Source organism: Shewanella sp. FJAT-52076 (assembly GCF_019457455.1).
Taxonomy (GTDB): domain Bacteria; phylum Pseudomonadota; class Gammaproteobacteria; order Enterobacterales; family Shewanellaceae; genus Shewanella; species Shewanella zhangzhouensis.
This window is the reverse complement of the sequence record NZ_CP080415.1, coordinates 412,501-470,171: the sequence shown is the minus strand read 5'-3', so window position 1 is coordinate 470,171 and position 57,671 is coordinate 412,501. Positions and strand designations below refer to the sequence as shown.

General features: G+C 53.0%; 37 protein-coding genes, 2 tRNA genes, 3 rRNA genes and 2 pseudogenes (2 of these 44 only partly in view). 23 read left to right on the top strand and 21 right to left on the bottom strand.

Features of this window, described 5'->3' with window-relative positions; all coding sequences use genetic code 11:
• The 4 genes and pseudogenes from purH to K0H79_RS19365 form a co-directional block, all read left to right on the top strand.
• Window positions 1-392, top strand: the 3' end of a protein-coding gene (gene purH / locus K0H79_RS02070; protein ID WP_220077142.1) for a bifunctional phosphoribosylaminoimidazolecarboxamide formyltransferase/IMP cyclohydrolase. It extends 1,198 nt beyond the left edge of the window; the window shows 392 of its 1,590 coding nt (coding positions 1,199-1,590); its start codon lies off the left edge, out of view; the stop codon is at window positions 390-392.
• A 57-nt stretch (window positions 393-449) separates the two neighbouring features.
• Complete coding sequence (purD, locus tag K0H79_RS02065; RefSeq protein WP_220077141.1) at window positions 450-1,745, top strand: phosphoribosylamine--glycine ligase; 1,296 nt, start codon at window positions 450-452, stop codon at window positions 1,743-1,745.
• A gap of 194 nt (window positions 1,746-1,939) precedes the next feature.
• The gene (locus tag K0H79_RS02060) at window positions 1,940-5,137 is read left to right on the top strand and encodes an ImpA family metalloprotease (RefSeq protein WP_220078063.1); all 3,198 of its coding nucleotides are present in this window, start codon (window positions 1,940-1,942) and stop codon (window positions 5,135-5,137) included.
• Between the two features lie 333 nt (window positions 5,138-5,470).
• A pseudogene (locus tag K0H79_RS19365) lies at window positions 5,471-5,616 on the top strand (phosphoribosylglycinamide synthetase C domain-containing protein); the annotation flags it as partial.
• Between the two features lie 184 nt (window positions 5,617-5,800).
• On the opposite strand, the gene K0H79_RS02055 reads toward K0H79_RS19365, so the two are convergent.
• Window positions 5,801-6,790 (bottom strand): hypothetical protein, encoded by a 990-nt coding sequence (locus K0H79_RS02055; RefSeq protein ID WP_011758512.1) that lies wholly within the window; start codon window positions 6,788-6,790, stop codon window positions 5,801-5,803.
• Window positions 6,791-7,480: 690 nt separating this feature from the next.
• Here K0H79_RS02055 and K0H79_RS02050 point away from each other — a divergent pair.
• Window positions 7,481-7,687: pseudogene (locus K0H79_RS02050) on the top strand (hypothetical protein); the annotation flags it as partial.
• 68 nt (window positions 7,688-7,755) lie between these two features.
• Here the strand turns inward: K0H79_RS02050 and K0H79_RS02045 are convergent.
• Window positions 7,756-8,568 (bottom strand): SDR family oxidoreductase, encoded by an 813-nt coding sequence (locus tag K0H79_RS02045; protein ID WP_220077139.1) that lies wholly within the window; start codon window positions 8,566-8,568, stop codon window positions 7,756-7,758.
• Between the two features lie 71 nt (window positions 8,569-8,639).
• Window positions 8,640-11,156 carry a bifunctional diguanylate cyclase/phosphodiesterase gene (locus tag K0H79_RS02040; protein WP_258405456.1) on the bottom strand — a complete coding sequence of 839 codons (2,517 nt, stop codon included), beginning with the start codon at window positions 11,154-11,156 and terminating at the stop codon, window positions 8,640-8,642.
• A 278-nt stretch (window positions 11,157-11,434) separates the two neighbouring features.
• Here K0H79_RS02040 and K0H79_RS02035 point away from each other — a divergent pair, with 278 nt between their 5' ends.
• The 4 genes from K0H79_RS02035 (at window position 11,435) to K0H79_RS02020 (ending at window position 15,116) form a co-directional block, all read left to right on the top strand.
• A complete protein-coding gene (locus tag K0H79_RS02035; RefSeq protein WP_220077138.1) occupies window positions 11,435-12,136 on the top strand; it encodes a spondin domain-containing protein in 702 nt (233 codons plus the stop codon).
• An 11-nt stretch (window positions 12,137-12,147) separates the two neighbouring features.
• Window positions 12,148-12,867 carry a spondin domain-containing protein gene (locus K0H79_RS02030; protein WP_220077137.1) on the top strand — a complete coding sequence of 240 codons (720 nt, stop codon included), beginning with the start codon at window positions 12,148-12,150 and terminating at the stop codon, window positions 12,865-12,867.
• Between the two features lie 63 nt (window positions 12,868-12,930).
• Window positions 12,931-13,689, top strand: a complete 759-nt coding sequence (locus tag K0H79_RS02025; RefSeq protein WP_408733365.1) for a response regulator transcription factor — start codon at window positions 12,931-12,933, stop codon at window positions 13,687-13,689.
• The gene (locus tag K0H79_RS02020) at window positions 13,689-15,116 is read left to right on the top strand and encodes a sensor histidine kinase KdpD (RefSeq protein ID WP_220077136.1); all 1,428 of its coding nucleotides are present in this window, start codon (window positions 13,689-13,691) and stop codon (window positions 15,114-15,116) included. Before K0H79_RS02025 ends, K0H79_RS02020 begins: the two co-directional genes overlap by 1 nt.
• A 166-nt stretch (window positions 15,117-15,282) precedes the next feature.
• On the opposite strand, the gene hemE is transcribed toward K0H79_RS02020, so the two are convergent.
• The gene (gene hemE, locus K0H79_RS02015; protein WP_011758508.1) at window positions 15,283-16,347 is read right to left on the bottom strand and encodes a uroporphyrinogen decarboxylase; all 1,065 of its coding nucleotides are present in this window, start codon (window positions 16,345-16,347) and stop codon (window positions 15,283-15,285) included.
• A gap of 456 nt (window positions 16,348-16,803) precedes the next feature.
• On the opposite strand from hemE, the gene K0H79_RS02010 reads away from it, so the two are divergent.
• The 4 genes from K0H79_RS02010 (at window position 16,804) to K0H79_RS01995 (ending at window position 20,555) form a co-directional block, all read left to right on the top strand.
• Complete coding sequence (locus K0H79_RS02010) at window positions 16,804-17,268, top strand: Rsd/AlgQ family anti-sigma factor (RefSeq protein WP_011758507.1); 465 nt, start codon at window positions 16,804-16,806, stop codon at window positions 17,266-17,268.
• A 185-nt stretch (window positions 17,269-17,453) separates the two neighbouring features.
• Window positions 17,454-18,074, top strand: coding sequence for a glutathione S-transferase family protein (locus K0H79_RS02005; RefSeq protein WP_220077135.1), 621 nt, complete (start codon window positions 17,454-17,456; stop codon window positions 18,072-18,074).
• Window positions 18,075-18,261: 187 nt separating this feature from the next.
• Window positions 18,262-18,939, top strand: coding sequence for an alpha/beta hydrolase (locus K0H79_RS02000; RefSeq protein WP_220077134.1), 678 nt, complete (start codon window positions 18,262-18,264; stop codon window positions 18,937-18,939).
• A gap of 221 nt (window positions 18,940-19,160) precedes the next feature.
• Entirely contained in the window at window positions 19,161-20,555 is a 1,395-nt protein-coding gene (locus K0H79_RS01995) for a DEAD/DEAH box helicase (RefSeq protein WP_220077133.1), read from the top strand.
• A 92-nt stretch (window positions 20,556-20,647) separates the two neighbouring features.
• Here K0H79_RS01995 and K0H79_RS01990 read toward each other — a convergent pair whose 3' ends face one another.
• From K0H79_RS01990 to acnB, 3 genes are all read right to left on the bottom strand, one after another.
• Window positions 20,648-22,411, bottom strand: coding sequence for a hypothetical protein (locus K0H79_RS01990; protein WP_220077132.1), 1,764 nt, complete (start codon window positions 22,409-22,411; stop codon window positions 20,648-20,650).
• 879 nt (window positions 22,412-23,290) lie between these two features.
• Window positions 23,291-23,506 carry a hypothetical protein gene (locus K0H79_RS01985; protein WP_220077131.1) on the bottom strand — a complete coding sequence of 72 codons (216 nt, stop codon included), beginning with the start codon at window positions 23,504-23,506 and terminating at the stop codon, window positions 23,291-23,293.
• 159 nt (window positions 23,507-23,665) lie between these two features.
• A complete protein-coding gene (gene acnB / locus K0H79_RS01980; RefSeq protein WP_220066496.1) occupies window positions 23,666-26,263 on the bottom strand; it encodes a bifunctional aconitate hydratase 2/2-methylisocitrate dehydratase in 2,598 nt (865 codons plus the stop codon).
• Window positions 26,264-26,634: 371 nt separating this feature from the next.
• Between acnB and hxpB the strand changes: the two genes are divergently transcribed.
• Complete coding sequence (hxpB, locus tag K0H79_RS01975; protein WP_220077130.1) at window positions 26,635-27,300, top strand: hexitol phosphatase HxpB; 666 nt, start codon at window positions 26,635-26,637, stop codon at window positions 27,298-27,300.
• 75 nt (window positions 27,301-27,375) lie between these two features.
• Here hxpB and K0H79_RS01970 read toward each other — a convergent pair whose 3' ends face one another.
• The 9 genes from K0H79_RS01970 to ampD all read right to left on the bottom strand — a co-directional run bounded on the left by K0H79_RS01970 (window position 27,376) and on the right by ampD (window position 45,241).
• Window positions 27,376-29,436: a M13 family metallopeptidase gene (locus K0H79_RS01970; protein ID WP_220077129.1), complete on the bottom strand. Its 2,061-nt coding sequence runs from the start codon at window positions 29,434-29,436 to the stop codon at window positions 27,376-27,378.
• Window positions 29,437-29,552: 116 nt separating this feature from the next.
• On the bottom strand, window positions 29,553-31,757 hold the full coding sequence (locus K0H79_RS01965; protein ID WP_220077128.1) for a patatin-like phospholipase family protein: 2,205 nt from the start codon (window positions 31,755-31,757) through the stop codon (window positions 29,553-29,555).
• 103 nt (window positions 31,758-31,860) lie between these two features.
• Entirely contained in the window at window positions 31,861-36,336 is a 4,476-nt protein-coding gene (locus tag K0H79_RS01960) for an EAL domain-containing protein (protein WP_220077127.1), read from the bottom strand.
• A 151-nt stretch (window positions 36,337-36,487) separates the two neighbouring features.
• On the bottom strand, window positions 36,488-37,918 hold the full coding sequence (lpdA, locus tag K0H79_RS01955) for a dihydrolipoyl dehydrogenase (RefSeq protein WP_126169213.1): 1,431 nt from the start codon (window positions 37,916-37,918) through the stop codon (window positions 36,488-36,490).
• 170 nt (window positions 37,919-38,088) lie between these two features.
• Window positions 38,089-40,011, bottom strand: a complete 1,923-nt coding sequence (aceF, locus tag K0H79_RS01950; RefSeq protein ID WP_220077126.1) for a pyruvate dehydrogenase complex dihydrolipoyllysine-residue acetyltransferase — start codon at window positions 40,009-40,011, stop codon at window positions 38,089-38,091.
• Window positions 40,012-40,022: 11 nt separating this feature from the next.
• Window positions 40,023-42,692 carry a pyruvate dehydrogenase (acetyl-transferring), homodimeric type gene (aceE, locus tag K0H79_RS01945; protein ID WP_220077125.1) on the bottom strand — a complete coding sequence of 890 codons (2,670 nt, stop codon included), beginning with the start codon at window positions 42,690-42,692 and terminating at the stop codon, window positions 40,023-40,025.
• 74 nt (window positions 42,693-42,766) lie between these two features.
• Window positions 42,767-43,519: a pyruvate dehydrogenase complex transcriptional repressor PdhR gene (gene pdhR, locus K0H79_RS01940; RefSeq protein WP_220066489.1), complete on the bottom strand. Its 753-nt coding sequence runs from the start codon at window positions 43,517-43,519 to the stop codon at window positions 42,767-42,769.
• Between the two features lie 205 nt (window positions 43,520-43,724).
• The gene (gene ampE / locus K0H79_RS01935; RefSeq protein WP_220066488.1) at window positions 43,725-44,585 is read right to left on the bottom strand and encodes a beta-lactamase regulator AmpE; all 861 of its coding nucleotides are present in this window, start codon (window positions 44,583-44,585) and stop codon (window positions 43,725-43,727) included.
• 83 nt (window positions 44,586-44,668) lie between these two features.
• A complete protein-coding gene (gene ampD / locus K0H79_RS01930; RefSeq protein ID WP_220077124.1) occupies window positions 44,669-45,241 on the bottom strand; it encodes a 1,6-anhydro-N-acetylmuramyl-L-alanine amidase AmpD in 573 nt (190 codons plus the stop codon).
• Window positions 45,242-45,565: 324 nt separating this feature from the next.
• On the opposite strand from ampD, the gene nadC reads away from it, so the two are divergent.
• The 9 genes from nadC (at window position 45,566) to mutT (ending at window position 54,715) form a co-directional block, all read left to right on the top strand.
• Entirely contained in the window at window positions 45,566-46,423 is an 858-nt protein-coding gene (gene nadC, locus K0H79_RS01925) for a carboxylating nicotinate-nucleotide diphosphorylase (RefSeq protein WP_220077123.1), read from the top strand.
• 1,592 nt (window positions 46,424-48,015) lie between these two features.
• Window positions 48,016-48,516: a prepilin-type N-terminal cleavage/methylation domain-containing protein gene (locus K0H79_RS01920; RefSeq protein ID WP_220077122.1), complete on the top strand. Its 501-nt coding sequence runs from the start codon at window positions 48,016-48,018 to the stop codon at window positions 48,514-48,516.
• A gap of 54 nt (window positions 48,517-48,570) precedes the next feature.
• Window positions 48,571-50,277 carry a type IV-A pilus assembly ATPase PilB gene (pilB, locus tag K0H79_RS01915; RefSeq protein WP_220077121.1) on the top strand — a complete coding sequence of 569 codons (1,707 nt, stop codon included), beginning with the start codon at window positions 48,571-48,573 and terminating at the stop codon, window positions 50,275-50,277.
• Window positions 50,278-50,435: 158 nt separating this feature from the next.
• Window positions 50,436-51,695, top strand: coding sequence for a type II secretion system F family protein (locus tag K0H79_RS01910; protein ID WP_220077120.1), 1,260 nt, complete (start codon window positions 50,436-50,438; stop codon window positions 51,693-51,695).
• Window positions 51,696-51,741: 46 nt separating this feature from the next.
• Window positions 51,742-52,656: an A24 family peptidase gene (locus K0H79_RS01905; protein WP_220077119.1), complete on the top strand. Its 915-nt coding sequence runs from the start codon at window positions 51,742-51,744 to the stop codon at window positions 52,654-52,656.
• The gene (gene coaE / locus K0H79_RS01900) at window positions 52,656-53,273 is read left to right on the top strand and encodes a dephospho-CoA kinase (protein ID WP_220077118.1); all 618 of its coding nucleotides are present in this window, start codon (window positions 52,656-52,658) and stop codon (window positions 53,271-53,273) included. Before K0H79_RS01905 ends, coaE begins: the two co-directional genes overlap by 1 nt.
• Window positions 53,266-54,000: a cell division protein ZapD gene (gene zapD, locus K0H79_RS01895; RefSeq protein ID WP_220077117.1), complete on the top strand. Its 735-nt coding sequence runs from the start codon at window positions 53,266-53,268 to the stop codon at window positions 53,998-54,000. The genes coaE and zapD overlap by 8 nt, the downstream gene beginning before the upstream one ends.
• 62 nt (window positions 54,001-54,062) lie before the next feature.
• Entirely contained in the window at window positions 54,063-54,278 is a 216-nt protein-coding gene (gene yacG / locus K0H79_RS01890) for a DNA gyrase inhibitor YacG (protein WP_220077116.1), read from the top strand.
• Between the two features lie 41 nt (window positions 54,279-54,319).
• Complete coding sequence (gene mutT, locus K0H79_RS01885; RefSeq protein ID WP_220077115.1) at window positions 54,320-54,715, top strand: 8-oxo-dGTP diphosphatase MutT; 396 nt, start codon at window positions 54,320-54,322, stop codon at window positions 54,713-54,715.
• Window positions 54,716-54,858: 143 nt separating this feature from the next.
• Here mutT and rrf (K0H79_RS01880) read toward each other — a convergent pair.
• The 5 genes from rrf (K0H79_RS01880) to K0H79_RS01860 all read right to left on the bottom strand — a co-directional run.
• Window positions 54,859-54,974 (bottom strand): 5S ribosomal RNA (gene rrf / locus K0H79_RS01880).
• 40 nt (window positions 54,975-55,014) lie between these two features.
• Window positions 55,015-55,090, bottom strand: a tRNA-Thr gene (locus tag K0H79_RS01875).
• A gap of 43 nt (window positions 55,091-55,133) precedes the next feature.
• Window positions 55,134-55,249: ribosomal RNA gene (rrf, locus tag K0H79_RS01870) — 5S ribosomal RNA — on the bottom strand.
• A gap of 41 nt (window positions 55,250-55,290) precedes the next feature.
• Window positions 55,291-55,366: transfer RNA gene (locus K0H79_RS01865), tRNA-Val, on the bottom strand.
• Between the two features lie 85 nt (window positions 55,367-55,451).
• A 23S ribosomal RNA gene (locus K0H79_RS01860) occupies window positions 55,452-57,671 on the bottom strand (it continues 674 nt past the right edge of the window).

The following is a 57,671-nucleotide window of genomic DNA, read 5'->3' as shown; positions in this document are numbered from 1 at the left end:
AGCTTAAAGTCGTGACCAAGCGCGTACCGACCGAAGCTGAACTCAAAGATCTGATGTTCTGCTGGAAAGTGGCCAAGTTCGTTAAATCCAACGCCATCGTGTATGCCAAAGAAGGCATGACCATAGGCGTGGGCGCAGGCCAGATGAGCCGCGTTTACAGTGCCAAGATTGCCGGCATCAAGGCTGCCGACGAAGGTCTGGTGGTTGAGGGCTCTGTGATGGCATCCGACGCCTTCTTCCCGTTCCGCGACGGTATCGACGCCGCTGCGGCTGCCGGGATCAGCTGCATCATCCAGCCCGGCGGTTCTATCCGCGACGAGGAAGTGATTGCCGCCGCCGACGAGCACGGCATGGCCATGGTATTCACCAACATGCGCCACTTCCGCCACTGATAAGATTGAGGCAGCCTTAGGGCTGCCTTTCGCATTCAAGATTTAAGGAATAAGCAGATGAATATTCTCGTAATTGGCAGTGGTGGCCGCGAACACGCCCTGGCCTGGAAAGCCGCTCAGAATGCCGACGTAAAGACCGTATTTGTGGCCCCCGGCAACGCCGGCAGCAGCCTCGAGCCCAAGGTGGAAAACGTGGCGATTGATGCCACCGACATCCCTGCGCTGCTCGCCTTTGCCAAAGAAAGCAATATCGCCCTGACCATAGTTGGCCCCGAAGCGCCGCTGGTGATTGGTGTGGTGGATGCGTTTCGCGCCGAAGGCCTGACCATCTTTGGTCCAACCCAGGGTGCCGCTCAGCTGGAAGGCTCCAAGGCCTTCACCAAGGACTTCCTGGCCCGCCATCAGATCCCGACGGCGGATTATCAGAACTTCACCGAAATCCCGCCCGCCAAGGCCTTTGTGGCCGAGCTTACCGCCAAGACAGGTTTCCCTGTGGTTATCAAGGCCGATGGTCTGGCCGCAGGTAAGGGCGTGATCATCGCTCAGGATCAGGCCGAGGCCGATGCCGCCATCGACGATATGCTGGCAGGCAACAAGTTCGGTGAAGCCGGTTCCCGCGTGGTGGTGGAAGAGTTCCTCAGGGGCGAAGAAGCCAGCTTTATCGTGATGGTCGATGGCAAAAACATCCTGCCGATGGCCACCAGCCAGGATCACAAGGCCCGCGATAACGCCGACCACGGCCCCAACACCGGTGGCATGGGCGCTTACTCACCAGCCCCTGTGGTGACTCAGGATGTACACGACTGGGTGATGGCCAACGTTATTCGCCCAACCGTGGATGGCATGGCTGCCGAGGGTAACGTCTACACCGGCTTCCTGTATGCCGGTCTGATGGTCGACCCACAGGGTCAGGCCAAGGTGCTGGAATACAACTGCCGCTTCGGCGACCCGGAGACTCAGCCCATCATGATGCGTCTGAAGTCTGATCTGGTTGAGCTGTGTCTGGCAGCCTGCCGCGGTGAGCTCGACAAGGTTACCGCCGAGTACGACAGCCGCGCCGCCGTAGGTGTGGTACTGGCCGCCGGTGGTTATCCCGATGACTACCGCAAGGGCGATGTGATTGAGGGTCTGTCCCTCGGTAACAACGACGCCAAGGTGTTCCATGCCGGTACCAAGATGGTCGATGGCCGCGTCGTCACCAACGGTGGCCGCGTCCTGTGCGCCACAGCCCTTGGCAACAGCGTGACCGAAGCGCAAAAAGCCGCTTATGCGCTGGTGGATGAAATCCACTGGGATGACGTGTACTTCCGCACCGACATTGGCTATCGCGCCATTGCCCGCGAACAGCAGTAAATACCCGTCCTTGAAAAAGCCGGCATACGCCGGCTTTTTTGTGCCTGCACTTTGACGATCGTCAAAGACACCATTATGTAACGTAATGAATTTATTAAACTAAATTCTTTAAAGCCAAGAGGAAAAGGTTATAATGCCCGCACAATAACAGTACAAAAAGCCCACAAGGAATACCCATGAGAAACACAGTGGCCATGCGAAATACCCTGATATTCACCGCCCTGAGCCTGGCCCTCTATGGCTGCGGAGGAGGTGGTTCTTCCGACGGTGATGGTGGCACCACGCCACCCGCTGCAACCCTGTACACCGCCAAAGCCCAAAGCAGCAGCGGCGGCCAGCTGTCTCCCGCCAGTCTAAGCATCGAAGCGGGTAAACAGGGTAGCTTTACCGTAACTCCAAGCAGCGGCTTTATCCTGGATACCATTGAGGGTTGTGGCGGCACCTTGTCGGGCAGCAACTACACCACGGCCGCCATGGGCGCGGATTGCACCGTGAGCGCCAGCTTTATCACCAATGCCACCAATGCCATTCGCCACCGCGACCACAGCCTGGCCACTGATGCTGAGCTTATCAGCCACGCAAGAGATGCCGTCGCTGCGGCCGAGGGCTCCCGTAAGGCGCTGGTCGACTCCCTGTATCAGGGCATTTCCCAAATCAGCTGGCACCCGAGCCACGACTCCATCACCTTCACCAGTTTCCTGCCTGAGCGCACCCATACCTTACTGCCCGCCAATAAAGATGGCAGTGGCAACAGCGCCAATCGAGGTCTGGTGATGGTGTCAGAAGAGGGTGAGTACCGCAGCGCCGCCATGGCGGCAAACCTGTTTTCGGTCAGCACCTCATCTGAAACCGATATGCTGCTCAAACACCTCATCGGCTGGCTCACCAGGGGCGCCGACCAAACCGATGGCCTCAGCATAGTCACGGCGCAAATGCCGAGCCGTGCCGACAGCTGGTACTTCCCCCATAACGAAGGGATTCGCACCTGGCTGACCAACAACTATGCCAATGCCCACAGCATCAACGACGCCAACAGCTGTGATTACGATGCGTTATCGACTTGCATAGACAACCTCAAGCCCGACCTGATTATCCTGTCGGACATCGATCGCCAATCCCTTGGCCATGAGGGCATAGCCGCAGCCGTCGCCAAGGCCAAAGCAGCGGGGATCCCGCTGCTGCTGTCCAACTACTGGCGTGAAGCCAGCCCCATGCTCAGCCCGCTGTATCAGCAAATGGGGCTGGTGACCTATGGCAACTATTGGTCAAAGCTCAACGCCGACAATCTGACCGTGAGCGACATCCGCGCCAGCGATGCGAATCTGGCAGCGGTCGACCGCCTGCTGGCAAACCTGGATGCCGGTCATTTCGATACGGCGCTGCTGGACAACTGCGGCGGCAACTTCCTCTCCTGTGATGAGGCAGGCTTTGTTGACGCCTTCAAAGCCGGTGCCGACTGGCTGAGAGGCGCTGCCGTTACCCTCGATAATATGGGCCAGGATGCCTTGTCACTGAATGGCGCCGACACCCTGCATGCCGCCGTGCTGCTTGCCGACAAATACCGCGCTGCCATCGACTACCCCATCGCCTGGGAAGAGCAGCAAAGCTGGCAGCAAGCCATGTTCGCCGACTGGCTGGTAAACTATGCCCGCAAGGACAACCCGGCTCAGCCCGACCTCGGAGAATACGTAACCGACAGGAACAATCTCGCCAAGGGCAGCAACGCCAGTTACGCCCATCCGGCCACAGTTACCGAGCGCAAGACCATAGGCGTGCCCTACCCCAACCAGTGGACCACCACCGGCTGGTATGTGCTGCCGGGGCAAACTGTGACCCTGAATCGACTGGATAACAGCGATGCACGGGTGGAAATCAAACTCAACTACCACAGACGCAACACCAACCGCGCCTTCGAGCAAAAGGTGTACCGGGCACCACTGGAGCTGGCTACCCAGCGCCTGCGATTGGAAAAGGGCGAAAGCATCAGTTTTTCAAGCCCCTACGGCGGACCTCTGTACCTGTATCTCGGTGGCAGCGGTGAAGCCCTGAGCGCAGACATCAGCGCCAGCGGCGTAACCCGCCATCCGGTCATCATGAATTTCAGTGATGACAGCCAAATCGCCGCCTTTAATGAGCGCCTGAGCCAGACCGAACTGCCCCATGTGGATCTGCGTACCGATGGCGCCGAGCAGCATATGCGCCGTGACCGCTTTACCAATGCCATTGGCGGCGCCGTGGCCGATGTGAATGCACTGCTGAAAAGCATCTCGGAAGATCATATCAATGCGGTCTACACCCTGGCCGGCTTTAAAATTCAGGGCAAAAACCTGGCAGAATCTCTGCCTGCCGATGTGAAAGCCGCCTGTGTGAATCTGCTTGGCAGCGAGTGCCTGGATGAAGCCCTGCACACCCGCAAAATCATCCAGCACGCCAACTACGACCAGAACGCCCACTGCGGCGCCGGTTGCAGCGGCAACCCCTGGGATGCGGCCTGGAACATCAGCCCCACCGGCTGGGGCGATAACCACGAGCTGGGCCACAACCTGCAAACCAACCGCCTCAATGTGCAATATGCCGCCGCAGGTGATACCGACAACTGGGCAGGTTACGCCAGCCGCGCCGGGGAGAACTCCAACAACATCTTCCCCTACGTGGTGAAATGGCAAGCCCATTATCTGCGTGACGGCAACACCACCCCCATCACCGATGGCCATATGAACCATAAAGATTTGTTTTATGTGTTTATGTCGGATGCCGCTGGCGTGAAAGACAGCAGCGGCAACCGGGTGGTGCTTGGCGCCAACTGCAAGGTACTGGATACGGGCAGCGACCGCTACGATGCCCCCTGGAAGAGCAACAACTATGCGGTGCACAACGGCTATCGGATGGCGTTTTACATCCAGATGGCGCTGCGCAGCCACGGCATGCAGCTCGCCGATGGCACCCGTCTGGCCAATGGTTTCAATATCTTCACCCTGCTGTACCAGCACCAGCGCATCTTTGGTGCCTTAAGCGGCAATCAGGCCGATTGGGACGCCAATAAAGACCGTCTCGGTTTTGGCCTGTTCCCCTTTGAAGGCCATAGCGTTTACGCGGGCAAGAAGGTGCGGGATATTCCTGGCAACGACTTTATGCTGGTGTCGTTAAGCAAGCTCACCGGCATCAACTGGCAGAGCCATTTCGATATGCTGGGGCTGCGCTACTCAAGCCTCGCTGCTACCCAGGCACAGGCCAATGCCACCAAGGGCAGCCTGCCGATGGGCATGTATGTGCTGGAGACAGACCTGCCGCCAGCCAATATGAGCGAAGGCCTGAGCTTCCTGCCACTGTCACTCTCAGATGCCAGCACCCAGTGGCGCGATGGCAGCTCACCGGCAAGTTGCAGTTTGTAAAACAAAAAAACGCCCTTCGGGGCGTTTTTTAATGGGTAACTCAACCGTGTTTACAGGCCTGAGTAACCTCAATGCCCGCCGGCTATCGCCTTTCTGGCCAGCTTATCAATCAGCGAAGGCCACAGCAGACGCACCCAACGACCGAGGCGGCCACGGCGGGACATGATAAGCAAGCGCTCGCGACAGGCGATAGCAGGCGATAGCAGGCGATAGCAGGCGATAGCAGGCGATAGCAGGCGATAGCAGGCGATAGCAGGCGATAGCAGGCGATAGCAGGCGATAGCAGGCGATAGCAGGCGATAGCAGGCGATAGCAGGCGCCGCTTACATATACCGTGTGTCATGTGCTACTGCGCTGGGTACTACAGCGTGACCGAATCGCAAAAACCTGCCTACCCTCTGGTGGATGAAATCCATTGGGATGAAATGTACTTCCGCACCGACATTGGCTATCGCGCCATTGCCCGCGAAAAACAGTAAACACCCGTCCTTGAGAAAGCCGGCATCCGCCGGCTTTTTTTGGGCATTATTTAATATCAAATAATCAGACACATACTGAAATAACAATTGATGTATGATTAATTCTGCAACTATATGAAAAACATTATAGCCCATTAAAATAAACAAGCGCTCTTTCAGGCGCTTGTTTATTGCTTAATTCTCACTATTGTCTTTCAAAAATCTGTTCACAACTTGAATCAACAGTGTAATCAGAGGAACCCGGTGCTACTGATACAGTATAAGTGCCTAGAGACTTATAGGGTTTTGTGCCTAAATTATAAATCCATTTCTGACCATCCACATCCCAACGAAAAATATTATCATCATTGGCATTACCTAATGGCAACAAATCGTCGGTAACATCTATAGTAGGTCCGGCAACCAATGGTGAATAAGAGATATTCACGACAGGTGGTGCTATATCGTCAAAAGTATATTCAACACCGTCAGCATCGATTAGCTTAAATTTAACCGGAATCGCCATATTCTTTTTGCCGAATATTACTATGGGGTCAGAGAATGGAGGTTCAAACCCACCACCCACACACGACAGAGTTAGTTGGGTAATTTCAAGGCTGACATCATCCAATGTTGCATTAAAATATAACTGATCATCCTGCTCTTCAAAACTGATAACCACCTGCTGTCCTTGATAGGTTTGCAGTAGGGCAGTTAAATCAAAGCTTCGGTTATTTGGCCCTATTTGTTGGGTTGGGTCACCGGGATTGGTAGAAAAAACTTCTTGCAGCAGATTGCCGTTGGTATCCTCAACCAATACACGCCATTCCTGATTTGGATCGCTGAACTCAGCATAACTGCGAATTCGGTCGGCCCAGCTGAGGGTTGCAGATTTGATCGCAGTCGGCAGGGATATGGGTTGAGTTGCTATGTGCAAGCCAGGTCCCCCTTGATGACTCACAATATCATAGGTGCCTGAAATGGGTGGTAGCGGTTCCCCAGGTCCTGTTGGGTCAAATGTGCCATCATTGATAACCCAAGCCCCGGAGCCAGAGTCCGTAATATTCCAACCAGAGAAATCTCCGGTTTCAAAGTCGCCATTAGCAATGTACTCTACAGGAGCAGAAAAAACATTACTTGACACCCCATAAAATAGCATAATAAGTGATAAACGTCCGATATTAAACTTAGCCATTTCCATACTCTCCACATTAAAAGCAGAAAAAAACACACTAAAATAATGCCATGACAACATTGGCCGAATAATATTAGTCACTAATTTAATATTTACATTCAACTTGAACAAATCAGTATATCAATACGTGCACATATAACTTACATCTATATCATAATCAAAAATTACACAAGATAATCAAAATGTTATAAATAAACACCATACATCTATAAAATAAATTCACCCAAAAGTGCTACACAGTAATAGGCAAATCATTCATATCTTCTGCACAAAAATACGACAAGATATACGCACAGACATATTAATCCACATTGAAAATATTATATTTACCTTTATTGCCAATATTATGACCAATAATTATATTTTTAACATTTACTCACATAGAAAAGTAGAGCCATGCTCTGATGAGATTTAAAACCTTATTGGATTTAATAGAGGAAAATGAAACATATAATATTGAACAACAAATCATTGAGGTTTTAAGCAATTTAATGCTGGGAGCATGGATGATATTTGTCATTAGATAAGCCATTATCCTGAAATTTGCTGGTTAGTGCGCCTCTCACTGAGTCGTTGCATGCCCGCAAAACTGCCCGCCCTCAACTATGACTCATACTTCATCGAGTAAGCCCAAGCATCAGGAAATAAGTATGAGTTTTGAACCGCATCCCTTCGAAGGCCACAGCGTTTATATTGGGGCTGCGCTACTCAAGCCTCGCTGCTACCCAGGCACAGGCCAATGCCACCAAGGGCAGCCTGCCGATGGGCATGTATGTGCTGGAGACAGACCTGCCGCCAGCCAACATGAGTGAAGGCCTGAACTTCCTGCCACTGTCACTCTCAGATGCCAGCACCCAGTGGCGCGATGGCAGCTCACCGGCAAGTTGCAGTTTGTAAAACAAAAAAACGCCCTTCGGGGCGTTTTTCAATGGGTAACTCAACCGGGTTTACAGGCCTGAGTAACCTCAATGCCCGCCGGCTATCGCCTTTCTGGCCAGCTTATCAATCAGCGAAGGCCACAGCAGACGCACCCAACGACCGAGGCGGCCACGGCGGGACATGATAAGCAAGCGCTCGCGACAGGCGATGGCAGGCGCCATGGCCGCCGCACAGGCTTCGGCCGACATTATCTTGTCTTCCTTCATTGGGGTGGTGCCGAGGGGATTACCTTTGCCATCCAGCGCGCGCTTATGGATTTGCGACACGACAAAGTCGGGGCAAATCACGGTGACGGCCACATCATCGTCGGCAAGCTCAATTCTGAGGGAGTCGAAAAAGCCCATCACGGCATGCTTGGAGGCCGCATAGCCACTGCGGGTAGGCACGCCAGTGAGGCCTGCCACCGAGGCAATGGCCACGACCTGCCCCCGGCTTTGTTTCAAATGCGGCAGGGCCATATGGGTGAGGCGCGCCGGAGCGAGGTAATTCACAGCCATGATCTGTTCAAGAATGGCGAGATCTTCCAGCTCATCGAAACGTGACCACATGGTCATACCGGCGTTGTTGATAAGAATATCCAGACGGCCAAAGCGGGCTATACAGGCGTCGATGAGCTCACGACATTCATGCGGATGGGTAAGGTCAGCGCTGTGAACAAGGACATCAGCCTGTGCTCCCTGTTCCTGTGCCAACTCCAGCGCCAGCGACTGCAGCCGGGTTTCGCTGCGGGCGGTGAGTACCAGATGGCAGCCAAGCCTGGCCAGCTCCCTTGCCAAAGCCCGGCCAATGCCTTCCGAAGCCCCGGTTAAAATCACCACCTTGTCCATCAGGCCATCCATAGTTCCCCCGAATTAAGATTTTCCAATTTTACAGAGAGTTACACTGTCACAATCCCTGCTGACTTGCAATCTTAAGCCGGTTGCCGCAACGGAAATGGGGCGTAGTCTACCAGGGGTTTCGGGCGCCCCACGGCATACCCCTGCGCATAATTAATGCCGATTTCTTCAAGGCGCGCCATGATGTCCTGGCTTTCCACAAACTCCGCCACAGTTTCTATCCCCATCACGCTGCACACATCATGGATGGACTTCACGATGGCATAGTCCTTGGCATTGCTGGCCAGCTGGCGAACAAAGCAGCCGTCGATTTTCACATAGTCCACCGGCAATTCCCGCAGATAACCATAGGATGCGAAGCCGCTGCCGAAGTCGTCAATAGCAAAGGCAAACCCCTGTTTTCGAAGACTCCTGAGCATATCCAGTGCCCTTTGGCGATTTTGAATTGCCGTGGTTTCAGTGATTTCAAAACAGATACAGGCAGGCGGGATGCCATTTCGCTTAAGCTGTCCCACGATATAGGACTCCATGCCCTCCACGCCCAGACTATTGCCCGACAAATTGATGGAAAGACAATGGTCGTGCCAAAGTTCGGGGTGTGCAGCCAGCCACTCCATGGCCATGGCTACCACAGCCTTGTCCACTTCAGGCATCAGCTTAAAGCGCTCCGCCGAGGCAATAAATTGTGCCGGCGGCAAGATGCGGCCATTGCTCTCACGGATCCTTAGGAGGATTTCCATCCGCTTGCGCAGGCTGCGGCCATGGAGCGAATGTATGGGCTGAAAGTAAAGCTCCAGCTCCCTGTTGTGGATAGCTTTGGCAATGCGCAGTGCCCATTTGGGAGCATTACGCTGATAATTCAGCTCTTTGTCTTTATCGTCGTAAAAATGAATTTGGTTGCTGCCTTTTTGCTTGGCCGCCACGCAGGCAATATCGGCATCTTTGAACAGCTCGGCCACGGGCGGCAACGGCGCCCGTGCAAACGCCACCCCAATACTGACACCAACCCGATAACACTGTCCCTGACTCTCGAGCACCTGCATAGCCAATTTTTGCTGCAGCGTTTTGAGCAACACGGCGACTTCATGGGCGCTGCGCTCCAACAGTAAAATGCCAAACTCATCCCCACCGACACGCCCCAATAATTCACCGGGTGCCAAACAGGATTGGAAGGCTTTTGCCACCATACACAACATGCGGTCGCCCTCGAGATGACCACAGCTATCGTTGATGATTTTAAATTGTTCGAGGTCGAGATAGCACAGGGCCACGGTGTCGTGCCCCGACGCAAGTCGCTTCATTCGGGCCTCGAAGGTGGTTCTGTTGGGCAATCCGGTTACCGCATCTTCTTCTGCCTGACGCCTGAGCTCAGCCTTGAGGCGCTCCTCAGCGGTGACATCCCGCAGCGCCAACAAGGCACCGGTACGCTTGTGCTGATGGTCATCAATCGGGCTCAGAGTGCATTGCAATAACCTGCCAGAAAAACGCAGGGAGACTTGTTTGCATGCCTGACTCGGCCCTTTCAAAAAGGTGTGCAGCAGCGCCGGTTTAATACCCAGAATGTCGCTGATGGGTTTGGTGGTAAAATCGGGGGCTTGTCCACCAAGCAAACGGCAGGCTGGCGGGTTGAGGTAAAGCACATCACCCTTGGTATCGGTGAGAATAACCGCATCGGCAATGCCTTCCAGAATCACCCTGGCCTGTTCTTTTTGGGCAAAGATTTCGGCCAGTAACTTATTGCTGACCCGGGAGAAATGCCGCACTTCGGCACAGCCATCGGCACTGAGGGGAAGATAACGACTGGCACTGGGGTCCATGTTGCCAAGCTGAGACATAAGTCCATTGAGCGGCACCACCAGGCTGCGGCGGATCCACAGATAACCAAGGGCAAGCAACAATATGCCCGTCAGTAAGATACCCACTACCACCCGGTCGGGCTGAATGGCCAATTTATGAAAATCACGCACTCCGAAACTCACGTCGAGTACCAATCGACCAGCGCCAATACCGGCAACCGGGATTTGATATTTACCGGCAGCACCCGACTCCAGCAGCCGAATTCGTTCGACAAAACCTGACTGTCCGAGGCGGGTAAGCTCTTCCTCTGGCAGGCTGCGGGACACCAAAACACGGGAGTCTCCCGGTGTGATGGCGGTTAACAGGTGAGGACCCGAGTCCAGTAGAAGGGCCACTGCGACATCGTCGCTGCCTTGCACCAGCGCGGAGATAATATCGGGGGATAACAGAGAATCGCCGCTTTGGCCGAGGGAAATTAGCCCGGCATCAGAATAGCGGTAAAAATGCAGACCCAGGGCATGGGTGCGTTCATGCCAGGCAGAATCCATACTCGCCTGAGCTTCCGGAGAGAGACTGCTCAGCGGCCCTGCATATATGTGGCTCAGCTGCAATTGGCGCCAAACACTGCGCTGATATTGCTCTTCAATGCTGACAAGCTCCTGAGCAATGGATTGCTCCAGCAGCGAGGTGGCTTTGCGTTCAAACCAAAGACCCATACCCCAATACACCAGCAATATTGCCGGTATACAGAAAGCAGCGATAAAAACCAAAAACTTCTTGCCAATGTGCATCATAAACCACGGCTGTGTATATCCCATGAATCGAGGGTGACCACGGGTACTGCATAAGCGCGCCGAAACATACCCTATTTGCAGACGCACCGAAACCAGTCCTGAGCCTTCCAAGGCAAAAACTTTCGCAGGTTGCCCAAAAGCACATCAGCATGCCTTGATATAGCGCAGCATTTAACACGAAGAAGTGCCCGCAGTGATTTTTTTGTGATATTTCGGCGATATTTGGGTGAAATTCTCGCGGGATGCTTTCTCCATCAATCACCAGAAGGAGAGACACCATGGCCCACAAAATTTTGCCCGCAGGCGCCCTGCTTGCCGCTGCCCTGCCCTTTGTCGGCAACGCCGCCGAATTGGACATCAGCATTACCAATCTCACCCACGGCAACCACTTTACTCCAGTGCTGATCGCCGCCCATGGCGCTGATATGCACCTGTTCCAAAGTGGCGAAATGGCCACTGCCGCGCTGCAAAAAATGGCCGAAGGCGGCGCTATCGATGAGCTGGTTACTCAGGTCGAAGGCGCCGGTGGCGTAACAGTACAAAACCCCGCCGCTGGCCTGATGGCCGCAGGTAGCAGCGTGTCCGGCGTCATGATGGACAGCGGCAGCCAAACCCACCTGAGTGTGGTCGCCATGGTACTGCCCACCAATGATGCCTTTATCGGCCTGGATAGCTGGCCTATTCCCACCGAGCCTGGCACCTACACCCTGTACCTGAACGCCTACGATGCCGGTACCGAAGCCAACGATGAAATCATCAACGGCGCAGGCGCTCCGGGCCAACCGGGTATTCCGGCAGCACCCGGCGGTGATGGCGGCAGCAACGGCACCGGCGTGGCCGACGGCTCAACCAATGACAAGGTGCATATCCACCCCGGCGTGCTGGGTGACACCGACCCCAATGGCGGCGCCTCTGATCTCGACAGCCGTATCCACCGCTGGCTCAACCCCGTGGCCCGCGTGGTTGTCACTGTGAAATAAGGAGGCTCAAGATGAATAAGCTTCCCATGAAAACCAGCCTACTGGCGCTTGCCCTGTTGGGGCTTGGAGCCTGCTCCGACAGTGACAATCTGCCACCACCGCCGCCGGAGTCACCTGCGCCGCCTCCAGTGGTGATGAAGAGCTTTGAAGTTACAGTCACCAACCTCACCGCCAATCAGCCGATGTCGCCGCTGGCGCTTGTCAGTCATGATGATGACACTGCACTGTGGCAAATAGGTGAAAGTGCCAGCGTGGCGCTGGAGCAACTGGCCGAAGGTGGCGACAGTAGCGGATTCGATGCCATCAGCGGTGTTGATACCCTGGTGCGCGGTACAGGCATTTTGCCACCGGGTATGAGTGAAACCCTCACGCTCACACTCGCAGAAGATAAGGTGGATGCCCTGTCGCTGCTGACCATGCTGGTTAATACCAATGATGCCTTCAGTGGTTTCAACGCCATGGATATCGAGTCCATGGAAAATGGCGCCAGCAAGAGCCGGAGACTGATGGCATACGATGCAGGTACCGAGGCCAACTCCGAAGCCAAAGGCACCATTCCCGGCCCTGCCGATGGCGGCGAAGGTTTTAACGCCGCGCGGGACGATGTGGACAGGGTGCACGTGCATCCGGGTGTTATCAGCCAGGACGATGGTTTGGCCGACTCTGTGCTGCACGCGTCACACAAGTTCGACAACCCTGTGCTCAAGGTAACCATCACACGTACCGAATAAGGGTGAAAGAAAAGGCGCCGGCGTCAGGTCATCTTGTTACCTGTCACCGCCGGAGCCTGTGTGATGCCTTATCAGATTAATGGAAGCAACACCAAAGATAGCCATGCTATGGAAGGAGGGGTGCAGATCCTGCTTGTGGAAGACGAGCAGGATTTGGCCCAAATGATTATGGTTAACCTGACGGCCCTTAATTTCCGGGTCTTTCACGCCGCCTCTTTGCATCAGGCCAAGGCGCTGCTGCAGGCCAAGCGTATCGATCTGGTGCTGCTCGACCGCATGTTGCCCGATGGCGATGGCCTGTTGCTGTGTCAGCAACTGAGAAACGCAGGCCAGGAGATGCCGGTGATGCTGCTCACCGCCCGCGATGGCGAGGCCGACACAGTTCTCGGGCTCGAAAGCGGTGCCGACGACTATATGACCAAGCCCTTCAGCGTGCTTGAGCTGCGTGCCCGTGCCAAAGCGCTGCTCAGACGCCGTCTGACCGCCGCTCCTTCACGGCAGCTGATCGAATTTGAAGGACTGCGCATCGATGTGGACTCCCGCGAAGTGGTCGCCTTCGACAATCCCCTGCCCCTCACCGCCAAAGAATTTGACTTGCTTGCCTTTTTGGCCCGCCACCCGCAACAGGTTTTCAGCCGCACCCAACTGCTGGATGCCGTATGGGGCTATCGTTTTGAAGGCTTCGAGCACACGGTCAACAGCCACATCAATCGCCTGCGGGGCAAACTCGCCCATATCCCCGGCTCCCGTGAGCTGGTGCAAACCGTGTGGGGCGTGGGCTATAAATTTGCTCCTCCCGCAGCCCAGGCGGCATTGCACTGATGAAAACCCTGTTTTCCCGGCTGCTGCTGGCCTCGACCGTATTGATGCTGGGGCTGATGCTGGCTCTCGGCGCCTTTTTGGAGCAAAGCCACCGGCTGGGGCGTGACAAGGTGCAGCAGTCGCTGCATCTGGAGCTGGCGGCCCATATGGCCCATATCAACCCCATGCTGTCGCGGGGTGTCACCTCCGACAGCGCCCTCAAAGAAGCCTTTCACGACTTTATGCTGCTGGGGCCAAGCTTTGAGATTTATACCCTAAGCCCCACAGGACAGGTGCTGGCATTCGATGCCGCGCCAAACAAGGTCGTCACCGGCAAGGTGGATTTGGCGCCGATTGCGCGCTTTTTGCGGGGCGAGCCCCTGCCGATTACCGGCACGGATCCGCGCTCCGGCGAGCAGCAAAAGATATTTTCGGTCAGTGAGCTTAAAGACCCCAGCGGCAAACTCACGGGTTACCTTTATGTCATCATCGGCGGCGAGATTTACGACAGCTGGCATCAGCTACTTGCCAGTGACATTCAAAGCCGCGGCCTTGGCGCCGGTATGCTGCTGGCCATCGGCTTTGTGATAGCGCTGTTTTTGCTGCTGGCCAAGGCGCTGAGCACACCGCTCAGGCGATTGAGTAAAGATTTGGAAACCCTGCGGCTGTCGGGCGCCGAGGCGGGCCACACCACATTGCCGGGGCATTATGGTGGCGGCGCCGAAATAGAAAGTCTTGCCAATAATATCAATCTGTTGCTGACAACCTTGTCGCAGCAGCATCAAAAACTGGTGAACCAGCAAGTGGCCCGGCAACAGTTTTTGTTGCACTTGTCCCACGATCTCAAGACACCACTGACCTCACTGCTGGGGTATCTGGAAACCTTCCTCATTACCCCAGAAAAACAGCGCGACACCGCCTGGCTTGAAGCCGGGATGCGCTCGGGGGAAAAGCTTAAATCGCAACTTGGCGAGCTGCTGGAGCTGGCGGCGCTGGAAAATGGGCAGATACGGGTGCGTTCGCGCCTAACGCCGCTTAAGCCCGTGCTGGACGAGCTGGGCCAGTGCTTTGCGCCCAAGGCTCAGCAGAAACAGATTGAGCTTTGTATCGACGATCCAGGCGCCTTGTCGCTGCATACCGATCCGCAGCTCTTTGGCCGGGTGCTGGCCAATCTGGTGGACAACGCGCTGCGCTACACCCCGCAGGGCGGCAAAATCTCTGTCAGCCTGCTTGAGGGCGAGCAGCAGACCATCAGCATTCGCGACACAGGCCCCGGCATGGACGCCGAATTGCAGGCGGCCTGGCAGCAAACCGGCAGTACGGATTTGCCACAGCTGGGGGTCGGCCTGTCGATTGTGCGCCAGTTGACCGGCCTGCTGGGCATGAAGCTGATGCCCGTCAGCCGCCCCGGTGAGGGCTGTGAGTTCAGAATTGAACTGCCAGCCTGAAAGGCCGTGTAAATACCACAGCATCCAGCCCATCGGCGACAAGCACTGAACAATTGGCACTCACCAACCGGCATTCACCATTCGTCTTTCAATAACCGGCTTTAAATAACAAAAAGGCCCGCATTGGCGGGCCTTTTGACAGTATTCAGTTAAGCGTTACGACCGCTTACTTGTGATACTTGCGCGACTTCTCGTGTACTGCCTTGATAAAGGCGCCTGCATGCTCAGGATCCACATGCTGATGGATACCGTGGCCGAGGTTGAACACGTGACCGGTACCTTCGCCGAAGCCAGCCAGAATCTGCTCAACTTCTTCTTCGATGCGTGGGATTGGCGCGTACAACATGGATGGGTCCATGTTGCCCTGCAGCGCAACCTTGTGGCCTACGCGGCGGCGGGCATCGGCGATGTCCACGGTCCAGTCCAGACCCAGGGCATCACAGCCGGTTTCGGCCATAGATTCGAGCCACAGACCGCCGCCCTTGGTGAACAGGGTCACTGGCACTTTACGGCCATCGGCTTCACGGGTCAGGCCATCAACAATCTTCTGCATGTAACGCAGTGAGAACTCACGGTAGGCGCTGTGAGACAGGGCGCCGCCCCAGGAGTCGAAAATCATCACTGACTGAGCACCGTTGGCGATTTGCGCGTTCAGGTACAGGATGACCGAGTCGGCCAGCTTGTCCAGCAGCAGGTGCAATGCCATTGGCTCGGAGTACATCATGCGTTTGATTTTTTCGAACGCCTTGCTGGAACCACCTTCCACCATGTAAGTGGCCAGGGTCCATGGCGAGCCGGAGAAACCAATCAGAGGTACTTCACCCTTGAGTTCGCGGCGGATGGTGCTTACGGCACGCATCACATAGCCCAGCTCATCTTCCGGATCCGGGATTGGCAGCGCCTTGATGGCTTCCAGGGTGTCGGCCTTGCGCTCGAAACGTGGGCCTTCGCCGGCTTCAAAGTACAGACCCAGGCCCATGGCATCGGGAATGGTCAGAATATCAGAGAACAGGATGGCCGCGTCCAGCTCGTAACGGCGCAGTGGCTGCAGCGTTACTTCGCAGGCCAGTTCGGCGTTTTTGCACAGTGACATAAAGTCACCGGCCTGGGCACGGGTTGCACGGTATTCAGGAAGATAACGGCCCGCCTGACGCATCATCCACACGGGAGTGACATCCACGGGTTGTTTAAGCAGGGCGCGCAGGTAACGATCGTTTTTCAATTCTGCCATTTGGCGTGATTCCTGTTCTTATGAAAGCTGCGCGGTAGTTTAGCATTTACGGGAATAAAGTAACCTTTCAAAATTCATTTCTGTGAGCTGCGCTGCGCCTCAATGCCCGGACAAAAGTTATCAGCCTATCTTCTGATCAGGATCAAAAGGATGACGGGAAAATGACGCTTATGTGAATCGGAAGACAGAAAAAAGTTGCGTGGGCAGATCCCCTTTGGTATAAAAAGTCTGCGCTAGCAAGAACAATCAAGAAGCTCGTCACATCGAGCCCGCATATATTCCGACTCGCCCGGCCACAGATTTCTGTAGCCGGGCTTTTTATTTCTGCTTTTTTGTATACAAAACAACTGGTTTGTCCATTCAATACCTGAGACTGAATGCGTCAAAAATCAGTTGATCAGGACCCGATTTCTCTCCTACAGTAAGAGAACGACATCTAAGGAAGAGAGGCCCGAAATGCTGAGTCAGCTGGAAAAAGCCGAACAAAGATGGGGCGGCGCCAATAAGCTCATTGACCAGTGGCTGGAAAACCGCAGAAACCTGTTGGTGCATTACTGCCAAATCGCGGGTTTACCTCCCTACGAAGACCGCGCACGTCTTCCCTCCTTCGATCATGTCAAAGCCTTTTGCGATCTGTTGGTTGATTATGTTTCCGAAGGCCACTTCGAGATTTATAACAAGGTGGTCAGCGCCTGTGAAACCAACGGCAAGTCAAGCCAGGACATTGCCAAGAACCTGCTTCCCAAAATTCACAACACCACAGATATGGCATTGGACTTCAACGATAAGTACACGGGCGTGGATGACGACAATGTGCTGATGCAGCTCGATGAAGATCTCTCCCACCTCGGCGACGCCATGGAGACCCGCTTCCAGCTGGAAGATCAGCTGCTCGAAGTGCTGCACAGCAAACACTCTTGAATACCTTGCAGATGTCTTACAAAGCCGGCCAGCGCCGGCTTTGTTGTTTCCTGACAGGTTTCAGGCACAAGCTGTACAGGCATACCACGCCTCAAGACGATACCAGCCCCTCTTTGTCGTAACCCTCAGGGTATAAAAACGACCAGAACTCATATCCAGCAAAATACACATCTCAGGAGAGCACAATGACCCAGATTAAAGTCAGTTATTTCGATGTTGATGGCGGCCGTGGTGAGCCAATCCGTATCGTACTTCACGCCGCCGGTATCCCGTTTGAGGATTTCCGTTTCGGCTATGGTGAATTTGCCGAAGTGCGCAAAACCACACCGCTGGGCCAGGTGCCCACTGTCAATATAGAGGGAGTACAGTACACCCAGTCGAGTGCCTTGCTGCGCTATTTTGGCAAGGCGGCCGACCTTTATCCCCAGGACCCGTTTCAGGCGCTGCTGTGCGATGAAATCATAGATGGCTCTGAAGACCTCACCAATAAACTGGTCGCCAGCTTCGGCCTGCAGGGTGATGCCTTAAAGAGTGCCCGCGAGGCCTTTGTGGCAGGCCCTCTGCCCCTGTACCTGGGGTGGATGTCTCAAAAGCTCGCCGCACAGGGTAACTACTTCGCCAACGGCAAACTGACCATAGCGGATCTTAAAGTGTTTATGTTGCTGCGCTGGCTGGGTTCGGGCCAGTTGGATCATATTCCGGCAGACAGCGTCGCGCGTATCGCGCCCTCACTGCAAGCCTATGCAGAGCGCATTGGTGCCGAGCCGGTCATTAGCGCTTACTATCAGGCCCGCGCGGCCAAATAGACAATCTGTAGCCGTGAGTACTTAGTGCCTGTGAGCGCTTATATCAAGGTAGTAGCTTACGGCTGAAATCAGGGTACAAAAAGGCGGGCTTACGGGGATAACATTCCCAGATGGCATCTTATCTGCGCTAAAGCCTGCCAATGTATGTGACCTTGAGTGACCGGAAGAACAAACTGATGAGGTTGTGATGAAAGCAGGATTGGCGACATTGGTGCTGGCATGCAGTTTAACCATACAGGCAACCGCAGGACAGGCAATCGCAGGCACTGTGGTGACTACGCCGCCCGACAAGCCAAGCCCTTCGGCAACCTATCTCTTTTATTTACACGGCCGCATTATTGAAAACAGTGGCCCCAGGCCAACCGACCCACGCTTTGGCTTATATGATTACCCGGCGGTGCTGGATGCGCTGGCTTCCCGTGGCGCAGTGGTGATTTCAGCCCAGCGACCGGCGAATACCAACAGTTACGCTTATGCCGGCACCCTGGTGGCACAAATTGAGCAGTTGATTGAAGCAGGCGTGCCTGAGCGCAACATAGTGGTGGTCGGCTTTTCAAAGGGCGGCGGCATTACCACCCGGGTGTCCAGCTACCTGCATCGCCCTGAGCTGCGCTACGTGCTGCTGGCATCGTGCCCCGAAGGTTCAGTCCCACCCAGCCTGAGATTATCCGGCAGGGTGCTGTCGATTTATGAAGCGAGCGATGCGCTGGGCGCAAGCTGCCGCCACTTTATGGACTACTCCGAAAAACCGGCGAGCTTCAAGGAGCTTAAAATCGACACGGGGAAACTGCACGGCGCCTTTTATCAACCCCTACCCGAGTGGCTGAACCCAGTGCTCGATTGGGTCCACGGTACGGCACTGTGATCTGACGAGATAGGATCCGATGGGATCTGACGGGATAGGATGAATTGGCCTGACTCTTTTCTGTCCTGGCTTTCTGTGCTTGACTTGGTTCAATGTCGGCAGGTCCCATCAAGCGCCGCTGGCTTTGAATCCAGGATGAATAGCGATAGAATGCGCGCCCATCCCGAGGCTACCGCCCTTAACACTGAGGCTACCGCCCTTAACACTGAGTTGGATTTGCTATGTCATTTGCCCGTCTGGGATTAGCTCCCGCCATTAGTTCTGCACTTGAGTCGCTGAACTATCAACAGCCTACCGAGATCCAGCAAAAGGCAATCCCGGTAGCCTTAAGTGGCCGCAATCTGCTGGCCGCGGCTCAAACCGGGACGGGCAAAACGGCAGCGTTTGGACTGCCGCTGATTGAGCGCTTAAGCCAGGGTAAGACCGAACGGAAAAAACGGGTACGGGCGGTGATTCTGGCGCCAACCCGGGAGTTGGTGGTGCAGGTGGCTGACAATCTTAGCGCCTACGCGGCGAATTTGCCGCTGACCGTGCTGGCCATGTATGGCGGTGTGGATATGGAGGCCCAAAAGCAGGCGCTGATTGAGGGGGTGGATATTCTGGTGGCAACGCCGGGTCGACTCAAAGACATGTACCATCAGCGCGCTGTGCATTTTGACGAAATCCAGGTGCTGGTGCTGGATGAAGCCGACCGCATGCTGGATATGGGCTTTATTGAGGTCATTAACGACCTAATTGGCCGCATGCCCACGAACCGCCAGAATCTGCTGTTTTCGGCGACTCTGTCCCCACGGATCCGCGAACTGGCCAAAACGGCGGTGCCGGATCCGGTTGAAATTGCCATCGCCAAGCCCAGCAAAAAGGAGATTTCCCAGTGGTTGGTGACGGTCGACAAGGACGCCAAGTCGGCACTGCTGAGCCATCTTATCCAAACTGAACAATGGCAGCAGGCGCTGATTTTCATTGAAACCAAACATGGTGCCGCCAAGTTGGTCAGCCAGCTGGAAAAGCGCGGCATTCGCGCCGAAGCCTTTCACAGTGGCCGCAGTCAGGCGTCGCGCGAACAGGTGTTGAGTGAATTTAAAGACGGCAGCTTGCAGTATCTGGTCGCCACCGGCGTGGCCGCCCGGGGGATTGATGTCGATAAACTGGAGCGGGTGGTGAACTACGATCTGCCATTCCCGCCGGATGAATATATTCACCGTATCGGTCGTACCGGCCGTGCGGGCATGACAGGAGAAGCAGTATCTTTGCTGTCAAAAGATGATTTCAAGAATCTGTGTATGATTGAAAGCCGTCTGGGGCATGTGATTGACCGGCGGGTGATTGAGGGATTTGAGCCCAAAAAGCCTATCCCTGTGTCTATTCTCGACTATAAGCCCAACTCTCAGCGCAAAGCCCAGCCCAGCTCTCGGCACAAAGCCCAGCCCAGCTCTCAGCCCATCTCTCAACCAAAGTCTCGCACCGAAAAGCCAAGGGCAAGCGAAGGCGGCACTGCAGCCAAAAACCCTTGGGCAGCGGCGCAACGAAAAAAACCTGCAAACCCACAGCGTGGAGCGGGCGGCGCCAGATCAGGGACGCCAAAGGGCAAGGACTCAGCCAAGCCAAGAGGCTAATGCCAGAGGAAATAACGCCGCGCACAGGGGCGGCCAAATAAGCTCAGCTTTTTGGACGTCCCAGCGACCAGCGGGAGCAACTGCTGCGCTTGTTAGATCCCGTACTTGAATAGTGCGTCATCAAGGTTTTTCTTATACTGTTCTTCATTCAAGTGCTTAATTGCCTTTTTATTAGCTGCTGCATTTATCTCGATAAACTTAAACCCTTGGTTAACGGAATGTATACTATTACGCTGCGAGGCCAAAGTAACCAAAGTTGACATGATAATATCGAGATAGTCATGTATGTTTTCGATTAATGCACTTGTGGCTGAAGGGGTCCTGCCGGAGTGAACAATAATATTCCTTGCGCGATAAATTCGTCTTAGCTGCCAGGCAACCCTCTCCTCATGATCTGCTATCGTACCCACGATTCTCTTAGGATCAGATATCATTGAAGCAATATAAAAGAATCTATTCCTCAACAAATGAAAGTCTCTGAAGGATCTGTCCAATCTATCACGTTTTTGTTGATGTTGATCCAGTACCAAAAGTTTTGCAAGCTTCGAGCGAAAGCTGTCCCCATCAATACCACGCAATGCGCGACTAAGCTCATTCCTGTTCCAGTTGAATAAGTCGCTACTGAGCCGATCAAGCATTCTATTTATGTAGTTCAAAGTCAAAAACGGCATGGATGAATTTACTATATTTTCAATTGTAGAAATATCATCGGTTGACGGAGGAATGAGCGATTCTAATGCTATCCACAAGTTTATCATTTGATTTTCAATAGAATCACTGCTTAGAGCCAAAGAATGAAGCTCTGAGCTTCTAGCAAATTTAGAAAGGGAATCCTCATCTAAAGAAAACTCTGAAATAAAGCTATTCAATCGTTTCGATGCTTTTTTAGCGCGAAGGTCTATGCATTTAAGCATTGGGTTTATAGGCTTAGAAATTATTGCTGAAGTCATATCATCTGCGGTTATGATTAGACATTCATCCGACCATGCAGGGTGTTCTTTATGGTGAAACAGCGTGAGAAATGTTTGCATTAGCTCCATTCTTGTATCGGATTCCTCCCGAGCCGAATACAATTCATTTGCTTTCAGTTTCCTTACAGCTACATATGTTTCATCACCAGACAAAGTGAATCCATTGTCCTTTATTTGAGTTTGACAATCTTCAATTTCATCTGATACCTCAAGATTGATTTTTTCACATGAATCCTTAATGGTCTTGAAAATATTAGATGCTCTATATATAGCTATATATTCTTTCTTCTCAACTCTGAAAAATTCGATATATCTCGATATATCATTATTACTGGATATCCTTTGATCTGCTTCGTGAAAAAAATAAATTGTTTTTTCATAAAGCCATTTAGAGCTGAATCCATAGTTTTTCAAAGTTGTAATGAAACTTCTGGCCAAAGAACGGATCTCGTTAAAATCACCACCCGTACTAACCGCGATTATTAGCAATTCTTCGTTCTTTTTGCGATAAGCCGGCAAGTTTATTTGTGACCAAAGCAGCTCAAGAACTACTTTTTTCTCGGCAATAAATTTCTTTTTATTTTGAAGAATTGCCAGAATTTGTTCTAAGTCGGATTTTATTAGCGACGCAGCTACCCTGTCTCTTTTTAATCTCTCTGTAAGCTCTTCCAGAACATGATCTAGATTGGGACCTTTAATTACACCGTTTTCAATATCGTTAATAACATCTAGTGCTTCAACACAGAGAAGGCTAGTGTTTAGTGCTGAAGGCTTATAAGTATCCAAGGAAAAGTCAAAGAGCATTTCCTCAAGCAATTGAGAGAAATATACGAGCTCTTTACACTCTCTTGGATTATCCCAATTATTAAGATATCTAAACTTCATTTGACCTCTATATATTTTAAGATCTAACTATTCTATAGTAGTGCGCATACGCATAATCCCAACTCCCCCCTTGGCAAAATCTCACGCAACACGCTGTTTTTAAATTTGATTTTTAAATTATCAAAATCATCCTGGGTGGAAAGTGCGCATGCGCATGATTCTAAAAGTGAGGACACCAACAACACTCTCACTCAACACTGTTCCAAAAGGTTTCACTTCTTCCCCCATCGAAGCCGCTTTGGCTGTTGGGCTGAGTGAAACGAGCGAGCCGAGACAGGGGCGAGTGTCGCATCGCGACTAGCTCACGAGCGCGAGGCAGGACAGCCGAGCCGGGGGGAAGCATAAGGATATGCTTCGCCGAAGCAGTGACCGTTGAGCTTGGAGCGAATCGGTCACGGTGGTCGTTTTCAGCCCATAAGGCCAAAGTGCTCGGCTTCGTCTGGGGTCGCAGGGGGATTGGACAAGGGCTCATGCTCGCCAGAGCGTCCATGAGCGCGAACCATGTAGGGTGAGCTGGCTCTTTTGCATTGATGCAATTGCCAGTCGAAACGGCCTCCGCGTGGCGCGCAGAGCGCTTCGGCTCCAGCTAAGCGACAGAAGCAGTTCTGTCGCTTGCCCGCGGGGCACGCTTTCACCCTTTCCCCGGGTGTGGGGTGAAGCCCCACGACTTTCGCCAAACGCAGTTTGGCAACCCAAACAAACGCCCCGTGTTGGCGCTAAACACCCAAATTCCGGGCTGGCTACCGCACCGGCACTCGCAGCCTTATTACGTACCCAACCAACAGATTTCATTTAAAAAATAAACTTTACTACGCTAACAGCCTGGGCTTAATCAAACCTTGGACTGGTTCATGTTTTGTGTAACGAGAGCATCAATCATCAGCCAATCAGCTTGTCCCCGAGCAGCCAAATCACGCCCACGAGTCCAATAGCAGTGCCGACTCTCCAAAGCCACACGCCAACGGGCCGAAGAAACTCTGCAGCGCGCCAAACCGGGGCCATAACCCAAAATGACTGGCCTGGGTGACGATACCAAAGCCAACCCGCCAGCGAGAGTCCAACACCAAACCAAATCAGATATAAAGCTGCGTGCATTTAAACCTCCATGTTGTTTGACAGTTAACTAAAAACCTGAGTTTGCGGGCAGCGACAACACTTACGCGCCTATGCGACTAAGATACCACCAACTCGCTGAAAAAAAGCACAAAAAAGCCGGCTTGCGCCGGCTTTTCAACTCACTAAGCGAGTCAGTACTTAGACCGCAGATTGGAAGATCACTTCACCGGCTTTCTTGGTGTAGGACTCAATCTCATCGAAGTTCAGGTAGCGGTAGGTATCGGCGGCAGTGGCGTCGATTTCCTTGGCGTATACCTGATATTCCTCTGGCGATGGCAGACGACCCAGCAGGGCGGCTACGGCGGCCAGTTCCGCTGAGGCCAGGTACACGTTGGCACCGGTACCCAGACGGTTCGGGAAGTTACGGGTAGAGGTAGACACCACAGTGGCGCCATCGGCTACGCGAGCCTGGTTACCCATACACAGAGAACAACCCGGGATTTCGATACGGGCACCGACGCGGCCGAAGATACCGTAGTAACCTTCTTCGGTCAGCTGGTCCTTGTCCATCTTGGTTGGCGGAGCAATCCACAGACGGGTAGGCAGGCTCTTGGCGAACTTGTCCAGTACCTTGCCGGTAGCGCGGAAGTGACCAATGTTGGTCATACAGGAACCGACGAACACTTCGTCAATCTTCGTGTTGGCAACGCTGGACAGCAGCACGGCATCGTCCGGATCGTTAGGGGCACACAGGATTGGCTCTTTGATGTTGTTCAGGTCGATTTCGATAACCGCAGCGTACTCGGCATCCTTATCGGCTTCCATCAGCTCTGGGTTCTTCAGCCACTCTTCCATGCCCTTGATGCGGCGCTCGATGGTACGGCGGTCACCGTAGCCTTCAGCGATCATCCACTTGAGCATGACGATGTTGGAGTTCAGATACTCGATGATAGGATCTTTATCCAGCTTGATGGTACAACCGGCGGCAGAGCGCTCGGCAGAGGCATCAGACAGCTCGAACGCCTGCTCAACTTTCAGGTGTTCCAGACCTTCGATTTCAAGGATGCGACCAGAGAAGATGTTCTTCTTGCCCTTCTTCTCAACGGTCAAGAGACCCATTTCGATGGCCTTGTGCGGGATGGCATGCACCAGGTCACGCAGGGTGATACCAGGCTGCATCTGGCCCTTGAAGCGCACCAGTACCGACTCAGGCATATCCAGTGGCATAACGCCGGTGGCAGCAGCGAAGGCTACCAGACCGGAACCGGCCGGGAAGGAGATACCGATTGGGAAACGGGTGTGCGAGTCACCGCCGGTACCTACGGTATCGGGCAGCAGCATGCGGTTGAGCCATGAGTGGATAACACCGTCACCTGGACGCAGTGAAATACCACCGCGGTTCATGATGAAGTCTGGTAGGGTGTGGTGAGTGTTCACGTCCACTGGCTTTGGATAAGCGGCAGTGTGACAGAATGACTGCATGGTCAGGTCGGCGCTGAAGCCAAGACACGCGAGGTCTTTGAGCTCATCACGGGTCATAGGACCTGTGGTGTCCTGAGAACCGACAGAGGTCATCTTGGGCTCACAGTATTGACCGGGGCGAACACCTGTCACGCCACAGGCTTTACCAACCATCTTCTGGGCCAGGGTGAAACCCTTGCCAGTGTCGGCCACATCCTGAGGACGAACGAACTCGGCAGATGCGCCCAGACCCAGCACTTCACGGGCCTTGTCGGTCAGACCGCGGCCGATGATCAGCGGAATACGGCCACCGGCGCGAACTTCATCCAGCAGCACGTCGGTCTTGAGTTCAAACTCAGAAATCACTTCATCGCTGCCATGGCGACGTACCTTGCCCTCGTAAGGGTAGATATCAATCACATCGCCCATTTCCATCTTGCTGACGTCCAGCTCGATTGGCAGAGCGCCGGCATCTTCCATGGTGTTGAAGAAGATAGGAGCAATCTTGCCGCCCAGACAGAAACCACCGGCACGCTTGTTTGGCACGAATGGGATGTCATCACCCATGAACCACAGCACTGAGTTGGTGGCAGACTTACGGGAAGAACCTGTACCTACTACGTCACCCACGTAAACCAGTGGGAAACCCTGGGTTTTCAGCTCTTCGATTTTCTTGATTGGGCCAACTACGCCTGGCTCATCGGGCACGATGCCGTCACGGGCGTTTTTCAGCATCGCCAGAGCGTGCAGTGGGATGTCCGGACGCGACCAGGCATCGGGGGCCGGAGACAGGTCGTCGGTGTTGGTTTCACCGGTCACCTTGAATACGGTCAGCGAAATCTTGTCAGCCAGCTTAGGACGGCTCAGGAACCACTCGGCGTTGGCCCAGGATTCAACCACTTGCTTGGCGTGAGCATTGCCGGCATTCATCTTCTCAACCACGTCGTGGAAAGAGTCGAACATCAGCAGGGTGTGTGACAGGGCTTTCACGGCCAGGGGGGCCAGCTTGTCGTTGTCCAGTTGATGGATCAGCGGCTCGATGTTGTAACCACCCTGCATGGTGCCCAGCAGCTCAACGGCACGCTCGGCGCTCAGGATAGGAGAAGTGGCAGTGCCCTTGGCGATGGCATCCAGGAAACCGGCCTTAACATAGGCGGCTTCGTCAACGCCGGGGGGAATACGGTTTTCAAGCAGGTCCAGGATGAAGGCTTCTTCACCAGCTGGAGGATTCTTTACTAATTCAACCAGTTCGGCTACCTGGTGGGCATCGAGTGGCTTAGGGACAACGCCCTCTGCAGCACGTTCTTCGACGTGTTTACGATATGCTTCTAGCACGGCAACATTCCTCTTTGTTTGGCGCTCTCAACGAAACTGCACGTCTTCGTGGATGAAGGCTACAGTCCGACAGGACGACCCGGATTTCCGGGCTGCAGTATACTACAGCTTTGAAAAAGTATGAATCAGCTCACACTCTTGTGCGGGGGAAATCTGCGGAAATTCTGTGGGCAAGCGGCACCTTATCCCAGCGATTAAACGCACGAAATTAGACAATAGTTTGAAACAAGAGCAAATTTCATACAATACAAAAAGTTACCAATAACCCATCCATTAAAATTCAACACACCATTTTTCTGTTAACGCAAAATTGCGCTGAAAATTTTTTTTGCCCGAGCGACAATATCGGCTCATTCAGCCGAGGAGACAGCATGTTAACCAACCGCATCGATGCCGTGATTTTTGATATGGACGGCGTACTTATCGATTCTGAGCCTGTGTGGCAGCTCGCCGAGTACGAAGTGCTGGCCGCGCTTGGGCTACCAATCAAGCCCGAAGATATTCACGAAACCGTGGGGCTGCGTATCGATATGGTGGTGGACTATTGGTATCGCCGCTTCCCCTGGGACAACTACGACAACGCGGCCGTGGCCAAACAAATTGTCGATGGCGTGGTCGCTCATATCCTGGCCGAGGGTGTGCCCATGAAGGGCGTGATTGAGGCGCTGGAATTTTGCCGTGCCAAGGGCCTTAAAATTGGCCTTGCCACCTCGTCAAGCTGGGCCATTATCGATGCCGTGCTGGATACCCTGAATATCCGTGACTATTTCGAGGCCATGGAGTCTGCCGAGCATCTCGATTACGGCAAACCCCACCCCGAGGTATACCTCAAGTGTGCCGATGCCCTCGGCGTACCCGCACGTCACTGTCTGGCGGTGGAAGACTCTTTCAACGGCCTGATCGCCGCCCGCGCCGCCACCATGCAGACCCTGGCCATTCCACCAGCCCATGAACGTGAGCAAGCCCGCTGGGCCGTGGCCCATGTGAAAGCCGAGGATTTAACCGCGCTGCCGCCGCTGCTGGCAAACCAGAGCTAACTGGCTGTAAAAATAAAATAAAAAAGCCGGGCCCTGTTCAAAACAGTGGCCCGGCTTTTTAATGGGGACAATCCGTTACCAGATCTTCACCCGCTCCTGTTCTGACAGGTACATCTTGTCGTTTTCGGTCACACCGAAGGCCTCGTAGAAGCCGGGAATGTTACGTGGCGTACCCATGGCGCGGAAGTGGCTTGGTGAGTGGTTGTCGGTCAGCAGACGACGGCCCAGCTCTTCGTCACGGTAGTTACGACGCCATACCTGAGACCAGCCCATAAAGAAGCGCTGTTCGCCGGTCAGACCGTCGATAACCGGTGCAGGCTGGCCGTTCAGGCTCATCTGATAGGCGCGCAGGGCCACAGTCAGACCACCGAGGTCACCGATGTTCTCGCCCAGCGTCAGGTCACCATTCACAAACTTGCCGGGCAGGGCCTCGTACTTAGCATACTGCTCAGACAGTTGCTTGCCACGCTTCTGGAATTCTTCGCGGTCTTTGTCAGACCACCAGTTGCGCAGATTGCCATCGCCGTCGTACTTGGAACCCTGATCGTCAAAGCCGTGGCTGATTTCATGGCCGATTACGGCACCGATACCACCGTAGTTCACCGCATCATCGGCTGCCATGTTGAAGAAAGGTGGCTGCAGAATCGCTGCTGGGAACACAATCTCGTTCATCACCGGGTTGTAGTAGGCGTTGACGGTTTGTGGCGTCATATGCCATTCGCTGCGATCGATAGGCTGACCCAGCTTACCCAGCATGTCGGCATATTCGAAGTTGGCGTAGCGTACATAGTTGCCCACCAGGTCGTCTGCCTTGATGTCCAGACCGCTGTAGTCCTTCCACTTGTCGGGATAGCCAATCTTGTAGGTGAACTTGGACAGTTTTTCCTGAGCGGCAATCTTGGTGTCCGGGGTCATCCATTCCAGATCGTTAATGCTCACTTCAAAGCCTTTGATCAGATTATGGATAAGCTGCTCCATGCGGGCCTTGGCTTCTGGCTTGAAGTGGGCTTTCACGTATTCGGCGCCCACCAGCTCACCAATCACCTGATCGGCCGCATCCACGGCGCGTTTCCAGCGTGGCGCCTGCTCTTCTACACCGGCCAGCGTCTTGGCGTGGAAATCAAAGTGCAGCTGCACAAAGTTGTCGCTCAAAAGCTCTGCAGCACCATCGGTGAGATGGAAAGCCAGATAGTCCTGCCAGGCTTCTACCGGGAAGCTGCTATAACCCTTGCCCAGCGCTTCAAAATAAGAAGGCTGACGCACAATGATGTCGGCTACCTTTTCACCCAGGCCAGCGTTGGCGGCGAAGGCTTCAAAGTCGAAGTCACCAAAGAGGCCCGTCAGTTCCTGACGGCTCAGCTTGTTGTAAGCCTTGTTGGCATCACGGGATTCAACGCGGCTCCACTGATTTTGCGCAATAAAGAGTTCGATGTCGGCGACGCTCTTGGCGGCACGCTCTGCATTGGCGTAACCGGCAGCGGTCAGCACCTCGGTCACGTATTTGGCCAGGGCTTCACGGTTGGCCACATACTTGGCATCGTCTTTCAGGTAGTAGTCACGGTCAGGCAGGGTCAGGCCGCCCTGACTCATATACACGGCATATTGGGTAGAATTTTTGGCATCGTTGTTAACCCAAAACCCGAAAGGAATGGAGCTGCCGTTGGTAAGCAGTTTACCCATAAGCCCCGCCAGCGCCTTGTGATCGCCGGCAGCCACTATGGCTTCCAGGCTTGCCTTGATTGGGGTCACACCCAATTGCTCCAGCTTGTCGGTGTTCATATAGCTGGCATAGAAGTCACCAATTTTCTGCTCGTTTGAGCCTGCAGCCTTATTCGGCTTGGCAGCGGCGTCTTCCACAATTTGCTTGAGCGCTTTTTGGCTATCATCGTACAGCACAGAGAAGGCGCCGTAGTTGGATTTGTCGGCCGGGATAGGGGTGTCTTTCAGCCAGGTGCCGTTAACGCTGTAATAAAAATCGTCCTGATGGCGCACGCCCGTGTCGAAGTTTTGCTTATCGATTCCTGAGACGGCCACGGCCTTGGTGACGGCAGCTTCAGGCGCTTTATTGTTGTCGGCACAGCCAGCCAAACCCAGCCCCAGGGCAACGCCCAGCGCCAGAGTAGATAACTTGGTCATATTCATCCCCGATATTTTTCTGTTATGTGCCCAAGCTGCGGGCGGAAAGGTCCCGCACAGCCTAACAGGAGATGTCAGGCCTTTCGAAGCGGGTTTTTGTAACTTTCTGTGAGTTGTTAAAAATTCTTTCCAACGAACAGGTAGAAGGAGCGCTGACCGTCATCGGTAAGACCAATACCAAGGGCTGCAGGGCCGAGATCGGTATCCGTGCCTATGTAGATGCTGCCGGCGTAGATGAGATCCTGCAGTGAGACATCCTTCATCTCCCACCAGACGTTACCGGCCTCCAGGCTGGCGCCCAGATAGAGTGGGTAGTCTGTCATTCCGAGGGCATCGCGCCCAAGGTCATACTGATACACAAAGGCACCAAAGACCTTGTGTGCCCCCACCAGCGAGTCTTTACGGTAGCCTGAGAGGTTGAGGAAACCGCCCAGCTCGGCGAGGTGAACATACGACTCGCCATCGTTGTCAGACGACTCCAGCGACACCTTGCCCACGAAGGCATGGTTACCAACGCCCAAAGCCCCTTTCCAATCGGCCTGAACCTGAGTGCTGGTTTCCAGTTCATAGTCGTCTATGTGATAGTCTTCCTTGCGCACGGTTACGCGCAGCGTGACCCTGTTGCCGGACGTAGGGAAGCTGATGCTGTTGAGGCTGTCGTACCCAATCTGGAAATAACCGCCATAGGATGAAAACTTCAAATCCTCCAACAACAAGGCCTCGTTGGAAATTTTGCCCCTCTCACCTGTGACCCCCAACTCAAGCTGACCCAGTTGGGCGAAATTCAATCCCAGTCCCAGGTCGATTCGGTGTGAGTCTTTATCGAATTCAAACACCTTGTTGTTGGCGTCGAAGAGTTCCCATGCAGTAATTTCATACTGATAGCGGGCCCGGCCGTAAAACTCCTGGTCACGGTCCAGTGGCTGGTAAAACTCGGTGCCCAGCAGCTTTTCGTAACCCAGTTTCAGCTCGTTGCGCCACTCTCCCCCATTATCATTGAGATTGGTCATGGTATAGGCGGTGTCCAGGGTCACTGCGGAGTCGGCCGTAAAGTCATCTTCCCAGTTAAAACCCAAATCGAAGTAGTTGGGGCCCCATGACTTGGCCTTGGTGGAGACGGTCAGAACCCGCCCTTCAGGCGTGTCGGTAAATTCGGCATCCACCCGCTCGAATCGGTTAAGGGCGTAGAGCTGGTTCACTCCCGCTTCGAGGTCCTCGCGTTTGACAACCTGTCCGGCCTTGATGCCCAGCGTATCCTCCAGCAGACTTTCGCTGACCCTGGAGTGATTGTCATACACAATGTCGACGACAGGACGCTGCATGTCATCTAGCCATACCCTGGATCTGTCCCGCTTGCTGTGTTGATATTCTGCGTATTGCTGCGCCTCAATGCCGAGGCCCTGAAGCTGCGCGAGCTGCTCCCTCGCAGCCTGTTCGCCGAGCGCCAGCGCGGTACTCATGATGCTGAAATCTGTGGTACTGAGGGCATCGATGGCCGGACGGATAAGCACGTCTTTGTCGGTCAGCAGTTTCTTCTGCGCCTCGGTACTGGCTGCGGTCAGCATGGTAGACAACTGGTTCAGCACTGCGATAGTGCTGTTCAGCTCATCATTGCCCACCAGCGGCGAGCCTATGTCCACCGCGATGATGATATCGGCACCCATGGCCTTAACCACATCCACCGGCATGTTGTTGGCGATACCGCCATCCACCAGCAATTGTCCCTCAATCAACATGGGCTGCAAGGCACCGGGCACAGTGGCCGATGCCTGCATCGCCTTGATGACGCTGCCGCTGGATAGGATAACCGGCTGACTGGTGGCCAAATCGGTGGCCACGGCCCGGTAAGGAATCGCGAGTTCATCGAAACTGGCAAATTCACGCACCACATCGGTGGACTCACGCAACAATAGCGACATGGTCTGCCCCCGCAGCAAGCCGCTGGGCGTTTTCACCTCGGCATCGGCATAGCCGATATTCAGCGGGATGTTGTACTTGTCCCTGAGCTGCTTGTCGCGATAGCTGAGTGCCTCACGGGGGATGGTATCGGAATAGCCCCGATTCCAATCGACATTCATCATGATGGCTTCAATTTCGCTGGCGCTGTAACCGAGGGCATACATGCCCGCCACATAGGCCCCAATACTGGTGCCGGCGACGTAATCTACCGGAATGTTTTGCTCTTCAAGCACCTTGAGCACCCCTACGTGTGCAGCGCCTTTTGCGCCACCACCGCTTAGCACCAAACCCACCTTGGGACGGTCTGCCGCCTGGGCAAGAGAGAGAGAAAAGAACAGCAGCAGTGACAGAGTTTTCTTCATGTGACCCGGGAGCTAAGTGAAAGGGTTGCAGTGGGCGCCATTCTAACAGACATGGCGCAATTAAGTTAAAAACATGAGTAATTACTGAACAGTAACAAACACATCAGACCTGAACGGGGGAAGCTGATGCCGGTCCGTCCAGCATCAGATAGGCATCCATATCGTCACGGGCCATCGGCTTGGCAAAGTAGTAACCTTGAATCACATGACAACCCCGGGCCAATACCTGATTGAGCTGTTCCCGGGTTTCAACGCCCTCTGCCACCACCTTGAGTTTCAGGTTGCGGGCCAGCTCGATAATACTGGAGACTATCGCCTGATCCGCCGGATTGTCGGCGATATCTATCAGGAAGGAGCGATCAATCTTCAGCAGGTTAACGTCAAAATGGCGCAGATAAGCCAGCGACGAATAACCGGTACCAAAGTCATCAATGGCAACCTGCACTCCCATTTCCCTGAGCAAGCGCAAATGATCGCGGGCAATGTGCAGCTCTTTCATCAACACGCCTTCGGTGATTTCCAGCGCCAGGTTTTCCACCGGAATGCATGTCTCTTCCAGGGTGCGGCGCAGGTTGTCGATAAAATCGGGCTGACGGAAATGCACTGCAGAGATGTTGACCGAGATTTTAAAGGGTCGCTTAAGTTTGCGACTCCAGCGCGCACCGTCCAAACAAGCCTGACGTAACACCCATTTATCTATGTCGATGACCAGGCCACAGGCTTCGGCCACCTTGATGAAAATGTCAGTACGGATAAAGCCATCCTTGGGATGCTGCCAGCGCAACAAGGCTTCCATCCCTATGACCTGATTATCATCATTCACATCCACTTGTGGCTGGTAGTGCAGGCAGAATTCCTGCCTTTCCAGCGCCTTGCGTAAATCCGCCTCCAAACGCAGGTGATAAAGGGCCTCGGCATTGCGTTCCTGAGAGTAATACTGGAAGTTACCGCGCCCCTCTTCCTTGGCATGATACATGGCCAAATCAGCGTTTTTGATCAACGCCTCAGGCTGGCGGGCGTCATCGGGCCAAATGGAAATCCCGATACTGGTGGAGATATAGAACTCGCGGCCAAAGAGTTTAAAGGGTGTTTCGATTTGGCCAAGGATGGTATTGGCCAGATGGTTCAGGGTATCCACCTCAGCGCCGTGGATGAGGACCACAAACTCATCGCCACCAAATCGGCACAGGGTATATTCGGGGTCAATACAGGATTGCAGCCGCGCCGCCGCTTCCACCAACAGCGCATCTCCCATGCCATGTCCAAAGGAGTCGTTGACGTGCTTGAATCTATCCAAATCAAGGAACATCAAGGCCAGCTTTTCTTCATTCTGGGTCGCCTTGTGGATGGCCTGATTCAACCTTGCGGCAAACAGTGAACGATTGGGCAGGCCGGTGAGCACATCGTAATTGGCAAGACGGCGCAGGTCGGCCTCGCTGCGCTTACGCTCGGTAATGTCAGAGAACACCACCACATAGTGTTGTACCTTACCCTGCAGCCCCAACATCACAGAGACGTTCAGCCAAACCGGGCACACCTGCCCGGCCGCGATACGCAGCTCCCGCTCACCGGTCCAGCTCATGCCATTGGCCAGCAAAGTCGCTATCTCGCTGCGGTTAGTACCATGCTCGGTAAGCAAGGAAATAAATTTGCGGCCGGCAAGCTCCGCCATGTTAGCGCCCAGGATAGCTTGTGCTGCACGGTTGGCGACCTTGACCTGTTCATCGGCATCGAGGATAAGCACCCCTTCAGAGGTGTTTTCAAATGCCTGTGCCAACAGATCGACTTCGTTCTGCAGCAACTTGTGCTGGGTGATATCACTGTAGATACCACTGATTTTTTCAACGTCACCGGTCTCTTTGTTGATTTGACTTGGACGTCCCCGCACTCTGAGCCATCCCCAGGTGCCAGTACGGCGCTGGAATCGGTATTCGGCATCGAAACGCTCAATTTCACCGTTGATCACGGCCAACCAGTGAGATACCACCCTGTCTCTGTCATCGGGGTGGATAGGAAACTCCTCAAAGGTGACCCTTAACACTTCCTGCTCCACAGATAACACGCCATTGCGGTTGTCCAGATAGAAGGCGTTATCTTTGCGGGTCCAAACCCAAAGATCCGAATCACTGCCACGCAAAGACTGGCGCAATCTGTCTTCACTCTCCAAAAGCGCCGTATTCATATTGCGAAAACGCTCAACCTGGCGATGCCGTATCAGAATAATGGCCAGGGTTAACAACATCAGGATCACTATCAGTGACCATTTGAACAGCGCCGTCTCCCACCAGTACTGCTGGACATGCAGACGATGAACGTATGGGGTGTCGTCCCAGATCTCATTGCGGCGGCTTAATATTTCAAGCTCCAGCTTACCGGCATCCAGTCCAGACAGATTGAGCTGAGGCTGGCCATCGAGTAGCAGGTACTTGGGTTCAACCAATTGCCCCTGTTTGCCCAACCGATATTTGAGCCGAATGGGCGAGTCATCCAAATAGTCGTTACTGGTCAGCTGCAAACTGATCATGCGGGCGCCCGGTGCTACTGTGGTAAAGTCGCTTGGCACCAGGGATTTTTCAGTGTGGTTATCATAAAAAACCGTCACCGACTCCAGAAATACCCTTTCGTCTGTGATGCGATTATTCAGGCCGTTAACGTCCAGCTGACGCACCCCGTTGGGGCTGCCCAAAAACAGTCCCTTATCTTCACGATAGGCATAGGCGCCTTCGTTGAACTCGGTATTGACGACACCGTCTTCCACGGTAAACACCTGCACTTCGGACGTTTCTTTGTGCTGACGCACCAAAGAACGAGGACAGAGGATCACACGGTAATCCGGCGTATCCAGCAGGCCAAAGGTGGTATAGCAGCTGAGTTTCCACTTTTCCTGCAAAGACTCCAGCGTATCCGTGCTGACCTGGTACTCCATCACCCCAAACAAGGATGTCCCCAGCCATAGCTTTCCAGGTGCAATTTCCAGAATATGCCCTACCTGTAAGTCGCCCTTCATTACGCTGAAAAGCTCACGCTTATCGATAAAGTAGCCATCGGCATCAAGGTAACCAAACTCATCCGGACCGCCCAGCCACAGCTTGCCATCCGCGCCCCTCAGCATGCTGTATATCGCGGGTTGGTGGCGCTCACCACTGCGGCTGACAATGGCATACTCCTGAGGATCAAACAGGCCAGGCTCCCAGTAGTACAAACCGGTTGCGGTTAAGAACCACAAGCGCCCCGGGATCCCCGGATCTTTGTAAACCTGAAATATCCATTTGCGTTTCAACGACTCACTACCGTGGCTCCACTCATGGAACCGCTTGGTAGCATGGGTAGTTTTATCCTGTAAAAACAGCCCATTGGTAGTGGCGAGCAACAGGTATTCACTATTCAGTGAGGTGATGGCATAGACGCTGTCATTGGGCTCAAATTCTTCAGGCGTGCTCAGCACCGAGCCGGCTATCCCCTCTTGAACGCTGACAACGCCCGCATCCGTACCGAACCAATAGCGATTGCCTTCGGTGAAGATTGACCAAATCATCTGATTGCCCAGTGAATAGGGCGGCTGATCGTTAAAGGTTCCCCTGAGGAACGTGGGCCTATCAACCGCCAGCACCAAGCCCTCGCCGGCGCCGCCCAACCAGATTAACCCCTGATTGTCGATAGCAACGTCCTGAACATAATCAATATTGGCAAGTTGACGCAGATCGCTGTCGAATTTTTCGAAAGTCAGTTCGACCGGAGACCACTTCAGCACCCCCGAACGACTCGCCATCCACAGGTTGCCTTTACCATCTTCATTGATGGCAGTGACATAGAAAGGTACCTGGGACACAGGCAAAATCTGCTGGGTGTCGGGCAGTACTTCAAACAGACCTTCGCTCGAGGTAAGCCACACCCGCCCGGCCCTGTCGCGGTAAAGGCGTTTGGCCTGACCGGATGCCTCTACCCAGGGTAAATCCACCAGCTTTTCGCCCTTGGCGGAGCGAATTTCCAGATGATAGGGCTTGCCTAAAATGAGTTGCCCTGAGGGCAGATAAAGCAGTTTATCCCAAAGAACATCGGGGTCCTGCTGCAGCTGAATGACCTTCTCCAGTTGCCAGTTCTGATAGTCCAGCTTCAGCACTTGGCCCTTGCTGTTCAGCAGCATCAAGGAATGTTGATCGACCACAGTGCGATCAATAATGCCGCCCCCTTCATATGCGGGCAGTAAGGCGGCGCTGCCGATTTCTTCGAAGGTATCTGAGGGAATATGGTAGCGATATAGGGTGTCAGATACGCTGACCAGAAGATACTCCTGACCCAACGCGACCACGTCCATGATGTATGAATCGTTGAGGCGGTTTTCCCCCTGGTGGGAATCAACCCTGCGTACCATGGTTTTACTGACCCGAAACAGGCCATCTTCGGTAGCAACCCAGACAAACCCATAGCGGTCGAAGGTAATGGAGTTGATCATGCCATTGGACAGGCCATCGCGACTGGCAAAAATCCGCTGCACAAATTCACCGCCATAACTGGCGTTCAGCCAAGGCAGCATAAGTACAAACATCAGCAGCAGAGATTGAGCAACTTTTTTTATCATAGTTGTTATCGCAGCACGACCCGAACACCAAGCACAGGCAGAAACTAACTGCCTAACACCAAGAGATAATTACACAAATTTTACACCATTCACAAATAGAGCCATAAAAAAAGACGCCTCTTGGGCGTCTTTTTTGCGGCTTTTCAGAAAATTACTTTTTCTTTTTCGCCTTGGGATTTGGCAGGTCAGTGATAGAACCTTCGTAAACCTCAGCCGCCAGACCCACAGACTCGTGCAGCGTTGGGTGAGCGTGGATGGTCAGCGCGATATCTTCGGCATCACAACCCATCTCGATGGCCAGGCCGATTTCGCCCAGCAGCTCGCCGCCGTTCACACCAACAATGGCACCACCGATAACACGGTGAGTCTCTTTGTCGAAAATCAGCTTGGTCATACCGTCGCTGGCGTCAGAGGCAATGGCGCGGCCGGAAGCAGCCCATGGGAAGGTCGCAGTCTCGTACGCGATGCCTTTCTCTTTGGCTTCTTTCTCGGTCAGACCTACCCAGGCCACTTCAGGGTCGGTGTAAGCGATAGAGGGGATAACCTTAGGATCGAAGAAGTGCTTCAGACCAGAGATCACTTCGGCAGCCACGTGGCCTTCATGCACACCTTTGTGCGCCAGCATTGGCTGACCCACGATGTCGCCCACGGCGAAGATGTGTGGCACGTTGGTGCGCAGTTGCTTGTCTACATTGATAAAGCCGCGCTCATCAACGTTGATGCCAGCCTTGTCGGCGTCGATCAGCTTGCCGTTAGGGGTACGGCCGATAGCAACCAGCACGGCGTCGTAACGCACAGGCTCAGTTGGGGCCTTCTTGCCTTCCATAGAGACGTAGATACCGTCTTCTTTGGCTTCAACCGCGGTCACCTTGGTTTCCAGCATCAGGTTGAATTTCTTGCTGATCTTACGGGTGTAAACCTTCACCACGTCTTTGTCTGCAGCAGGGATAACCTGGTCGAACATTTCAACCACGTCGATATCGCTGCCCAGTGCATGGTACACAGTACCCATTTCCAGACCGATAATACCGCCGCCCATCACCAGCAGCTTCTTAGGTACTTCTTTCAGCTCCAGCGCATCGGTAGAGTCCCAAATACGTGGGTCTTCATGAGGAATGAATGGCAGCTGGATTGGACGTGAACCGGCAGCAATGATGGCGTTATCGAAGTTGATTACGGTCGCAGCGCCGTCGGCACCGGTCACTTCGATGCTGTTAGGGCCGGTGAATTTACCCAGACCATTTACAACCTGCACTTTACGCATCTTGGCCATGCCACCCAGACCACCGGTCAGTTGGCCGATCACTTTCTCTTTGTAGCCGCGCAGCTTGTCGATATCGATGCTTGGCTCGCCGAATACTACGCCGTGCTCGGCAGCAGTTTTGGCTTCTTCAATCACTTTGGCAATGTGCAGCAGGGCCTTTGATGGGATACAACCCACGTTCAGACACACGCCACCCAGGGTGCTGAAGCGCTCGATGATTACGGTTTCCAGACCAAGGTCGGCAGCACGGAAAGCGGCGGAATAACCCGCAGGGCCCGCGCCCAACACTACTACCTGAGTTTTGATTTGATTACTCATGTTTTCCTCTGAATTTTTCTTCATTCCGTCGTTTAAAAAGTTGCTCAAGCATTTGAGGGAGGCGACTTTTTAAACCAACTATCGGCCCGCTTGTAAGGTGGCCGCATTTTAACCCGCGTTCGACACGGATCACAATAAAAAGGCCGTCCTATTCAGGACAGCCTTTACGGTTACAGAACGAGTTTGCGTATGTCTGACAGTACACCGCTCAGATAAGTGGTGAACTTGGCACCTTCGGCGCCGTCGATCACCCGGTGATCGTACGACAGCGACAGAGGCAGCATCAAACGTGGCACGAATTCCTTGCCGTTCCACTTGGGCTTGAGTTCAGACTTGGACACACCCAGAATACCCACTTCAGGGGCATTCACGATTGGGGTGAACGAGGTACCACCGAGGCCACCCAGGCTGGAGATAGTAAAGCAGCCGCCCTGCATATCAGAGGCAGTAAGCTTGCCGGCACGGGCCTTCTTGGAGATATCGGCCAGCTCGCGGGACAGCTCATAGATGCCTTTCTTGTTCACATCGCGTACCACAGGCACCACCAGACCATTGGGGGTATCCACCGCAATGCCGATGTTGATGTACTTCTTCAGAATGAGGCTCTCGCCGTCTTCTGACAGAGACGCGTTGAACGATGGGAAGGCTTCCAGTGACTTGGCCACGGCTTTCATGATGAACACCAGCGGAGTGATCTTCATGCCGGTATCGCGCTTGGCTTCCTCGGCGTTTTGCGCCTTGCGGAAATCCTCAAGCTCGGTGATGTCGGCCTCATCAAACTGAGTCACATGGGGGATCATCACCCAGTTGCGGTGCAGGTTGGCACCACTGATCTTCTTGATACGTGACAGTGGCTGAGTCTCAACTTCACCAAACTTGCTGAAGTCAACCTTAGGCCATGGCAGCAGGTTCAGACCGGCACCTGAGGCAGCGCCCGCAGCAGCGGTGGCTGAGCCTGACTCAAGACGCTTGAGTGCTTCTTTGATGTAAGACTGCACGTCTTCGCGCACCACGCGGCCCTTGCGACCTGTACCCTTGACCTTGGCGAGGTTAACGCCAAACTCACGAGCCAGACGACGGATAACCGGTGACGCGTGGGCGTACTCGTGGTTTTCCACGAACTCGCCGGTCTTGCTTTGCCCCTGAGACGGAGACTGAGCCTGGGCATTGGCGCCTGAAGCAACGGGGGCAACAGCAGCCGGAGCAGCAGCTTGAGCCACAGGTGCAGCTGGCGCGGCAGCAGGAGCAGCACCAGCCACTTCAAACACCATGATCAGTGAACCGGTAGACACCTTGTCACCCGCGGCCACCTTGATGGCTTTCACGGTACCGGCAAATGGCGCTGGCACTTCCATGGAGGCCTTGTCGCCTTCCACGGTCAACAGTGACTGGTCGGCAGCAACGGTGTCGCCTACCTTCACCAGCACTTCGGTCACTTCCACTTCATCGCCGCCGATGTCCGGCACCTGAATGTCTTTGTCACCGCCGGCAACAGCAACTGGCGCTGCAGCAACCGGAGCTGGCGCAGCAGCGGCCACAGGGGCAGCAGATGCAGACTGAGTCTCGAACACCATAATAAGGGAGCCGGTGGCTACCTTGTCACCGGTGGCGACCTTGATTTCTTTCAGCACACCGGCAAACGGCGCAGGCACTTCCATAGAGGCCTTGTCGCCTTCTACGGTGATCAGCGGCTGCTCGTCAGTGATGCTGTCGCCCACTTTCACCAGAATTTCAGTGACTTCAACTTCGTCACCGCCGATGTCGGGCACGAAAACGTCTTTCAGTGCGGCTACCGCTGGAGCCGCAGCAACCGGCGCTGGCGCGGCGGCCTGGGCTGCAGGAGCTGGTGCGGCAGCAGCTTGCTCACCTTCAAACATCATGATCAGTGAGCCGGTGGCGACCTTGTCGCCCACCGCAATTTTGATTTCCTTGACCACACCGGCTTTGGGAGCCGGTACTTCCATGGAAGACTTGTCGCCTTCCACGGTGATCAGCGACTGATCTTCAGTGATGGAATCACCCACCTTGACCAGGATCTCGGTCACTTCGACTTCATCAGTGCCGATATCGGGTACATGAATTTCGATTGCCATTGTCTCGTCTCTTACGCGTAAAGTGGGTTCATCTTTTCGGTGTCGATATCGAATTTCTTGATGGCAGCAACCACCACAGATTTCTCGATGTCACCGCGCTTGGCCAGCTCGTTCAGGGCTGCAACCACCACGTAACCGGCGTTCACTTCGAAGTGACGACGCAGGTTGGCGCGGCTGTCGGAGCGACCGAAACCGTCGGTACCCAACACCTTGTAAGACACGCTTGGCATAAAGGCACGTACCTGTTCGGCGTAGTTCTTCATGTAGTCGGTCGCGGCGATGGCAGGCTCATTGCCCAGCACCGAGGTGATATAAGGCACGCGGGCGTCGGCTTCTGGGTGCAGCATATTGAAACGCTCGCAGTCCTGACCGTTGCGGGCCAGCTCGTTGAACGAGGTCACTGAGAACACATCAGAACCTACGCCGTATTCTTCAGCCAGGATAACGGCGGCTTTACGCACTTCGTTCATGATGGTGCCTGAGCTCATCAGCTGAACTTTTGCCTTCTTGCCTTCATGGCTTTCGAGCTTGTAGATACCCTTGCGGATACCTTCCTCGGCGCCTTCAGGCATGGCTGGCATGGCGTAGTTTTCGTTCATCAGGGTCAGGTAGTAGAACACGTTCTCCTGCTCGCCATACATGCGGCGGATACCGTCCTGAATGATCACGGCTGTTTCGTACGCGAAGGTCGGATCGTAAGAAATACAGTTAGGTACGGTACCGGCCAGGATGTGGCTGTGACCGTCTTCGTGCTGCAGACCTTCACCGTTCAGCGTAGTACGACCTGCAGTCGCACCCAAAAGGAAGCCGCGCGCCTGTTGGTCGCCCGCCATCCACGCCATATCGCCCACACGCTGGAAGCCGAACATGGAGTAGTAGATGTAAAACGGAACCATCGGCAGGTTGTTGGTGCTGTACGAGGTGGCAGCGGCAACCCATGAAGACATGGCGCCCAGCTCGTTAATACCTTCCTGCAGAACCTGGCCTGAAGTGTCTTCCTTGTAGTAAGACACGATATCGCGGTCTTCAGGGATGTAGTTCTGACCGTACGGGTTGTAGATACCAATCTGACGGAACAGACCTTCCATACCGAAGGTACGGGCTTCATCGGCGATGATAGGCACGATGTTTTTGCCGATATTCTTGTCCTTGAGCAGGATGTTCAGGGTACGAACAAAGCCCATGGTGGTGGAGATATCGCGCTTCTGCTCTTCCAGCAGAGGCTGGAACTCAGACAGTTCAGGGGCAATAAACTCGCCGGTGAAGTTAGGCAGACGCTTGGGCGTGTAGCCGTGCAGCGCGTCACGACGCTCGTGCAGATACTTGTGCTCAACACTGCCTTCTTCGAGCTTGATGTATGGCAGGTTAACAAGGTCTTCGTCGCTGACCAGATCAGTCACACCCAGACGGTCACGCAGCTTGGCCACGTGGGACATATCCATCTTCTTCACCTGGTGCGCGATGTTCTTGCCTTCGGCCGCATCGCCCATGCCGTAACCTTTTACAGTCTTGGCCAGAATCACAGTTGGACGGCCCTTGGTCTCCTGGGCAGCCTTGAATGCCGCGTACAGCTTGGAGGGCTCATGGCCACCACGCTTGAGGGCGAAGATTTCTTCGTCGGTCATGTCGGCAACCAGAGCAGCAGTCTCTGGGTACTTACCGAAGAAGTGCTCACGCACATAGGCGCCATCTTTGGCCTTGAAGGTCTGATAGTCACCGTCAACGGTTTCATTCATCAGCTGCAGCAGCTTGCCGGTGGTGTCTTTGGCCAGCAGCTTGTCCCAGCCACTGCCCCACACTACCTTGATCACGTTCCAGCCCGCGCCTTTGAACAGGCCTTCGAGTTCCTGGATGATTTTGCCGTTACCCATTACCGGGCCATCGAGACGCTGCAGGTTACAGTTGATGAGGAAGCACAGGTTGTCCAGCTTCTCACGGGCAGCGAAGGAGATGGCACCGCGGCTTTCCGGCTCGTCCATTTCACCGTCGCCGAGGAAGGCATATACGCGCTGCTCGGTGGTGTCTTTCAGGCCACGGCCATTCAGATACTTAAGGAAGCGTGCCTGATAGATAGAAGAGATAGGGCCCAGACCCATGGAAACGGTTGGGAATTGCCAGAATTCAGGCATCAGCTTGGGGTGTGGGTATGAAGAAATACCCTTGCCATCCACTTCCTGACGGAAGTTGTCCAGCTGCTCTTCAGTCAGACGACCTTCGAGGAAAGCACGGCTGTAGATACCGGGGGCAATGTGGCCCTGATAGTACACCAGGTCGCCGCCATCTTTATGGTTAGGGGCGCGGAAGAAGTGGTTGAAACACACTTCGTAGAAGGCAGCCGCCGACTGGAAAGAGGCCATGTGACCACCGAGCTCCAGATCCTTCTTGGAGGCGCGCAGCACGATCATGATGGCGTTCCAGCGGATGATGGAACGGATACGACGCTCGATGGTGATGTCACCCGGGTAAGCGGGTTCCTGGGTCAGCGGAATGGTGTTCACATAGTTGGTGGTGATGCCGGTTGGCATGTCCACACCATCCAGACGAGCCTGCTCCAACACTTGTTCCAGCAGGAATTGAGCACGCTCTACGCCTTCTTCGCGAACAACGGACTCGAGGGCAGCAAGCCACTCCTGGGTTTCAATGGGATCTAAGTCTTGTAGCGTTTGCATAGGTTCAGACATGAGACTGTCCTTATATATACATATTTATGGGAAAAGTGGCTTTTGAGGTACTGGCAACTTTGCCATCCCGACTATCAGGCACCACTCTTTAATCGGCGCAGGCTGCGCTGCAACCGGCTATCTTCTTCCCTCACCGCCAACATTACCTCTTCGATGTAGCTCAAGTGCTCATTCGAGGCTTCGCGGGCCGCTTCGGGATCGCGGCGAACGATAGCGGCGAGCAGTGCCCGGCGGTGTTCGTTCGCCATTCTGGAGGCATCTTCGCGGCGGCTCAGAAGCTCCAGGTTTTGTGCCACATTCTTGTGCAGCACCGGAGTTAAACTTAAAACCAGATGTAACATGGCCACATTGTGTGAGGCTTCGGCTACGGCGCGATAAAAACGCACGATGGCATCGGCCTTACTTTGGATATTTTGGGCCTCCTCCACTTCCAAAATCATTTTTTGGATGTTATTCATGTCGGCATCGGTACCGCGCAGGGCGGCAAAGTACGCCATCATGCCTTCGGTGGCGTGACGGAATTCAAGCAGGTCATACTGGCTTTCGGTGTCGCTCTGCATGAGTTCTACGATAGGATCGGCCATGCTTTGCCACAGCTGCTCTTTCACGTAGGTGCCACCGCCCTGACGGCGCATCAGCAGGCCTTTGGCCTCCAATTTTTGGATGGCTTCGCGCAGGGAAGGACGGGAAACTTCAAATTGAATGGCCAACTCCCGCTCAGGGGGCAGTTTTTGGCCGGGCTTGAGACTGCCTTCAAGGATCATGCGCTCGAGTTGCTGCATGATCACATCGGAGATCTTCGGCTGGTTTATTTTGCTATATGCCATGTGGGCCCTCAGCTCCATTGTAAATTGGTCTTACCAATTTATGCGAGTGAGCGCACTTTATCAAATCACGGTTTTAAAGTCCATACAGTGATCCATATCACCCACGACATGAGAGCATAGCTGAAAAAAATTGTCATGGGGTCAGACCAATTAACAAAGCCTACACAAGTACGGCATTTCAGGCACCTGCACCCACCAGAAGATTTCAGTTAATCACGCCAAAAATGGTCAGCAGGGAGACCGCCGCCAGCAGCAGTATAAAGTTGCGCTTACTTAGCCCGAGCAGCACCAGGGTTGGCTGCAGACATACAGGTGCAGATGAGGGCTGTGGGATGGATTCCGCCTCGGTCGCGGTTTCTGTCACAATTTGTCTGGCGGGAGTTGATAGGTCGAATGACAGCTTGCGCCAACGATTGAATGCGCTGCTGAACTGGCCTGCAAGCACATAGCCAAAGGCAAAGATACGGCTTGGCAGCCAATCCAACACTGTCAGTAAAGCATCCACATAAGGGAGCTGCAGATTGCTACGCTTTTGCATCTGCTCATAGTAACGCACGCTGCAGTAGAGCACCGCAGCAACAGGGCCAAGCGCTATCAGATACAAGGCCACTGCGCCGTAAAAGCGATAGTTTATCCAGGCAACACTTTGTCCAACCTTTAGCCCCAGCTCATCGGCAGTCACGGCTTCAAGACAGGAAGAGCAATCGAGTTCTGACCCATGACGATAACAGGCTTGCGTATCGCCCCGGCACGCCGCCTGAATATACCGCTTAAAGGCTTTGCGTTGTTCCTGATGACTGAAACACACCATGGCAGTGAGTACCCACACCGCCAGTGTGAGCAACCCCCAGGCAATGCCACTGACCAATAAAAGCGCCACATACACCAACACCGCAGGTAACAGCAGGGCAAACAACACCTGATACTCTGAAGCTTGACCCTGAGTAAATTCGTCTTTCCAAAGCCTGCGATGCAATTTTGCAATCAGGGTATCGAATTGCCAGGTCTCGGGTAAAAACTTAAGGCGTTCGGCTAATATCGCCATCAATAATGAAAATAGTGCCATCCTGTTTCTCCCTTTAAGGTTACACCGCTCCGGGCTTATCCATGTGTGCTAAGCGCGGGCTCAACAACAAACCACTAACTTGGTTACCCACTGAACTCCTGAGATAATTCCCTAAAATACCTCGCCCAGTCAAACTCGGGGCCGGGGTCCGTCTTACGCCCCGGAGCAATGTCACTGTGACCCACTATTCGGTCTTGGGTGATATCGGGGTATTCGGCCATCAGTGCCAGCGTCAACTCATGCAGTATCTGATATTGGATATCGGTAAAAGGAAGGTCGTCCGTCCCCTCCAGCTCAATCCCCACCGCAAAATCATTACAGCCTTGACGACCATCAAAGTTTGACACCCCTGCATGCCAGGCCCTGTCTTCACAGGATACAAATTGCACCAGCTCGCCATCTCGGCGGATAAGAAAATGAGCCGATACTTCAAGCCCCTGCAAATCGGCGAAACTGGGATGTGCGTGGCAATCAAGGCAACCCTGAAACAGTGCCTCTATATAAGGTAAGCCAAACTGGCCTGCTGGGAGACTGATATTGTGAATAACCAGCAGACTGACCTCCCTATGAGGACGGCCATTAAAGAAGGGCGACTGGCTATGTCGGGCGCTGCTTATCCACCCTTGATGCCACTGTATTAAAGGATGCGACGACATCTGGTTTCCGTATTCACAATGAGACGACTTTCAGTAACCACCACTTCGAAGTGGCGACGAACAAAGCGCTGGAGGCCCGGTTCGTACCAAGGCAGACATAAGTATAACCGGCTGTGATTGTAACGATTTTTACCCTGAATCACTATCGCAATGGCTCTGCGTAACACGTTCACAGCGCCAATCTCGGTACCATTCAATAAAGCAATCACTGCACCAATGCCACAGCACATGGTATCCTTTGAGCATCAAGGCGCTCATAAAAATACGCCCTCGTACCGACCATATCAGATAGCAAACCAGATAAGTAAAACAAAGGACGTCGTCATGCTGGAAAATGACATCAGACTCTCAGTAAAAGCCGCATTGGATGAAGACCTTGGTCATGGCGATGCCAGCGCCGACATCACGGCTCAGCTCATTCCCGAAGATAAAATTGCTGAGGCAACGCTCATCACCCGCGAAGAAGGGATTTTCTGTGGCAAAGCCTGGGCCGAGCAAGTGTTCAATCAGCTTGGTGGAACGGTGGCCCTGCATTGGCACGTGGACGATGGCGATTGGGTGGTGCCGAATCAAGTGCTGTGTGAGTTGTCAGGCCCCGCGCGCGCCATCCTCACAGGAGAGCGTACCGCGATGAACTTTATCCAGACCCTGTCTGGCGTAGCCAGCCTGACCCGGGTTTACGTGGATAAACTGGCCGGTACCGATTGCCGTCTGCTTGATACCCGCAAAACCATCCCAGGACTGAGAACCGCACAGAAGTACGCAGTAAGTTGTGGTGGCGGTAAAAACCACCGCATTGGTTTGTACGATGCCTTCCTGATTAAAGAAAACCACATCATGGCCTGCGGTGGCATTAAGGCCGCCATAGATAAGGCAAGAACCCTGCACCCGGACAAGCCGGTTGAAGTTGAGGTTGAATCCCTGGCTGAGCTGACAGAAGCGCTGCAGGCAGGCAGCGACATCATCATGTTGGATAACTTCGATGTCACCATGATGATTGAAGCCGTTGCCATTAATGATGCATTCAAGGCGCAAGGTGGCGGTGCCAAGCTGGAAGTATCGGGTAACGTCACCCTGGACACTCTTGGTGAATTTGCCAAAACCGGCGTTGACTTCATTTCCGTCGGTGCGCTCACCAAACACGTCCGCGCCATGGATCTTTCCCTGAGGCTTAAACACTAACAAGCTTACTTGCTGGCAGTTGCTAACACGAGATTTATCTTGCTGTGCAACTGCCAGGTGGTAACCCGCGCCCACGTTTCGTGTGACTTGGACGTTTTGGCACAGTTGTATTGGCCCAGATGTTCTGAGCGAGACATTTGAACATATGGGCATTCGCCACTCTTTGTTAATGTCCAAATCGACTTAACCTCAAAGGCACTCTATAGCTAGGCTAATAAGCTCGAGCTTTGCGCACTTGATTCTATATCTCTGATTGAGTCACCCTGATCACTCCGGGGGGGCAACTTACGCAGGCAAATTGATGTGCTTTATGCCGCAAGCCTGAAAGATACCGATAAATGTACAGATAAAGGATTGTTTGAGGGAGTAACGAAAGCAGACAATCAAACCGACTGCCGAGTACCGGAACAGCGTCAAAAACTGTTTGAAATAACAAACATAATACACAGAGTTCTCTTACCACAGGATCGACTGACCCAAGCTGCAATCTTCAGAATAACCTCTGCAAACACACCAACCGTAAGATGTATTTTAGTGAATCAAGAGCTCCAGTCCTGTTGGCAATCTGATGACTTTTCACCCGACATTTTTTTGACTTTGAACACAAAACCGTCAGGGCGCACGTCAAAGTCAAAAAATTGTTATAACCACGCGCATACAAAACAAACTACCTTAGAAAAATTAAGTGAATAGCACAGACTTTCGTGCAATTTCTTGTTTCATTTTTGCAAACTTTGTACTAACTTTAGCCTAGGCTTTATGGCCTTTCCGGCTGGTACAAGAAAGCGGCATGATTGGAGCAAAAAACGAGCGAAAGAAGTAGAAGAGAAAGTGCCCTCAGGCAAATTCAAATTCGCTTCTTGGCGACATTCTTGGCAACAAGTAAGCTCACTTTACTGCACCTACGGAATAAAGTACGTTATGCCCTAACCTCAATGTTTACATTTTGTCAACCTTGACTACCGAGTCTGGCGGACAGAAAGGAAAGCATAGGTGGTGATGGCCGATGGCAATACAAAGTACAAACTGTGGTGTAAAAACCAACATTGAACTGATGCATAACCAGACGCGACAGAAACTTTGTCGGTATAACGCACACAACCGAGACAGCCGAAAGGGCCATAATCGGTTTCTACCTCAATGGTTGGATAGTGTTGGGCTTAACTCTTTGAGTCTCAACGCCATCTGAACGACGGGGCAATAATAAACCAAGGTGGCGAGTTCGAGGGCATAGTTGGCAATGCTGTAATAGCAGTCAATGTTGTCCCGCGGCCAACCACACAGGGTGAGAACTGGTGCCAAGCCAAGTTGCAGGCGGATTTGAACGCAATAAGTGTTGATGATTTGATTGTACAGGACTCGTGATTGACACTTAATTGAGCCAATCGCGAGCATCGATGACCATCAGCAACGACTGCAGATAAATCCGAACGCGATTAAGCTTGCTCCAATTTGGTCATAAAACAACTGGATGTAAGGTCTGCCATAGCAATTGGTGACTAAACAAACTGAGTTGAGTTAATTTGCACAGAGGTTGGATAGCCACAACAGCGTGAGCGCCAACAACCACTTAGCAATAGACGGAGAGAGAAATGAAAGGTATCAATTTTAAAAAGAACGCCAAGGGTTTCACCCTGATCGAACTGATGATCGTAGTCGCCATCATCGGCATCCTGGCCGCCATCGCGTTGCCAGCCTATAAAACTTACACCCAACGTGCCAAATTCAGTGAGGTTGTTTTAGCCTCAACTCCGGCTAAAACTGCCATGGATGTGTGTTACCAAACCGGCGCTAATTGTGACACGTTGGATGAAGCTTCTACAGGCTGGGCCAACGCGCCTTCAGTACAATCGGTATTGATTGACGCTGCATTGTATGATGATGACAATGACCCGGACACTCCTGACGTTGCTAACCCACAAGGTCCTTTCACTATCACAGTGACCTCTGAGACAGTGTTTGACGGGAATAGTTACACCTATATTCTTGTTGGCGAGCCAAAACAGGATCCTAATTCCGGAAAGTACTTAGGTTCAATCGTGTGGTCAGTGGACGCAGCAAACAGCACCTGTAAAGCTGCCGGTCTGTGCTAACAGCATTAAGTCTCGTAGGGGCGCTTTAGCAGCCCCTATATTCAAGGTCAATTAATGCCAACTACTGGTCTCCACTTAGGATTATCGACGCTTTTTATCCGTAAAAAGCTGCTCACTGAAGAGCAGCTGTCGGAGGCCGTCACCCTTTCGCGAAAAAACAGGCATTCGCTGGTCACCACCTTGGTGGCCAGCAAACTTTTATCGGCACGGGAAATAGCCGAGCTGTGCTATGAGGAATACGGCACCCCGTTGCTGGACTTAGCCGAGTTTGACATCAAGAGCATTCCTGAAGAATTCCTCAATAAAAAGCTCATCGAAAAACACCGCTGCCTGCCGCTCTTCAAACGGGGTAACCGCCTCTATATTGGCACCTCAGACCCCACCAATATTGCGGCTCTCGAAGATTTTCAGTTTTCCGCAGGTCTGCATGCCGAAGCCATTTTGGTGGAAGATGACAAGCTGATAGTTGCACTCGAGAAAATTCTAGAGGAAGACATCAGCGCACTGGACTTAGGTGGTCTTGACGAAGAGTCGCTGGCAGGCATAGAGGTTGCCGATACCGACAAGCGCCCGGAAAACGACAGCGAAGGTGCCGATGATGCACCAATTGTTATTTACATTAATAAGATTTTGACTGATGCCATTCGCCGCGGCGCATCGGACTTACACTTCGAGCCCTACGAAAAGCGCTATCGCATCCGTTTTCGCATCGATGGCATTTTGCACGAAGTATCTGAGCCGCCCATTAATCTTTCCGGACGTATCGCTGCCCGTTTAAAGGTAATGTCGAAACTCGATATTGCCGAGCGCCGCCTGCCCCAAGACGGCCGCATCAAGATGAAGCTCAGCCGTACCAAGAGTATCGACTTTCGGGTAAGTACTCTGCCTACGCTCTGGGGCGAAAAAATTGTAATGCGTATTCTGGATTCATCTTCTGCCCAGCTTGGGATTGAAAAGCTGGGTTATGAGCCAGATCAGAAACAGCTGTATTTGGATAACCTGGCCAAACCCCAGGGTATGATTTTGGTAACAGGCCCCACTGGTTCGGGGAAAACCGTATCCCTCTACACTGGTTTGAACATTCTCAATACCGCCGAGCGCAATATCTCGACAGCTGAAGACCCGGTGGAAATTAACCTGGAAGGTGTAAACCAGGTACATATTAATAACAGAGCAGGGCTGACATTTGCCTCGGCGCTGCGTTCATTTTTGCGCCAGGACCCGGACGTTGTGATGGTGGGGGAAATACGCGATTTGGAAACCGCTGAGATAGCCATTAAGGCAGCGCAAACCGGCCACCTCGTGTTATCTACCCTGCACACAAACTCGGCCGCCGAAACCCTGACCCGACTGATCAACATGGGCGTACCCGGCTACAACATCGCAAGTTCGGTGAATTTGATCATTGCCCAGCGTCTTGCCCGGCGCCTTTGCCCCGAGTGCAAACAACCGGAAGAGATCCCCAATCACGAGCTGGAGCGTTTAGGTTTTAATGAGGCACAGATTGCTGAAGGCTTCACCGCCTACAAACCCTGTGGCTGCGATTTATGTTCTGGCGGTTATAAAGGCCGGGTGGGTATTTATGAAGTCATGCCCATGAGTGATGAGATTGCAAGGGTTATCATGGAAGGTGGTAACTCTCTTGAAATCGCTCGCATGGCCAAGTCTCAGGGATTAAGAGACCTGCGCTTGTCGGGGCTCCTAAAGGTAATACAAGGCGTGACCAGTATTGCCGAGGTAAACCGCGTCACCAGTTTCTGACGGCATGGCCCTAAGCTTTAACCAGCAGGCAGAACATAACTATCAGATAGGCTATAACTAAAAGAACAATCCCACCAAGTCGCTTATTAATGGATTCGAACCTTGAGCGACAGCATTCAGCTTGAGCACTCGGGCTGAAACAAAAGGAAGGACAGAACATGGCAACGGCCGTCGCAAACAAGTCAAAAAAGCAGCCACAAAAGCTGGCCCCCAAGGTATATAACTTTGAATGGAAGGGCTTAAACCGCGATGGTAAAAAATCCAGTGGTGAGCTCAGGGGGGCATCTGTTGCCGAAATTAAAACTATTCTTAAAAATCAAGGAATAAACCCCAAGGTCGTTCGTAAGAAGTCTGAAGGTTTGTTCGGCAGCGGCAATAAAAAGATTAAAGCTATGGACATTGCCATGGTCACCCGTCAAATCGCCACCATGCTGATGGCAGGCGTGCCATTGGTGACCACCATAGAAATCCTGGGTAAGGGTCATGAAAAGCCCAAGATGAGGGAATTGCTGGGCACCATTCTCAATGATATTCAGGCGGGTATTCCTCTCTCTGATGCGCTGCGACCCCACAGAATTTACTTTGATGACTTGTATGTTGACTTGGTTGCCGCAGGTGAGCACTCGGGTTCTCTCGATACTGTGTTTGACAGGATCGCTACTTATAGAGAAAAAGCCGAAGCACTTAAGTCAAAAATTAAGAAAGCCATGTTCTACCCAGCTGCGGTTGTGGTGGTCGCTATTGCTGTTACCACCTTGCTGCTGCTATTTGTTGTGCCCCAGTTTGAAGAAATCTTTTCTAGCTTTGGTGCCGAGCTTCCGGCTTTCACGCAGATGATTATCAACATTTCCAGATTTCTACAGTCATCTTGGTATTTCTTCCTAACCGCTATCGTCGTATCGATCTGGCTCTATGTCAGGGCACATAGAAACTCCCAGGCGGTGAGAGACCGGCAAGATGAACTTGTGCTTAAAATCCCTGTGATTGGAGAAATTTTACACAAAGCAGCCATGGCACGTTTTGCAAGAACTTTAGCGACCACCTTCGCTGCCGGTGTGCCCCTGATTGATGGCTTGGAGTCTGCTGCGGGCGCTTCTGGTAATGCTGTATACCGTAAAGCACTTCTACGAATTCGCACCGAAGTGATGGCAGGTATGCAAATGAACGTGGCCATGCGTACCGTTAATCTCTTCCCGGATATGCTGATCCAAATGGTGATGATTGGTGAAGAGTCAGGTTCGCTCGATAATATGCTCAATAAAATTGCCAATATCTATGAGATGCAGGTGGATGATGCAGTGGATGGCCTTTCAAGCCTGATTGAACCCATTATGATGGTGGTCATCGGTACTTTGGTAGGCGGCTTGATTGTGGGTATGTATCTGCCTATCTTCCAGATGGGTAACGTAGTTGGCTAATGGCCCAATCTTAAAACATAGAACAATTTTAAAACTCAAGAATTAGATGACAGAATTTATCGCCCTAATGAGCCAGTACCCCTGGCTCTTTATTTTACTCGCATTCCTGTTCTCCGCCACCATTGGCAGCTTCCTCAATGTGGTAATTCATCGTTTACCTGTGATGATGAAAAGAGAGTGGCAACAGGAATGTAATGCTTATCTCGAAGAGTACCAACCTGAGCTTTTCAAAAAGATTGGCAAAGCGAATTTGTATAAACCCATTGATTGCTATCCGAAGCGTTACAACCTGGTTATTCCGGGTTCATCCTGCCCTAAATGTGGTACTCACATTAAACCTTGGCACAATCTGCCGGTAATGGGCTGGATAATCCTTGGCGGTAAATGTGCGGCCTGCAAAGCCCGGATTTCCAGCCGTTACCCTATAGTTGAAGCCTTTACCGGCCTGACTGTTGCAACGCTGGCGTGGCACTTCGGCCCGACTTGGCAATTTGTGGCAACTGCATTACTGACCTTCGGCTTGATTGCCATGTCGGGTATTGACCTCGATGAAATGCTGCTGCCAGACAGCCTCACTCTTCCATTACTGTGGCTTGGATTGCTGCTTAACTATCACGATTTATTTACTAACCTGGAAGATGCATTGATAGGTGCTGCTGCCGGTTATCTGTCACTTTGGTCTGTCTATTGGCTGTTTAAGCTCACAACAGGCAAAGAAGGCATGGGCTACGGTGATTTTAAACTCATGGCGCTCTTTGGCGCCTGGCTCGGCTGGCAGGTGCTGCCATTGATTATTCTTCTCTCAAGCTTGGTCGGTGCCGTCGTCGGCATCCTGATGATGGTTTGGAAAAGCCATAAGCGTGAAAATCCAATCCCATTCGGTCCCTATATCGCGGCCGCTGGCTGGATAGCACTGCTTTGGGGACAAGATATCGTCAGCTGGTATCTGGGTACTCTTTGATGTCCGGGTTTATCCTAGGCCTCACCGGCGGAATCGGCAGTGGCAAGACAACTGTCGCGAACCTCTTTCACGAACATGGTATTGGACTGGTGGATGCCGATGTTATCGCGCGGGAAGTTGTGGAGCCCGGTTCAGCAGGGCTCAAGGCGATTGAAGAACACTTCGGTAGTGGCATTCTCAAAGCCGATGGCAGTCTCGATCGCGCCAAGCTGAGAGAGCAGATTTTTACCGAGGAATCTGAGCGGATGTGGCTGAACAATTTACTCCACCCCATGATTAGGCAAACCATGCTCTTATCAGCAATAAATGCTGATTCAGATTATGTTATTTTGGTTGTGCCCTTGCTATTTGAGAATGGGTTGGATAGCTTAGTTGATCGAACTTTGGTGGTTGATATTTCACCTGATTTGCAAATCCAACGTACCGCCGAGCGGGATAACGTGAGCGAAGCCCAAATCGCCAACATCATCGCCAGCCAAATCAGCCGGGAAGAGCGGCTACAAAAAGCTGACGACATTATCGACAATAGAGGAGAGATAGCCGACCTCAGGGAGCAGGTTAACCGGCTCCACCAGTTCTATTTAACGCTGGCGGCATCAAAAGCACCGCATGACTGACTTGATATATGAGCAACCACTGAACGAAAAGATCCGCAGCTACCTGCGGCTCGAATATCTCGCCCAGCAGGTGCAATATAATCTGGAAAATGACCATCAGCAGCGCTGTTTCTATCCTTTGTTTTCTTTACTCGAATTAAATGAACGCTGCGATTACCGTGGCGATCTTCTTAAAGAAATAGACAGACAACTTTTTATTCTCGCCAAGTGGCAATTATTACCCCACGTAGACGCCTCCCAAGCCCAAAATGTCGTTGATGGCTTATCTAAAGCCAGAGAACAGCTTCAGAATCCTTCACGGATTGGCAGCGCCCTCAAGCAGGATAGATTTTTAAGTGCATTACGGCAACGATTCGGTATGCCCGGCGCCTGCTGTAACTTCGACCTGCCTCAATTGCATTATTGGCTCGCCAAGCCTTGGGATGAACGCAGAGATGAATACCTGCAGTGGGTTGAACACTTTAGTCCTCTGCTTACCCCGATCAGCATGCTTCTCTCGCTAATTCGCAGCACGGCCGAGTATCAGGACGCTACAGCTGCCGGCGGCTTCTATCAGGGTTCCAATGCACAGCCGCTTTCTCTCATCCGTGTGAAGATTGATTCTGCACAGGGTTGTTATCCCACCATTAGCGGCCACAAAACCCGCTACGCTATACACTTCGTTCAATTCGCCGATCAACGTCATTCAGATAAGACTATCGCCTTTAAACTGGCGACCTGCGCCTGAAGGCTTTACCATAAGACCTTCCCCACTTTGGGATTGTTATTCCATCCAAAAAGGTTTTTCTCATGACATTGACGGTTAAGTGCCCCCAGTGCCAAAAGCCTGTTACCTGGGACGCCTCCTCCGCCTTCAAGCCATTTTGCAGTGAACGCTGCAAAATGATTGACTTGGGAGATTGGGCCTCAGAAAAGCATGCCATTCCAGTAACAGATGACATCAGCGAAGAGCTGCTGGATCAGCTCGGTTATGAAGAAGCTGACTTCTTCAAAGCACCCGATTGACCCCAAGCCCATTCCCAAACTTACTATCAAAGAGTCATCTTATGACCAAACGTATTCACGTTGCCGTAGGCATCATTAAACAAGGCTCACACATCTTGCTGGCGAAGCGTCATGGCCATCTGCATCAGGGTGGAAAATGGGAGTTTCCCGGTGGCAAGGTTGAGGCCGGTGAAACCACCTCAGAAGCCCTCAAACGCGAGCTAAAAGAAGAAGTTGGCCTGACAGTACACACGAGCCAACCTTATATGGAAATCAGCCACGATTATCCTGACAAGCACGTACGGCTGGATATTCATCTGGTTGAAGACTTCAGTGGTGAAGCACGCGGTATCGAAGGGCAGGAAATCGAATGGGTGTCACTGCAGGACATCAGCGACTATCAGTTCCCGGATGCCAACCAGCCAATTCTAAATAAAGTACTGAAGGACTTTAGCTGAACTTTTCTGCAGAAGTGTTGCGTCAACGGCGACGTAACACTTCTACCGAAGAACTCTAATGATGTCCTGGAGTACTCAAATAGATTTTTTATACGCAGATAAAGAAAAACCCCGACGTTGCCGTCGGGGTTCTCATATTTGAAGCCTGGAAATGTCCTACTCTCACATGGGGAGGCCCCACACTACCATCGGCGCTACTGCGTTTCACTACTGAGTTCGGAATGGGATCAGGTGGGACCACAGCGCTATGGTTTCCAAGCAAATTTTGTTGCTGCCATTTAGTACCTGGCGGCGAATAATGGTGCTGATACCCAGAATCGAACTGGGGACCTCATCCTTACCAAGGATGCGCTCTACCGACTGAGCCATATCAGCAAACTCTTTGATTTCACGTTAAACGTAGAAATCAGAATTAGGCGTCTGGCAATGACCTACTCTCACATGGGGAGACCCCACACTACCATCGGCGCTGCTCCGTTTCACTACTGAGTTCGGAATGGGATCAGGTGGGACCAGAGCGCTATTGTCACCAGACAAATTTGTTAATTCGGAAAGCTGCATTACGCAGAAAATGATGGTGGTCGCTACTGGGATCGAACCAGTGACCCCCTCCTTGTAAGGGAGGTGCTCTCCCGGCTGAGCTAAGCGACCGGTATTCTGTGCTATTGAGTTATCACTTCAATCAAGTCTGGTTTCTTCAAGACTATCTACACCATCTGAAACCCATCTGGGTTGTATGGTTAAGCCGCACGAGTCATTAGTACAGGTTAGCTCAACGCCTCACAACGCTTACACACCCTGCCTATCAACGTCCTGGTCTCGGACGGCTCTTCAGTGGACTCAAGGTCCAAGGGAAGACTCATCTTGGGGCTCGCTTCCCGCTTAGATGCTTTCAGCGGTTATCGATTCCGAACGTAGCTACCGGGCAATGCCATTGGCATGACAACCCGAACACCAGCGGTTCGTTCACTCCGGTCCTCTCGTACTAGGAGCAACCCCCCTCAATCTTCCAACGCCCACGGCAGATAGGGACCGAACTGTCTCACGACGTTCTGAACCCAGCTCGCGTACCACTTTAAATGGCGAACAGCCATACCCTTGGGACCGACTTCAGCCCCAGGATGTGATGAGCCGACATCGAGGTGCCAAACACCGCCGTCGATATGAACTCTTGGGCGGTATCAGCCTGTTATCCCCGGAGTACCTTTTATCCGTTGAGCGATGGCCCTTCCATGCAGAACCACCGGATCACTATGACCTACTTTCGTACCTGCTCGACGTGTCTGTCTCGCAGTTAAGCTGGCTTGTGCCATTACACTAACCACACGATGTCCGACCGTGTTTAGCCAACCTTCGTGCTCCTCCGTTACTCTTTGGGAGGAGACCGCCCCAGTCAAACTACCCACCAGGCACTGTCCCTAGTCCAGATTCATGGACCGAGGTTAGAACACCAACACTACAAGGGTGGTATTTCAAGGTTGACTCCACGAGAACTGGCGTTCCCGCTTCAAAGTCTCCCACCTATCCTACACATGTAGGGTCAATGTTCAGTGCCAAGCTATAGTAAAGGTTCACGGGGTCTTTCCGTCTAGCCGCGGGTATACGGCATCTTCACCGCAATTTCAACTTCACTGAGTCTCGGCTGGAGACAGCGTGGCCATCATTACGCCATTCGTGCAGGTCGGAACTTACCCGACAAGGAATTTCGCTACCTTAGGACCGTTATAGTTACGGCCGCCGTTTACCGGGGCTTCGATCATGAGCTTCTCTTGCGATAACCCAATCAATTAACCTTCCGGCACCGGGCAGGCGTCACACCGTATACTTCCTCTTGCGAGTTTGCACAGTGCTGTGTTTTTGATAAACAGTTGCAGCCACCTGGTATCTGCGACTGCCGTCAGCTCGGGGAGCAAGTCCCGTCACCAACAGCAGCGTACCTTCTCCCGAAGTTACGGTACCATTTTGCCTAGTTCCTTCAGCCGAGTTCTCTCAAGCGCCTTGGTATTCTCTACCCGACCACCTGTGTCGGTTTGGGGTACGATTCCTGCTAACCTGAAGCTTAGAAGATTTTCCTGGAAGCATGGCATCAACCACTTCGTCACCGTAGTGACTCGTCATCAGCTCTCGGTATATATGTGCCCGGATTTGCCTAAGCACACTACCTACCACCTTAAACACGGACAACCAACGCCGTGCTGGCCTAGCCTTCTCCGTCTCTCCATCGCAGTTAGCAGAAGTACGGGAATATTAACCCGTTTCCCATCGACTACGCCTTTCGGCCTCGCCTTAGGGGTCGACTCACCCTGCCCCGATTAACGTTGGACAGGAACCCTTGGTCTTTCGGCGAGGGGGTTTTTCACCCCCTTTATCGTTACTCATGTCAGCATTCGCACTTCTGATACCTCCAGTGTGGGTTACCCCTTCACCTTCAACGGCTTACAGAACGCTCCTCTACCGCGTACACGTTATCGTGTACACCCGTAGCTTCGGTGAATTGCTTAGCCCCGTTACATCTTCCGCGCAGGCCGACTCGACTAGTGAGCTATTACGCTTTCTTTAAATGATGGCTGCTTCTAAGCCAACATCCTAGCTGTCTAAGCCTTCCCACATCGTTTCCCACTTAGCAATTACTTTGGGACCTTAGCTGACGGTCTGGGTTGTTTCCCTTTTGACGACGGACGTTAGCACCCGCCGTCTGTCTCCCGGATAGCACTCTTTGGTATTCGGAGTTTGCAAAGGGTTGGTAAGTCGGGATGACCCCCTAGCCTTAACAGTGCTCTACCCCCAAAGGTGTTCGTCCGAGGCGCTACCTAAATAGCTTTCGAGGAGAACCAGATATCTCCCGGTTTGATTGGCCTTTCACCCCCAGCCACAAGTCATCCGCTAATTTTTCAACATTAGTCGGTTCGGTCCTCCAGTTGATGTTACTCAACCTTCAACCTGCCCATGGCTAGAT

Coding starts and splice junctions, on each gene's coding strand:
- K0H79_RS02005 (WP_220077135.1), top strand. CDS start 17,454: ATGACCCAGATTAAAGTCAGTTATTTCGATGTTGATGGCGGCCGTGGT.
- K0H79_RS01990 (WP_220077132.1), bottom strand. CDS start 22,411: ATGAAGTTTAGATATCTTAATAATTGGGATAATCCAAGAGAGTGTAAA.
- K0H79_RS01960 (WP_220077127.1), bottom strand. CDS start 36,336: ATGATAAAAAAAGTTGCTCAATCTCTGCTGCTGATGTTTGTACTTATG.
- nadC (WP_220077123.1), top strand. CDS start 45,566: ATGCTGGAAAATGACATCAGACTCTCAGTAAAAGCCGCATTGGATGAA.
- aceE (WP_220077125.1), bottom strand. CDS start 42,692: ATGTCTGAACCTATGCAAACGCTACAAGACTTAGATCCCATTGAAACC.
- K0H79_RS01905 (WP_220077119.1), top strand. CDS start 51,742: ATGACAGAATTTATCGCCCTAATGAGCCAGTACCCCTGGCTCTTTATT.
- pdhR (WP_220066489.1), bottom strand. CDS start 43,519: ATGGCATATAGCAAAATAAACCAGCCGAAGATCTCCGATGTGATCATG.
- K0H79_RS02040 (WP_258405456.1), bottom strand. CDS start 11,156: ATGATGCACATTGGCAAGAAGTTTTTGGTTTTTATCGCTGCTTTCTGT.
- K0H79_RS01970 (WP_220077129.1), bottom strand. CDS start 29,436: ATGACCAAGTTATCTACTCTGGCGCTGGGCGTTGCCCTGGGGCTGGGT.
- K0H79_RS02055 (WP_011758512.1), bottom strand. CDS start 6,790: ATGGCTAAGTTTAATATCGGACGTTTATCACTTATTATGCTATTTTAT.
- hemE (WP_011758508.1), bottom strand. CDS start 16,347: ATGGCAGAATTGAAAAACGATCGTTACCTGCGCGCCCTGCTTAAACAA.
- ampE (WP_220066488.1), bottom strand. CDS start 44,585: ATGGCACTATTTTCATTATTGATGGCGATATTAGCCGAACGCCTTAAG.
- pilB (WP_220077121.1), top strand. CDS start 48,571: ATGCCAACTACTGGTCTCCACTTAGGATTATCGACGCTTTTTATCCGT.
- K0H79_RS02010 (WP_011758507.1), top strand. CDS start 16,804: ATGCTGAGTCAGCTGGAAAAAGCCGAACAAAGATGGGGCGGCGCCAAT.
- K0H79_RS02030 (WP_220077137.1), top strand. CDS start 12,148: ATGAATAAGCTTCCCATGAAAACCAGCCTACTGGCGCTTGCCCTGTTG.
- hxpB (WP_220077130.1), top strand. CDS start 26,635: ATGTTAACCAACCGCATCGATGCCGTGATTTTTGATATGGACGGCGTA.
- zapD (WP_220077117.1), top strand. CDS start 53,266: ATGACTGACTTGATATATGAGCAACCACTGAACGAAAAGATCCGCAGC.
- K0H79_RS02060 (WP_220078063.1), top strand. CDS start 1,940: ATGCGAAATACCCTGATATTCACCGCCCTGAGCCTGGCCCTCTATGGC.
- K0H79_RS01985 (WP_220077131.1), bottom strand. CDS start 23,506: ATGCACGCAGCTTTATATCTGATTTGGTTTGGTGTTGGACTCTCGCTG.
- K0H79_RS02000 (WP_220077134.1), top strand. CDS start 18,262: ATGAAAGCAGGATTGGCGACATTGGTGCTGGCATGCAGTTTAACCATA.
- ampD (WP_220077124.1), bottom strand. CDS start 45,241: ATGTCGTCGCATCCTTTAATACAGTGGCATCAAGGGTGGATAAGCAGC.
- K0H79_RS02025 (WP_408733365.1), top strand. CDS start 12,931: ATGCCTTATCAGATTAATGGAAGCAACACCAAAGATAGCCATGCTATG.
- K0H79_RS01965 (WP_220077128.1), bottom strand. CDS start 31,757: ATGAAGAAAACTCTGTCACTGCTGCTGTTCTTTTCTCTCTCTCTTGCC.
- purD (WP_220077141.1), top strand. CDS start 450: ATGAATATTCTCGTAATTGGCAGTGGTGGCCGCGAACACGCCCTGGCC.
- lpdA (WP_126169213.1), bottom strand. CDS start 37,918: ATGAGTAATCAAATCAAAACTCAGGTAGTAGTGTTGGGCGCGGGCCCT.
- K0H79_RS01910 (WP_220077120.1), top strand. CDS start 50,436: ATGGCAACGGCCGTCGCAAACAAGTCAAAAAAGCAGCCACAAAAGCTG.
- yacG (WP_220077116.1), top strand. CDS start 54,063: ATGACATTGACGGTTAAGTGCCCCCAGTGCCAAAAGCCTGTTACCTGG.
- K0H79_RS02035 (WP_220077138.1), top strand. CDS start 11,435: ATGGCCCACAAAATTTTGCCCGCAGGCGCCCTGCTTGCCGCTGCCCTG.
- coaE (WP_220077118.1), top strand. CDS start 52,656: ATGTCCGGGTTTATCCTAGGCCTCACCGGCGGAATCGGCAGTGGCAAG.
- K0H79_RS02020 (WP_220077136.1), top strand. CDS start 13,689: ATGAAAACCCTGTTTTCCCGGCTGCTGCTGGCCTCGACCGTATTGATG.
- aceF (WP_220077126.1), bottom strand. CDS start 40,011: ATGGCAATCGAAATTCATGTACCCGATATCGGCACTGATGAAGTCGAA.
- K0H79_RS01920 (WP_220077122.1), top strand. CDS start 48,016: ATGAAAGGTATCAATTTTAAAAAGAACGCCAAGGGTTTCACCCTGATC.
- K0H79_RS02045 (WP_220077139.1), bottom strand. CDS start 8,568: ATGGATGGCCTGATGGACAAGGTGGTGATTTTAACCGGGGCTTCGGAA.
- mutT (WP_220077115.1), top strand. CDS start 54,320: ATGACCAAACGTATTCACGTTGCCGTAGGCATCATTAAACAAGGCTCA.
- K0H79_RS01995 (WP_220077133.1), top strand. CDS start 19,161: ATGTCATTTGCCCGTCTGGGATTAGCTCCCGCCATTAGTTCTGCACTT.